Annotated in this window: 48 protein-coding genes (1 of these 48 cut by a window edge); 28 read left to right on the top strand and 20 right to left on the bottom strand. The window is 69.7% G+C overall.

Annotation, left to right across the window (positions count from 1 at the left end; genetic code table 11):
* On the bottom strand, positions 1 to 502 hold the beginning of the coding sequence (locus tag ACIBH4_RS22625) for an AAA family ATPase (RefSeq protein WP_362511391.1). It extends 2,258 nt beyond the left edge of the window; 502 of the gene's 2,760 nt are visible here — the first part of the coding sequence; the start codon lies at positions 500 to 502; the stop codon falls past the left edge of the window.
* A gap of 441 nt (positions 503 to 943) precedes the next feature.
* Here ACIBH4_RS22625 and ACIBH4_RS22620 point away from each other — a divergent pair, with 441 nt between their 5' ends.
* Positions 944 to 1,558 carry an iron chelate uptake ABC transporter family permease subunit gene (locus ACIBH4_RS22620; protein ID WP_362765429.1) on the top strand — a complete coding sequence of 205 codons (615 nt, stop codon included), beginning with the start codon at positions 944 to 946 and terminating at the stop codon, positions 1,556 to 1,558.
* Between the two features lie 34 nt (positions 1,559 to 1,592).
* Here the strand turns inward: ACIBH4_RS22620 and ACIBH4_RS22615 are convergent, their stop codons facing one another.
* The 3 genes from ACIBH4_RS22615 to lgt all read right to left on the bottom strand — a co-directional run bounded on the left by ACIBH4_RS22615 (position 1,593) and on the right by lgt (position 4,407).
* Positions 1,593 to 2,882: a histidinol-phosphate transaminase gene (locus tag ACIBH4_RS22615; protein WP_362511397.1), complete on the bottom strand. Its 1,290-nt coding sequence runs from the start codon at positions 2,880 to 2,882 to the stop codon at positions 1,593 to 1,595.
* 162 nt (positions 2,883 to 3,044) lie between these two features.
* Positions 3,045 to 3,500, bottom strand: a complete 456-nt coding sequence (locus ACIBH4_RS22610) for a GNAT family N-acetyltransferase (protein WP_362765432.1) — start codon at positions 3,498 to 3,500, stop codon at positions 3,045 to 3,047.
* A 106-nt stretch (positions 3,501 to 3,606) separates the two neighbouring features.
* Entirely contained in the window at positions 3,607 to 4,407 is an 801-nt protein-coding gene (lgt, locus tag ACIBH4_RS22605) for a prolipoprotein diacylglyceryl transferase (RefSeq protein WP_362511402.1), read from the bottom strand.
* 112 nt (positions 4,408 to 4,519) lie between these two features.
* On the opposite strand from lgt, the gene ACIBH4_RS22600 reads away from it, so the two are divergent.
* Together ACIBH4_RS22600 and ACIBH4_RS22595 are read left to right on the top strand one after the other, a co-directional pair.
* Positions 4,520 to 5,659 (top strand): sensor histidine kinase, encoded by a 1,140-nt coding sequence (locus ACIBH4_RS22600; RefSeq protein ID WP_362511406.1) that lies wholly within the window; start codon positions 4,520 to 4,522, stop codon positions 5,657 to 5,659.
* Positions 5,656 to 6,345 (top strand): response regulator transcription factor, encoded by a 690-nt coding sequence (locus ACIBH4_RS22595; RefSeq protein ID WP_362511409.1) that lies wholly within the window; start codon positions 5,656 to 5,658, stop codon positions 6,343 to 6,345. Before ACIBH4_RS22600 ends, ACIBH4_RS22595 begins: the two co-directional genes overlap by 4 nt.
* On the opposite strand, the gene ACIBH4_RS22590 is transcribed toward ACIBH4_RS22595, so the two are convergent.
* Positions 6,294 to 6,674 (bottom strand): PRC-barrel domain containing protein, encoded by a 381-nt coding sequence (locus ACIBH4_RS22590; protein ID WP_362511412.1) that lies wholly within the window; start codon positions 6,672 to 6,674, stop codon positions 6,294 to 6,296. The two genes, ACIBH4_RS22595 and ACIBH4_RS22590, sit on opposite strands and share 52 nt — an antisense overlap.
* A 620-nt stretch (positions 6,675 to 7,294) precedes the next feature.
* On the opposite strand from ACIBH4_RS22590, the gene ACIBH4_RS22585 reads away from it, so the two are divergent.
* Entirely contained in the window at positions 7,295 to 8,995 is a 1,701-nt protein-coding gene (locus ACIBH4_RS22585; RefSeq protein ID WP_399172743.1) for a rhamnulokinase family protein, read from the top strand.
* Here ACIBH4_RS22585 and ACIBH4_RS22580 read toward each other — a convergent pair.
* Positions 8,882 to 10,600: an IlvD/Edd family dehydratase gene (locus ACIBH4_RS22580; RefSeq protein WP_362765435.1), complete on the bottom strand. Its 1,719-nt coding sequence runs from the start codon at positions 10,598 to 10,600 to the stop codon at positions 8,882 to 8,884. The two genes, ACIBH4_RS22585 and ACIBH4_RS22580, sit on opposite strands and share 114 nt — an antisense overlap.
* A 101-nt stretch (positions 10,601 to 10,701) precedes the next feature.
* Between ACIBH4_RS22580 and ACIBH4_RS22575 the strand changes: the two genes are divergently transcribed.
* Positions 10,702 to 11,715 (top strand): alcohol dehydrogenase catalytic domain-containing protein, encoded by a 1,014-nt coding sequence (locus tag ACIBH4_RS22575; protein ID WP_362765437.1) that lies wholly within the window; start codon positions 10,702 to 10,704, stop codon positions 11,713 to 11,715.
* A 10-nt stretch (positions 11,716 to 11,725) separates the two neighbouring features.
* Here the strand turns inward: ACIBH4_RS22575 and ACIBH4_RS22570 are convergent, their stop codons facing one another.
* The 5 genes from ACIBH4_RS22570 to ACIBH4_RS22550 form a co-directional block, all read right to left on the bottom strand.
* Positions 11,726 to 12,568, bottom strand: coding sequence for a carbohydrate ABC transporter permease (locus tag ACIBH4_RS22570; RefSeq protein ID WP_362511424.1), 843 nt, complete (start codon positions 12,566 to 12,568; stop codon positions 11,726 to 11,728).
* Positions 12,558 to 13,613, bottom strand: a complete 1,056-nt coding sequence (locus ACIBH4_RS22565; RefSeq protein ID WP_399172740.1) for a carbohydrate ABC transporter permease — start codon at positions 13,611 to 13,613, stop codon at positions 12,558 to 12,560. The genes ACIBH4_RS22570 and ACIBH4_RS22565 overlap by 11 nt, the downstream gene beginning before the upstream one ends.
* A 1-nt stretch (position 13,614) precedes the next feature.
* Positions 13,615 to 14,898, bottom strand: coding sequence for a sugar ABC transporter substrate-binding protein (locus ACIBH4_RS22560; RefSeq protein WP_362769698.1), 1,284 nt, complete (start codon positions 14,896 to 14,898; stop codon positions 13,615 to 13,617).
* A 76-nt stretch (positions 14,899 to 14,974) separates the two neighbouring features.
* Positions 14,975 to 16,681, bottom strand: a complete 1,707-nt coding sequence (locus ACIBH4_RS22555; RefSeq protein ID WP_362511434.1) for an FAD-dependent oxidoreductase — start codon at positions 16,679 to 16,681, stop codon at positions 14,975 to 14,977.
* Positions 16,682 to 16,688: 7 nt separating this feature from the next.
* Positions 16,689 to 17,720, bottom strand: coding sequence for a LacI family DNA-binding transcriptional regulator (locus tag ACIBH4_RS22550; protein ID WP_362511437.1), 1,032 nt, complete (start codon positions 17,718 to 17,720; stop codon positions 16,689 to 16,691).
* A gap of 232 nt (positions 17,721 to 17,952) precedes the next feature.
* On the opposite strand from ACIBH4_RS22550, the gene ACIBH4_RS22545 reads away from it, so the two are divergent.
* Entirely contained in the window at positions 17,953 to 18,996 is a 1,044-nt protein-coding gene (locus tag ACIBH4_RS22545) for a hypothetical protein (protein WP_362769696.1), read from the top strand.
* A 115-nt stretch (positions 18,997 to 19,111) separates the two neighbouring features.
* Here the strand turns inward: ACIBH4_RS22545 and ACIBH4_RS22540 are convergent, their stop codons facing one another.
* On the bottom strand, positions 19,112 to 20,173 hold the full coding sequence (locus ACIBH4_RS22540; RefSeq protein WP_362769694.1) for a LacI family DNA-binding transcriptional regulator: 1,062 nt from the start codon (positions 20,171 to 20,173) through the stop codon (positions 19,112 to 19,114).
* Between the two features lie 142 nt (positions 20,174 to 20,315).
* On the opposite strand from ACIBH4_RS22540, the gene ACIBH4_RS22535 reads away from it, so the two are divergent.
* Genes ACIBH4_RS22535 through ACIBH4_RS22520 form a run of 4 tightly spaced genes read left to right on the top strand, consistent with a single transcriptional unit; the run spans position 20,316 to position 24,676 of the window.
* Positions 20,316 to 21,683: a hypothetical protein gene (locus ACIBH4_RS22535; protein WP_362511446.1), complete on the top strand. Its 1,368-nt coding sequence runs from the start codon at positions 20,316 to 20,318 to the stop codon at positions 21,681 to 21,683.
* A 7-nt stretch (positions 21,684 to 21,690) separates the two neighbouring features.
* A complete protein-coding gene (locus tag ACIBH4_RS22530; RefSeq protein WP_362511449.1) occupies positions 21,691 to 22,659 on the top strand; it encodes a sugar ABC transporter permease in 969 nt (322 codons plus the stop codon).
* Positions 22,656 to 23,480, top strand: coding sequence for a carbohydrate ABC transporter permease (locus ACIBH4_RS22525; RefSeq protein ID WP_362511452.1), 825 nt, complete (start codon positions 22,656 to 22,658; stop codon positions 23,478 to 23,480). Before ACIBH4_RS22530 ends, ACIBH4_RS22525 begins: the two co-directional genes overlap by 4 nt.
* Positions 23,477 to 24,676, top strand: coding sequence for a glycoside hydrolase family 68 protein (locus ACIBH4_RS22520; protein ID WP_362769692.1), 1,200 nt, complete (start codon positions 23,477 to 23,479; stop codon positions 24,674 to 24,676). The genes ACIBH4_RS22525 and ACIBH4_RS22520 overlap by 4 nt, the downstream gene beginning before the upstream one ends.
* Before the next feature lie 162 nt (positions 24,677 to 24,838).
* Here ACIBH4_RS22520 and ACIBH4_RS22515 read toward each other — a convergent pair whose 3' ends face one another.
* Complete coding sequence (locus ACIBH4_RS22515; protein WP_362769690.1) at positions 24,839 to 25,969, bottom strand: ricin-type beta-trefoil lectin domain protein; 1,131 nt, start codon at positions 25,967 to 25,969, stop codon at positions 24,839 to 24,841.
* An 859-nt stretch (positions 25,970 to 26,828) separates the two neighbouring features.
* Between ACIBH4_RS22515 and ACIBH4_RS22510 the strand changes: the two genes are divergently transcribed.
* On the top strand, positions 26,829 to 27,386 hold the full coding sequence (locus tag ACIBH4_RS22510) for an RICIN domain-containing protein (protein ID WP_362769688.1): 558 nt from the start codon (positions 26,829 to 26,831) through the stop codon (positions 27,384 to 27,386).
* A complete protein-coding gene (locus ACIBH4_RS22505; RefSeq protein WP_362769686.1) occupies positions 27,383 to 27,691 on the top strand; it encodes an RICIN domain-containing protein in 309 nt (102 codons plus the stop codon). The genes ACIBH4_RS22510 and ACIBH4_RS22505 overlap by 4 nt, the downstream gene beginning before the upstream one ends.
* Positions 27,692 to 27,780: 89 nt before the next feature.
* Here ACIBH4_RS22505 and ACIBH4_RS22500 read toward each other — a convergent pair whose 3' ends face one another.
* Positions 27,781 to 28,506 carry a FadR/GntR family transcriptional regulator gene (locus tag ACIBH4_RS22500; RefSeq protein WP_362511467.1) on the bottom strand — a complete coding sequence of 242 codons (726 nt, stop codon included), beginning with the start codon at positions 28,504 to 28,506 and terminating at the stop codon, positions 27,781 to 27,783.
* Positions 28,507 to 28,941: 435 nt separating this feature from the next.
* Between ACIBH4_RS22500 and ACIBH4_RS22495 the strand changes: the two genes are divergently transcribed.
* The 4 genes from ACIBH4_RS22495 to ACIBH4_RS22480 all read left to right on the top strand — a co-directional run bounded on the left by ACIBH4_RS22495 (position 28,942) and on the right by ACIBH4_RS22480 (position 33,584).
* Positions 28,942 to 29,118, top strand: a complete 177-nt coding sequence (locus ACIBH4_RS22495; protein ID WP_362511470.1) for a hypothetical protein — start codon at positions 28,942 to 28,944, stop codon at positions 29,116 to 29,118.
* On the top strand, positions 29,118 to 30,485 hold the full coding sequence (locus tag ACIBH4_RS22490) for a lectin (RefSeq protein WP_362511473.1): 1,368 nt from the start codon (positions 29,118 to 29,120) through the stop codon (positions 30,483 to 30,485). Before ACIBH4_RS22495 ends, ACIBH4_RS22490 begins: the two co-directional genes overlap by 1 nt.
* Positions 30,486 to 30,647: 162 nt before the next feature.
* The gene (locus ACIBH4_RS22485; RefSeq protein ID WP_362769684.1) at positions 30,648 to 33,035 is read left to right on the top strand and encodes a ricin-type beta-trefoil lectin domain protein; all 2,388 of its coding nucleotides are present in this window, start codon (positions 30,648 to 30,650) and stop codon (positions 33,033 to 33,035) included.
* A 165-nt stretch (positions 33,036 to 33,200) separates the two neighbouring features.
* On the top strand, positions 33,201 to 33,584 hold the full coding sequence (locus tag ACIBH4_RS22480) for a hypothetical protein (RefSeq protein ID WP_362511480.1): 384 nt from the start codon (positions 33,201 to 33,203) through the stop codon (positions 33,582 to 33,584).
* Positions 33,585 to 33,598: 14 nt separating this feature from the next.
* Here the strand turns inward: ACIBH4_RS22480 and ACIBH4_RS22475 are convergent, their stop codons facing one another.
* Positions 33,599 to 34,369, bottom strand: coding sequence for a FadR/GntR family transcriptional regulator (locus tag ACIBH4_RS22475; RefSeq protein WP_362511483.1), 771 nt, complete (start codon positions 34,367 to 34,369; stop codon positions 33,599 to 33,601).
* A 140-nt stretch (positions 34,370 to 34,509) separates the two neighbouring features.
* Between ACIBH4_RS22475 and ACIBH4_RS22470 the strand changes: the two genes are divergently transcribed.
* From ACIBH4_RS22470 to ACIBH4_RS22450, 5 genes are all read left to right on the top strand, one after another.
* Positions 34,510 to 35,784: an extracellular solute-binding protein gene (locus ACIBH4_RS22470; protein ID WP_362769682.1), complete on the top strand. Its 1,275-nt coding sequence runs from the start codon at positions 34,510 to 34,512 to the stop codon at positions 35,782 to 35,784.
* Positions 35,785 to 35,968: 184 nt separating this feature from the next.
* A complete protein-coding gene (locus ACIBH4_RS22465; RefSeq protein ID WP_362769680.1) occupies positions 35,969 to 36,796 on the top strand; it encodes a sugar ABC transporter permease in 828 nt (275 codons plus the stop codon).
* A complete protein-coding gene (locus tag ACIBH4_RS22460) occupies positions 36,796 to 37,623 on the top strand; it encodes a carbohydrate ABC transporter permease (protein WP_362511492.1) in 828 nt (275 codons plus the stop codon). The genes ACIBH4_RS22465 and ACIBH4_RS22460 overlap by 1 nt, the downstream gene beginning before the upstream one ends.
* Before the next feature lie 25 nt (positions 37,624 to 37,648).
* Complete coding sequence (locus ACIBH4_RS22455) at positions 37,649 to 38,842, top strand: mandelate racemase/muconate lactonizing enzyme family protein (RefSeq protein ID WP_362511495.1); 1,194 nt, start codon at positions 37,649 to 37,651, stop codon at positions 38,840 to 38,842.
* A 79-nt stretch (positions 38,843 to 38,921) separates the two neighbouring features.
* A complete protein-coding gene (locus tag ACIBH4_RS22450; RefSeq protein ID WP_362769678.1) occupies positions 38,922 to 41,282 on the top strand; it encodes an NEW3 domain-containing protein in 2,361 nt (786 codons plus the stop codon).
* Positions 41,283 to 41,425: 143 nt separating this feature from the next.
* Here the strand turns inward: ACIBH4_RS22450 and larE are convergent, their stop codons facing one another.
* From larE to ACIBH4_RS22425, 5 genes are read right to left on the bottom strand one after another with little or no spacing between them, the layout of a single operon-like run.
* Positions 41,426 to 42,256 (bottom strand): ATP-dependent sacrificial sulfur transferase LarE, encoded by an 831-nt coding sequence (gene larE / locus ACIBH4_RS22445; protein ID WP_362511501.1) that lies wholly within the window; start codon positions 42,254 to 42,256, stop codon positions 41,426 to 41,428.
* A gap of 49 nt (positions 42,257 to 42,305) precedes the next feature.
* Positions 42,306 to 43,475, bottom strand: a complete 1,170-nt coding sequence (gene larC, locus ACIBH4_RS22440; protein ID WP_362769676.1) for a nickel pincer cofactor biosynthesis protein LarC — start codon at positions 43,473 to 43,475, stop codon at positions 42,306 to 42,308.
* A complete protein-coding gene (gene larB / locus ACIBH4_RS22435; protein ID WP_362511508.1) occupies positions 43,472 to 44,209 on the bottom strand; it encodes a nickel pincer cofactor biosynthesis protein LarB in 738 nt (245 codons plus the stop codon). Before larB ends, larC begins: the two co-directional genes overlap by 4 nt.
* Positions 44,206 to 45,486 carry a nickel-dependent lactate racemase gene (larA, locus tag ACIBH4_RS22430; protein WP_362769674.1) on the bottom strand — a complete coding sequence of 427 codons (1,281 nt, stop codon included), beginning with the start codon at positions 45,484 to 45,486 and terminating at the stop codon, positions 44,206 to 44,208. Before larA ends, larB begins: the two co-directional genes overlap by 4 nt.
* Positions 45,483 to 46,283: a FadR/GntR family transcriptional regulator gene (locus ACIBH4_RS22425; RefSeq protein WP_362511514.1), complete on the bottom strand. Its 801-nt coding sequence runs from the start codon at positions 46,281 to 46,283 to the stop codon at positions 45,483 to 45,485. Before ACIBH4_RS22425 ends, larA begins: the two co-directional genes overlap by 4 nt.
* A 309-nt stretch (positions 46,284 to 46,592) precedes the next feature.
* Here ACIBH4_RS22425 and ACIBH4_RS22420 point away from each other — a divergent pair, with 309 nt between their 5' ends.
* The 7 genes from ACIBH4_RS22420 (at position 46,593) to ACIBH4_RS22390 (ending at position 57,530) form a co-directional block, all read left to right on the top strand.
* On the top strand, positions 46,593 to 47,906 hold the full coding sequence (locus tag ACIBH4_RS22420) for an enolase C-terminal domain-like protein (RefSeq protein WP_362511517.1): 1,314 nt from the start codon (positions 46,593 to 46,595) through the stop codon (positions 47,904 to 47,906).
* A 103-nt stretch (positions 47,907 to 48,009) separates the two neighbouring features.
* The gene (locus ACIBH4_RS22415; protein WP_362511520.1) at positions 48,010 to 49,083 is read left to right on the top strand and encodes a sugar ABC transporter substrate-binding protein; all 1,074 of its coding nucleotides are present in this window, start codon (positions 48,010 to 48,012) and stop codon (positions 49,081 to 49,083) included.
* Entirely contained in the window at positions 49,073 to 50,599 is a 1,527-nt protein-coding gene (locus ACIBH4_RS22410; RefSeq protein WP_362769672.1) for a sugar ABC transporter ATP-binding protein, read from the top strand. The genes ACIBH4_RS22415 and ACIBH4_RS22410 overlap by 11 nt, the downstream gene beginning before the upstream one ends.
* Positions 50,583 to 51,614 (top strand): ABC transporter permease, encoded by a 1,032-nt coding sequence (locus ACIBH4_RS22405; RefSeq protein ID WP_350946317.1) that lies wholly within the window; start codon positions 50,583 to 50,585, stop codon positions 51,612 to 51,614. The genes ACIBH4_RS22410 and ACIBH4_RS22405 overlap by 17 nt, the downstream gene beginning before the upstream one ends.
* A 154-nt stretch (positions 51,615 to 51,768) precedes the next feature.
* The gene (locus tag ACIBH4_RS22400) at positions 51,769 to 54,555 is read left to right on the top strand and encodes a glycosyl hydrolase family 95 catalytic domain-containing protein (protein ID WP_362769670.1); all 2,787 of its coding nucleotides are present in this window, start codon (positions 51,769 to 51,771) and stop codon (positions 54,553 to 54,555) included.
* Between the two features lie 272 nt (positions 54,556 to 54,827).
* The gene (locus ACIBH4_RS22395) at positions 54,828 to 55,583 is read left to right on the top strand and encodes a trypsin-like serine protease (protein WP_362769668.1); all 756 of its coding nucleotides are present in this window, start codon (positions 54,828 to 54,830) and stop codon (positions 55,581 to 55,583) included.
* A gap of 507 nt (positions 55,584 to 56,090) precedes the next feature.
* On the top strand, positions 56,091 to 57,530 hold the full coding sequence (locus ACIBH4_RS22390) for an MFS transporter (protein WP_362769666.1): 1,440 nt from the start codon (positions 56,091 to 56,093) through the stop codon (positions 57,528 to 57,530).
* The last annotated feature ends 141 nt before the right edge of the window (positions 57,531 to 57,671 follow it).

Below are 57,671 nucleotides of genomic sequence, written 5' to 3'. Positions count from 1 at the left end.
GGCGGGGCGCGTCCGGCACCGCTCCCGTCGCGTACCCCGGAGCCTGGTGGACGACCAGGAGCATGACCTGGGCGTTGCGCAGGCGCCGGGCCGCCAGGCGGAGCGCGGCCATCGACTGCCGGTCGCCGCAGTGCGCGTCGTCGACGACCACGATCAGCGCGTCGGCGGCGGCGAGTTCCGCCGCGAGGGCCTGGCCGATGAAGGCGGCCTCGGCCTGGCCCGCCAGCGTCCTGGCGAGCACCGGGGTCGGCAACTGCTCGGCGATCTGCTCCAGGACGCCCCACGGGTGGGCGAGCGCGTCCTCGTCACCGAAGGCGCGAACGGTCCGCACGCCGGGCACGGTATGCAGAAAGCGCTCGACCAGCTCGGTCTTGCCGATCCCGGACGCCCCTCGGACACCCACGATCCGCGCGTCACGGCGTCCGGCCTCCCTCCACGCCTCCGCGAGAAAGTCGAGTTCCCGCTTCCGGCCGATGAACAGCGGAGAGGTTCTGCCGTACAACGCAGCGCTCCCTTTTCACGATTCACATGTTCTTGACGGCGATTATGGGTCAGAAATCAACCTGGCGGCACACATTTCATCTGAAGATTTCTCACGAAACGGATTCGAGCAAATTTCACGCCGCTCGCCGGGCCTCGTGGATTCTCCCTGCTCTCGCGGACGCGGAACGCCTTCGGACGCAGGCCGCGACCACCCGGACACCCCGGTCCTCACCGCCCGGCGGGTCCGCGACACCCCTTCCCCTCGGCTCTCCCTCGGCATTTCCCGAAATGGGAGCGGTCCATCTTCGACAAAGGTGCGACAGCCCGCGGATACGGCCGACCGAAAGAGGACGCGACCATTGATTACCTCCCCCGCGAGACGCATTCCACGATTCCCGCGCCGGGTAAGTGCTTGATGACATAAAGTGGTCAACACCTCGCATATTGCGCGATACGTCACATGGTGAACACCGAGTGCGTCTCCCGGCCACGGTCCGGCACCCCTTTTCGGACGCCTGGACACGAGAGCCCTCCCTCCCCCTCCCTCCCCCGGTGCCGCACAGTCGCCCATCATGAAAACCGTTCCCATTTTTACAATGGGCTCCCTCCTCCGTCACCTTCGACGCCGTCTTCGGTGAGATCGGCGACATCGCGAAGATCTTCGGTGTCCCGGAGCGCGGCGAGAACGTGGCGGCCGACCTCACCCGTGGCGGTGACGGCGACAGCGCCGAGGCCAAGATGGGCTTCCTGCGCTCCGATCCCGTCGCCTCCCGGCTCACGGCGGTCAGGAAGAACCGTTTCATCGTCCCTCATCCTCGGTCTGGGATCGGGGGCCGCGGCCGTCCTGACGGCGGGCGCCTTCGCCTCGGCGAGCTGGAACACCGTTGTTCTCTGCGCGGCGGTGGCGGGGATCGGCCTGGCGGTGTGCTGGGCCACCTCCCCCGCCCTGGACGCGCTGGCCTTCGGGCGCGAGATCGCCGCCTCACTCGGCGTCGCTCCGGGCAGGACCCGGCTTCTCCTGCTCGGCGTCCCCGCGTTCGCGGTCATCATCCGCAAAAGGAGCACCCGGTCGTGAGGAGCCGGAAACTCGGGCGGTCGGCGCGGGCGTCTCAGAAGGAGGGCGGCAGGGCCGACGACAGCATGTCGAAGCGGCGGTCGCCCTCGTACAGGGGCGTCTGCGTCTGCGTCGAGGGGGACGCGGGCAGCGGGTCGTACAGGGGTGTGGGCGTCGGGATCGGGGTCGGCGCGGGAAGGGGCGGGGGCACGGAGCTCAGCGACCTGTTCCCGCTCTCGTACAGGACCGCGTACAGCCCGCTGATCAGGCGCCGCACGTCCTGCTCGGGGCGGACCACCAGGCGCATGAACTGGCTGGTCATACCGAGCTTGTTGCCGCACTCGCGGACGAACAGGTTGTGCTCGTCGAGCAGCTGGTCGCGCAGGGCGGCGCCGTCCCTGCCCCCGGGAAGCCGTACCAGCAGGAAGTTGCCCTGGGAGGGGAAGACGGTGAGGCCGGGGACCCGGGTCAGCTGGTGGCGCATCGACTCGCGGTCCAGGGCGACCAGCCGCAGACTGTCCAGATACTCGGACATGTACCGGCGGATCATGAAGACCACGGTCTCGGCGAAGGAGTTCAGGTTCCACCTGGGCAGGGCGCGCCGCACCCTGTCCGCCAGGGCGGGGTTCGCCACCATGTAGCCGAAGCGGATGCCGTGCAGCCCGAAGTTCTTACCGAGGCTCTTCAGCACGATCACGTTCGGCCGTATCGCGGCCTCGTTCGCGACGCTCGGATACGGCTCGGCGTCGACGAAGTCGATGAACGACTCGTCCACCACGACCAGGTCCAGGTCGACGAGCCTGTCGAGCAGGGCGATCACCTCGTGGCGGCGCAGGTAGCCCCCGTCGGGGTTGTTCGGGTTGCAGATGACCGCCACCCGGGAGCCGCGATGCCTGACGAAGTTGACGAAGGCGTCCACGTCCAGCGCGAATCCCTGGTTCTCCGGCAGCGGATACATGTCCACGCGCTTGCCGGTCTCCATCGGCTGGTCGGTCCAGCGGCCGAACGTGGGGATCGGCACCGCGAGACTCTCCCTGACCAGCAGGTGGTCGATCCAGGTGAGGAGTTCCGTCGACCCGTTGCCCATCACGACGGTCTGCGGGTTCAGGCCCAGCACCCCGCAGAGCTCGGCGGTGATCGTGTCGGCGTCGCTGGGATAGAACTTCAGGATCGTACCGAGGTTGCGCTCCAGGACACCGAAGGCCTCCGGGGTCGGGAAGTACGGATTGCAGGGGATGCAGAAGTCGACCAACTCCTCCGCCCGCTCCGGCGCGGCCCGGATGAGCGAGAAGTACGACGGGCTGTGCGCGGCACTGTGCGCTCGGCGGTGGGTGGAACCGGCCAACTGGGGCCTCCTGCTGACGGATGTTCACGCCTCTGATACCCCCAGCTACGCACCTGGATACGGGCTGGTTCAGCGGGGCGCGCCCCAGGCTCGGGCGACTCTCGGGAATCCGGGCCTCGCCGGCAGGAACAATCGATCACCACGACCCGTGACTCGGGATTTTCAGAGCTTCTTCGTCATGAACACGCTGTACGGGTCGTACTCGTAGTCCGCGAACGGCTCGCAGTACTCGAAGCCGAACTTCTCGTACAGCCTCCGTGCTGGCAGGAAGAACTCGCTCGCCCCGGTCTCAAGGCTCAGCCGGGTGAATCCCATGCGCCCGGCCTCGGCGATGATGTGCTCCAGCAGCAGGGACGCCGTCCCGCTGCGCTTGCGTGCCGGCGCGCTGCGCATCGACTTCACCTCGGCGTGCCCCGCGTCCAGTCTCTTGATCGCGCCGCAGCCCACCAGGTTGTCACCGTCCATGACCGACCAGAAGGTGACCTCGGGCCGGCGAAGCCCGTCCAGATCGAGGGCGTGCTTGCTCTTCAGGGGTGTGACGGCTCGCATCTCCTGGACGTGCTCGTCGAGAAAACCGGCGATCTCCGGACCGGAGAGGTCGTCGAGGACAATCTTCATCAGGTTTCCCTTTCCGGAAGTTCGGTTCCGCGGACGCCAGATCACATTCTGGGGCCTCTTGGAGCCGATCCGGCCGTGGAGCGGCCGCCGACGCATCGGCCACCTCCTACCGATCCGCCGGAGCGGCCTTTCCGGTGGCGGCGAGGTATGCGACCGCGGCCGTGCAGACGAGCAGGGCGGTCCAGTTGTTGAGGCGCAGACCGAGGATGTGGGGGGCGGGATCGATGCGGAGCCACTCGATCCAGGCGCGACCCGCACTGTAGGCGGCGGCGTAGAGCGCGAATGTCCGGCCGCGGTCGAGCCGGAACCGTCGTTCGGCCCAGATGACGAACCCGGCCACGCCCAGGTTCCACAGCGACTCGTAAAGGAAGGTCGGGTGGTAGGTGGCGGTGGACTCCATACCCGGTGGCCGATGGGCGGGGTCGATCTCCAGCGCCCAGGGCAGGGTCGTCGGCCCGCCGTACAGCTCCTGGTTGAACCAGTTGCCCCATCGGGCGATCGCCTGCCCGAGCGCGATCCCCGGCGCGACGGCGTCGGCGAAGTCGCGCAGCGCGATGCCGCGCCGACGGCAGGCGAGCCACGCGCCCACCGCGCCGCCCGCGACGGCGCCCCAGATGCTGATCCCGCCCTCCCAGATCGCGAACGCGCGCAGCGGGTCGTCGCCGGGGCCGAAGTACTGCTGCCAGTCGGTGGCCACGTGGTAGATCCGGGCGCCGACCAGGCCTAGCGGCACGGCCCAGGTCGCGATGTCCTCGACCGCGCCGGGCTCGCCGCCGCGAGCGACCCAGCGGCGCCGGGTCACCCAGATGCCGACGAGGACGGCGAGCAGCATCAGCAGGGCGTAGGCGCGGATCGGGAACGGGCCGAGGTGCCAGACGGCTTGGGTCGGGCTGGGGATGGCGGTCACGGCGTCGAGTCTGGTTCAGCCGGGGCGGCGCCCGCATCGATCGCAACGCCGATCATGTGATCAGTCGACCGGTTGATGCCGAACGGACGGGAGGTTGATTATCGTCGGCGGTGTGGAGTCCTGGGAGCGGTCGCGACGCCGGTGGCAGCACGCCTTCTTCGCCTCATGGCTGGTGCTCACCTCGGCCGGCCCTCTGACGGAGGCGGGCCAGGTGCTCCCGGTGGTGCTGGTGGCCGGGCTGGCCGCCTGGTACGCGGTGTGGTTCGTGCTGCGCACGCCGCCCCCGGACGACGTGCCCACGCCGTACGTGCTCGGCGGTGGACTGCTCTGGCTGGGGCTGTTCGCGATCGACTCCTCCTTCCTGGTGGTCGCGTTGAGCGTCCTCGTGCCCTACTGCATGGACGCCGTGCGGGTCGGGCTGGTCGCGGTGGTGTCGTGCGCCGGGGGCTGGCTGTGGCATCGTTTCCACGCGACCGGGTCGATCACCTGGGCCGAGATCGTCATCGCCGCGCTGATCGCGACCAGCACGGCCGCCGCGGTCGGGTACTTCGGCTCGGTGTCCCGGCAGAGTGCCGAGCGCAAGCGACTCCTCGACCGGCTGCAGGTCGCGCAGGAGGCGCGGGCTGCGGCCGAACGGCAGGCGGGCGTGGCGGCCGAGCGGCAACGGCTCGCCCGTGACATCCACGACAGCCTGACCCAGGGGTTCGCCAGCGTGACGATGTTGCTCGAGGCGGCCCAGGAGACCCTGCCGGACAACAAGCACCTGACCCAGGCGCTGCGGGTGGCACGGGAGAATCTGGCGGAAAGCCGCAGGGTGGTGAGAGCACTGCGCCCCGGCCAACTCGACGAGTGCGGCCTGCCGGAGGCCCTGCGGCGGCTGTCCGGCAGGCTGTCGGACGAGACCGGCGTCCACGCGCACACCGTGATCACCGGCAGGCTCCGGCCGCTCGAGGCACGGGTCCAGGCGGAGCTGCTGCGCGTGGCACAGGAGGCGGTCGCCAACGTTCGCCGCCATGCCCGCGCCGAGCAGGTCACGCTGACCCTGTCGTACATGGAGGACCTGGTCGTGCTTGACGTCCACGACGACGGCGACGGTTTCGCTCCCGACAGGGCCGCCTCGGGACACGGCCTTTCGATCATGCGGGAGAGGATGGAGCAACTCGGCGGCACGCTGCTCGTGGAAAGTGCCCCGGGGGCGGGCGCCACGGTGGTGGCCAGCCTTTCCGCGGTGGCGCTGAGCGGGTCGCGATGACCGTCCGGGTCCTGATCGCCGACGACCACCCGTTGGTCCGCGACGGCATCCGGGCGGTCCTGGGCACCCAGGACGATCTGGAGGTGGTCGGCGAGGCGGTCTCCGGCACGGACGCGGTGCGTCTGGCGCGCGAATTGAGGCCCGACGTCACCCTGATGGACCTGCAGCTGCCCGGGATCGACGGCGCGACCGCGATCAGCAGGATCCGCGAGGACGACCCGGGAGCCAAGGTGATCGTCTTGACCGCCTACGACACCGACGGCGACATCTCACGCGCCATCGACGCGGGAGCCATCGGCTATCTCCTCAAGGACGTCGGCCGTGAGCAGTTGTTCGACGCGATCCGGGTGGCGGCGCGAGGGGAGAGCGCCCTGTCGCCGACGATCGCGAGCCGGGTGCTGTCGTGGGCGCGGGCCGACGCCCCCGATGCCCTCAGTGGCCGGGAGGCCGAGGTCCTCGGTGCGGTCGCCCAGGGGATGAGCAACAAGGCCATCGCCGCCCACCTGTGCATCAGCGAGGCCACCGTCAAGACCCACCTGCTGCACATCTTCGCCAAGCTTGGCGTGGACGACCGCACCGCCGCGGTGACGGTCGCCGCCTCCCGCGGCATCATCCGGCTGGACGGTCGGCCGCTTCAGCTGAGGTCGGCGGTGAGCCGGTCGCGTGGCGGGGAGGACGCGTGGTGACCGCCCAACTCCTGGCGGTGGACGCTCTGCCGGTAGGTCGCCGGGTCGTACTCCGGCGCGTCCTCAATCTCCTGCCTGGTCTGCGAGATGTGCACCTTGCGCTCGTCCTTGTCGATCCCGGTCACCGTGCTGGCCGGGAGCACGACCTTCCTGCCGGAGAGCCAGGAGCCGATGTCGGCCACGATGTAGCTGTCATCGGTCATGTTGCTCTCCTCCTCCACTCGGCCGACCTTGCCGTCGACGGCCTCCACGTCGAAGCCGATGACGCTCATCGTCTCGTCGGGACCGTAGACGCCCTCGCGATAGCTCCACAGACCTTCGCTCGTCATGTGCGGGCTCTCTCCTTGTCACGATGTGTGTGGCCCCCCGACTACCCCTCGCGGCCGAGATAAACGGTGCGGCGGATGGCCGTCCTTCGCCGGCTGTCAATCGTGCCCGGTCACCTCGGTCCGGAAATCCGGGATGTCTTTGTCGATGCTGGTAAATCGCAGGAATTATGGGCCTTTGCCGCCGTCTCGGAGGCCCATGTGGGCGCCGCGACTCCGTACCGGAAACGGATGTAAGGACAATGCCCCGGACGGTATGCCGAATGGCCGCCCAGATAAGGAGGGGATCAGTGGTTCACGGATCGGACAGGGATCAGACGAGGATCACCGTCATGTCGCGTAAACGTCGCGACATCGTCACTGCGGTCCTCACCGTGGCCGGGCCCGCCGCCACCGCCGTTCTCGCCCACGCCGACCGAGATCGAGCCAGACGGGAATGGTGACGGTACGCGCCCGAGTGGTGGGGACCGCTTGACCACACCGGGTGAAACCGTCGGGGAAGGGTTCCAGGAAAGACCCTCGCGGCCGAACCCGGGGAGAAAGACGAACCTGTGAGCTGCCTCACCTACCGTTTCTGATATATCTCCCGTATCAGTAAAGTCTCTCCGGTTATCCTTGCACCCGTGCCCGTGTACGTGGCCGTGGATCTCGGACCTGAGAACGGCCGGGTATTGACCGGCGAATTCGATGGTGAACGGCTCTCGGTGCGTGAAGTGCACCGTTTCGCCAACCGGCCCGTCCGCGTTCTCGACGGCCTGTACTGGGACGTGCTCGGACTTCTCACCCAGGCTCGCGGGGGCATCGCGCTGGCCGCCGCCCGCGACCGCCTCACCAGCGTGGGCGTGACCGCCTGGGGCGGCGACTTCGCGCTCCTCGACCGCGACGGGCGGCTGCTGGCCAACCCTCGCCACCATCGCGACCCCTACACCTCCGGACTGGCGGGACTCGTCTCCTGGCAGGACCACTACGAGCTGACCGGTGTCCATCCGGGTCCCGGCACCACGGCCTGCCAGCTGCTGGCGCACGCCGGTTCCCCGCTCCTGGACGCGGCCGACCACCTGACGATGGTGCCGGACCTGTTCACGCTCTGGCTGAGCGGCGAGATGCTCACCGAGCGGACGATCGCGAGCACCAGCCAGCTGCTGGACGTCAGGACCGGCCGCTGGGCGAACAGCATCGTCACCCGCCTGGGCCTGCCCCGCCACCTGCTCGCCGACCGGCTCACCGAGCCCGGCACGGTCGTCGGCCCGCTGCGCGGCGAGAGCGGAGGAAACGGTGGGAGCGGCAGGAGGGGTGGCGACCGGAACGGGAGAGGCCGCGCCGCGCCCATGGTCGTCGCGGTGGCGGGCCACGACGCCGCATCCGCGGCGGCGGCGCTTCCCGTCTCGTCCGGATCGGTGGGCTATGTCTCTTTCGGCCCCCGCTCGCTGGCCGGGCTGGAGCTCGACGCGCCGGTCACGAGCCGGGAGGCGAGACTGGCGGGCTTCACCAACGAGGGCGGTGTCATGGGGACCGTGCGCTTCACCCGAACCCTCAACGGCCTGCTGCTGCTTCAGGAGTGCCGCAGGGCCTGGGGGGTGCGCACCTCGTACGCGGATCTGGTCGCCGAGGCCGCGGCGGCACCCGCCTTCGGTCCCCTGATCGACCCCGGCCATCCGTGGTTCCTCGAACCCGGTGACATGCCGGCCAGGATCGGGGCCTACTGCCGCTCGACCGGCCAGGCACCGCCCGCCGACCGCGCGCAGACGGTGCGCTGCGTCCTGGAGAGCCTCGCCTGCTCCTACCGGTGGGCCCTGGAGCAGGCCGAGTTCCTCAGCGACCGGCGGGTGGAGGCCGTGCACCTGGTGGGGAGCGCGGCCTCCAGCGACACTCTCTGCCGGCTCGTCGCCGACTTCGCCGGACGGCCGGTGCTCGCGGGCCCCGTGGAGGCGACCGCCGTGGGCAACCTGCTGGTCCAGGCGATGGCCGAGGGCCGTATCGGCTCCCTCACCGAGTTGCGCGAGGTGGTCCGCCGCTCGTTCAGACCCCGGCCGTTCTCTCCCTCGGGGCAGCGGGAACCGTACGAGATCGCCTACTCCCGCTACCGGCGGCTGACAGGGACCGAGGGAGGCTGGAACGGCACGGAGCACGGGCCGGCCGCCGGGTACCGGATGCGCCCGGCCCGTCACGCGGCGTCGGCACCGCCGGTGACGTCACCGGCGACAGCGACGTCAGTGGGACTCGCGGGCGACCGCGTCACCGCTGGAGCCGACGAGGAAGTCGAGATCGGCTCCCCGGTTGGCCTGCATCACGTGGTCGACGTAGAGGCGTTCCCAGCCCCGTGAGGGCGCGGCGAACGCCTCCCGCATGGTCTCCGAGGGCAGGCGCCTGGCCAGGTCCTCCGGCGGGATGTCGATGTCCAGGCGCCTGGCCTCGACGTCCAGGACGATCGGGTCACCGGTCTGCACCAGGCCGAGCGGGCCGCCCGCCGCGGCCTCGGGCGACACGTGCAGGACCACCGTCCCGTACGCCGTGCCGCTCATCCTGCCGTCGCAGATCCGCACCATGTCACGCACCCCGCGCTCCAGGAGCTTGGCCGGCAGGGGCAGGTTGGCCACCTCGGGCATCCCCGGGTAGCCCTTGGGGCCGCACCCGCGCAGCACGAGCACCGTGGAGGGGTCCACGTCGAGATCGGGATCGTCGATCCGCGCGTGCATGTCCTCGACGCTGTCGAAGACCAGGGCACGGCCCCGGTGGCGCATCAGCTCGGGCGAGGCCGCCGCGGGCTTGATGACGGCTCCGGACGGCGCCAGGTCGCCGTACAGCACGGCGATGCCCGCGGCCTCCTGCAGCGGCCGGTCACGCGGGCGGATGACGGTCTCGTCCCAGATCCGCGCCTCGTCCAGGTGGTCGGCGAGCGGCCTGCCCGTCACCGTCAGCGCCTCCGGGTCCAGCAGGTCGCGCACCTCGCGCAGCACGGCCAGCAGCCCGCCCGCACGGTGGAGGTCCTCCATCAGGTGCCGGCCGGCCGGCTGCAGGTCGGCCAGGAGCGGCACCCCGGCGCCGGCGCGGTCGAAGTCGTCGAGAGAGAGCTCTATGCCGAGCCGGCCCGCGATGGCCAGCAGGTGCACCACCGCGTTGGTGGATCCGCCGACGGCGGCCAGCGCCACGATCGCGTTGAGGAACGACCCCCTGGTCAGCAGGGCGCTGGGACGCAGATCCCGCTCGACGAGTTCGACGGCGAGCCGCCCCGTCTCATGAGCGCCCTCCAGCAGACGGCTGTCGGGGGCGGGCGTGCCCGCGATGCCGGGGATGGTGGTGCCGAGCGCCTCGGCGACGCAGGCCATGGTGGAGGCGGTGCCCATGGTGTTGCAGTGGCCCCTGCTGCGGATCATCGACGACTCCGAGCGCAGGAACGCCTGCTCGCTCAGGGTGCCCGCGCGGACCTCCTCGCTGAGCCTCCACACGTCCGTGCCGCAGCCCAGCTGCGCTCCGCGGAAGGTGCCGGTGAGCATGGGCCCCCCGGGAAGCACCACCGCGGGCAGGTCGACCGAGGCCGCGGCCATCAGCAGGGACGGGATGCTCTTGTCGCAACCGCCCAGCAGCACCACACCGTCGATCGGGTTGGCCCGCAGCATCTCCTCGATCGCCATCGCGGCCATGTTGCGCCACAGCATCGCGGTGGGCCTCACCAGCGTCTCGCCCAGCGAGACGACCGGCAGGTTCATCGGGACGCCGCCGGCCTCCCAGACGCCCCGTTTGACGCCCTCGGCCACCTCGTCGAAATGGGAGTTGCACGGTGTGAGATCGGAGGCGGTGTTGGCGATGGCGATGTGCGGACGGCCGTCGAAGGCGTGCGAGGGCAACCCTCGCCGCATCCAGGCTCGATGGATGTAGGCGTTGCGATCGTTTCCCGCGTACCACTGCGAGCTACGTCGTTCCGCCGTCACGTTTTCAGCCCCATTTGCCGAACGGTAGTCTACGGAGCCCGATTCTTGTACCTCTGTTACCTCTGTCCCCGCCCGGCGGTGCCGTCTGGAAGGTTCCAACCGTGAGAGCGTTCGTTGTGACCGGGCCCCGCCGCTTCGCCGTGCTGGACGTCGATCCGCCGGTTCCCGGCCCCGGACAGGTCGTCGTCGACGTGGAGCGGGCCGGGGTGTGCGGCACCGACATGGAGTTCTTCAGCGGCGACATGGCCTATCTCGAAGAGGACCACGCCCGCTATCCCATGCGGCTCGGCCACGAGTGGTGCGGGACGGTCTCCTCGGTCGGCGAGGGCGTCGACGGCGGCTGGATCGGCACCCGCGTCACGGGCGACACCATGCTCGGCTGCGGCAGGTGCCGCCGCTGCCTGGGCGGGCTGCAGCACGTGTGCGAGGACCGCTTCGAGATCGGCATCCGGGGCGGCTGGCCCGGCGCCCTCGCCGAGCGCCTGCCCGTGCCGGTCACGGCGCTGCACGCCCTGCCGGACGCGGTCGACGCGGTGGCCGGGGCCATGGTCGAGCCGGGCGGCAACGCGTTGCGGGCCGTCGAGGCCGCGGCCCTCGCCCCCGGCGACCGGTTGCTGGTGCTGGGGCCGGGGACGATCGGCCTGCTCGCCGCCGGGTTCGCCCTGGCACACGGGGCGGAGGTGCACATCATGGGCCTGTCGGAGCCGTCGCTGGAGTTCGCCCGCACCCTCGGGGTGCACGGGGCGTGGACCGCCGACCGGCTTCCCGGGCTCCCGTTCGACGCCGTCATCGACGCCTCCAACGCCCCCGGCCTGCCCTCCCTCGCCGTCGATCTGGTGGAGCCCGGCAAGCGGGTGGTCTACATCGGCCTGGCGTCGACCCCCAGCACCGTCGACACCCGCCTGCTGGTGCTCAAGGACATCACGGCCGTCGGCATTCTGAGCGCCTCGCCCGGCCTGGCCGGGGCGATCGAGCACTACGCCTCCGGCTCGGTGGACCCCCGGCCGCTCGTGGCGGCCGTCGTCGGGCTCGACGAGGTGGGCGAGATCCTCTCCGGTTCCCGCCCCGCGGGCTCCGGTCCCGGCCCCAAGATCCACGTCGACCCCCGGGCCTGACCTGCCCTTCTCAGCCCTTCAGGCCGGTGTGGGCCAGGCCCTCGATGAACTGTCGTTGCGCGAGCACGAACACCACGAGCACCGGCAGGGCGGTCATCGAGGCGGCGGCGAGCTGGACGTTCCACATCGGCCCGCCGTAGGCGTCGACGAACTGGGTCAGCGCCTGCGGGAGGGTGAACTTCTCCGGCGAGGAGAGGTACACGATGGGTTCGAGGTAGAGGTTCCAGCTGTGCAGGAACGTGAAGATCGCGACGGCACCGAGCGCGGGGCGGGCCAGCGGCAGCGCGACCCGGTAGAAGGTGCCGAACCGGCCGAGCCCGTCCACCCGGGCGGCCTCCTCCAGCTCACCGGGCAGGCTGATGAAGAACTGCCTCATGATGAAGGTGGCCAGCACGCCGGGCGCGCCGAGGATCGGCACCAGGATGAGCGGCCAGTGGGTGTCGGTCAGCCCGAGCCCGTGGAACATCTGGAACAGCGGGACGATCGTGACCTCGCTCGGGATGAGCAGCCCGAGCAGTACGACGACGAAGAGGACGTTCTGGCCGGGGAAGCGGATGCGCGCGAAGGCGTACCCGGCCATCGCGGCCACCGCCATCGTGCCCGCCGTGACGACCAGGGCGATGTAGAGGCTGTTGAAATACTGGCCCGCGAAGGGCTGGAGCCGGAAGACCTGCCCGTAGGCCGAGAAGTCCCAGTCGGCGGGCAGCAGCCTCGGCGGGAAGGCGAAGATCTCGCTGACCGGTTTGAGGGACGAGGTGACCATCCACCAGGTCGGGAAGACGAACGGCACGCACAACACGCACAGCACGCCGTACAGGAGCGTCTTCAGCCGTACCGGTATCTCACGTCTCATTGAAGACCCACCTCCTGCGCATCCGCCACTGCACGACGGTGAGCAGCGCCACGATCACGAACAGCAGGACCGACAGCGTCGCGCCGTATCCGAAGTGATGGAACTGGAACGCCTGCTGGTACAGGTAGTAGACGAGGACGGTCGTCGACATTCCCGGGCCGCCCTGGGTGAGCACCGCGATCTGCGCGAACACCTGCAGCGACCCCACCACGGTGATGATCGAGGTGAGCAGGATGGTCGGGCTGATCAGGGGGACGGTGATCCGCAGGAAGCGGGTCCACGCCCCGGCGCCGTCCAGTTCGGCGGCCTCGTACAACTGGGCCGGCACCCCTTGGAGGGCGGCGAGGAACAGCACCATGTTGAGGCCGACGTTCTTGAGGACCTGTACGACGATCACCGAGAGCATCGCGGTGCCCTCGCCGCGCAGCCAGTTGGGGCCGTCGGCCCCGGCGACGGCGAGCAGGCCGTTGAGTCCGCCGTCGTCCTGCAGGAGAAACTGCCACACGATCGTCCAGGCGACGAGCGAGACCACCACGGGCGAGAAGAACAGCGTGCGGAAGAAGGTGGTCCCGCGCAGCCGCTGGTTGAGCAGGATCGCGAGGAGGAGGGCGAGGCCGAGGTTGAGCACGACCAGCCCGGCGGAGAACAGCGCGGTCCCCGCGAGGACCTCGCGCAGGTTCGCGTCGGCGAGCAGCCTGTCGTAGTTCTCCCCGCCGACGAACTCGAAGGTCCCGGCGAGCACGTTCCACTCGTGCAGGCTGTACCACAGGACGAGTCCGAGCGGCAGGAGCACGAACAGCAGGCTGCCGAGGAGCTGCGGGGCGACGAGCAGGTATCCGACCAGGTTGTCGCGGCGGCGCGTGGTCCAGAACACCTGGCCTCCACCGCCGCCGGAAACCTCGCGAGCCCGGCGGGCCCGCCGGGGGCCGTGAGGCAGGCCCTCGGCCTCCGTGCCCTCCGCCGCCCGGCGGGTTGCCCGGTCGCCGGTGACCGGGCGGGCGTCGGCCCGGCCGGTCACCGCGGATCGGGGGTGTGACGCGGCCACGTCACGCACCCAGCATCGGCTGGATCTTGGCGCACACGCCGCCCAGCACGGCCTTGACGTCGGCGCCGGGCTGCCAGAGCGGGTCGAGCGCGGCCCGTACGGTCTGCGACAGCTCCGCCTGGCCGGTGTGGTTGGGCTTGACCACGCCCTTCTCGATGCCGCCGATCACGACCTCCTGCAGCTGGCCGGGCTTGAGCAGCGGGTTGCTCTTGGCGAGGGTGTCGGCGGTGAGCTGGGAGGCCCGGGGCGGCGGGAAGTAGGCGGCGAGCTTGGCCGAGTTGCCGGGGTTGGTGAAGAAGGCGAGGAAGTCGGCCGCCAGCTCCGCGTTGGCGGACTGCTTGAAGACGCCCAGGCCCGCCTGGCCGATCACCGAGTACTCGCCCTTGGGCCCGGCGGGCAGCGGCACGAGGTCCCAGCCGAACTTCGCCTCCTGCAGGAGCGAGGCGCGGGAGATCTGGGTGATGGTCATCGCCGCGTCGCCCGCGAAGAAGTCGGCCGTGGTGCCGGGGCCGGGGAAGGCCTTGTCGGTGAAGATCGACTTGTGCAGGAACGTCATCGCCTCGACCATCTCGGGGCTGTCGAACCCGCAGCTCTTACCGTCCTCGCTCCAGGCCTGGGCGCCCCAGCCGCCCCACACCGTGGAGAGGTTGTCCCAGCCCTTGTAGTCGAAGTCGCGGACGACCATGCCCGCCTTGCCGGTCTCGGCGGCGACCGCGGCGTTCTGGGCGGCGACCTTCTCCCAGGTCCACGTGCCGTCTTCGATCATCTCCGCGGGAGGCTTCTGGCCCGCCTTCTTGAGCAGGTCGGTGTTGACGAACACGCCGAACGGCGAGGTGGAGAACGGGTAGGCGTACAACTTGCCCTCGGCCTGCCAGAGCTTGACCGCCGAGGGGGTGAGGTCGTCGAACTCGTAGCCCTCGGCCTTGCGCAGCGTGTCGTCGAGCGGCGTCAGCGCGCCGGAGGAGACGAAGTCGGGCGCGGAGTTCTCCAGGATCCAGGCCAGGTCGGGGGCGTTGCCCCCGGCGATCTGGGTGGTCAGGGTCGTGGTGTAGTTCTCGAAGGGGAGGGGGTCGAACTTGATCTCGCCGACGTCGGGGCGCGTCTTCCGGTATTCGGCGGCGATCTCGTCGAACAGCTTCAGGTGGGCCTCGTTGGAGGTCCAGATCGTCATGCGCAGCGGCTGCGGGCCCTGTGCGGCGGGGGCGGCCTCGCCTCCCCCGCCGCACGCCGTCAGGGTGAGCAGCGCCGCCAGCGCGACGGCCGCGGGCTTCGCGAATGTCCTCATTGTCCGATCTCCTTGCTGGGAATCCCCCGGCGGTCGTGGTGGGTGACCGGTCGCCCGGCCGGTGCCGCTCGTCCGGTCAGTAGCCGGTCACCTGCGGCCAGCGCAGCTCGACGCCGTCGCGGGTGAGCCGCCGCTGGAAGTCGGCGAGCAGTCCCTCGTCCTCGCGTACGGCGTGCGGGGTGGTGGCGTTGTCCAGGCAGAAGGCCGCGAGGGCCCCCGCGGCCTCGCCGACGTTCCACTCCACCGGGTGCAGCCGGTAGGCGCCGTTGGTGATGTGGGTGGTGCCGATGTTCTTGGACGCGGGCAGCAGGTTGGTCATCCGCTGCGGCACGAGCGCGCCGAGGGGGATCTCGAACGGCGAGCTCGCCACGTCGATGTAGTTGTCGCCCCCGGTGGAGGGGTGCAGGTCGATGCGGTACATCCCCACCCCGACGGAGTCGGCGTAGCTCACCGCGCCCTTGTCCCCGCGCACCGCGAACGACAGATCCTGCTCGGCCACGGTGTACAGGGCGCGGACGCGACGCGACTCGCGGATGTAGGGGGCCTGGGCCAGCCCGTCCTCGCCGCCGCCGGTGACGTCGCCGCGCAGGCGCAGGCCGGGAAAGCCGGTCCCGCCGTCGGCGCGGGGCGCCTCGGTCTGCATCCAGTACAGCACCGAGCGCGACAGCTCGCGGGCGGCGGCCACGTGCGCGGCGGCGTCCGGCACGTCGATGACCGGGCCCTCCAGGTAGTCGATCATCGGCCAGTTGACCAGGGTGATGTCGCTGTCGTAGGCGCCGTCGACGAAGTTGCGCCGCGCGGCGATCCTGCGGAACGTCCACAGGTTCGCGTCACCGGGGTTGAGGCGTTGGTCGGCCTCCACCAGCAGCGGGTCGTCGTCGGGGTTGGGAGTGAAGGAGCGTTCCACGATCTCCAGGGTCCTGGGGTGCGGGCAGCGCCAGGACAGCAGCCGGTCGCCCCAGAAGTCGGGCCGGTAGCTTCTCCAGAACTCGTAGGCGGCGGGTTTGTCGATGGTGTGGTCGCCGTCGACGTGGTCGATCGCGAAGCACACCGAGACGGCCTGCATGTTCATCGGCTGGGCCTCCGCGGGCGCGCTCGGCTCTCCGGTGTCGCCCTGCGACTCGAACCCCGTCACGTACTCGGTGCCGGTCAGCGGCAGCAGCTCACCCGTCTCCGTGGCGTCCAGCACGTACGGCGCGACGGCCGTGACCTCACCTTTCCCGTCGCGGTGCTCCAGGCGCACGGCCCGCACCCGGTCGCCGTCGACCTCGGCGCCGACCGGCCGGTACGGCTGCAGCACGCGCAGCCGGCCGGAGCCCCGGTACGGCGCGAGCATGGCCTCGATCACCGCGACCGCGACGCGCGGCTCGTGGCACAGGCGGCTCACGTGCCCGGCGCCCGGGTTCAGCTCCCGCCAGGCCCGCGACCGCGCGGTGAGCGGGTAGTGGTCGCGGTAGTAGCGGCGGATGCCGTCGCGCAGCGCCCGGTAGGAGGCCGTGACACCGAACCGCTCCACCCAGGAGTGCTCGTCGGGCGGCACGGCCTGGCTGGTCAGCTGGCCGCCGAGCCAGTCGTACTCCTCGGTCAGGATCACGGTGCGCCCGGCTCGCAGCAGCGCCAGGGCGGCGGCGACGCCGCCCAGTCCTCCGCCGACGACCACCGCGTCCGCCGATATCTCAACCACGTCGGGGTTCTCTCCCATCATCGTCGTTCTCTCCGCCTTCTCGCCGTTCCCGGCGTTCTTCGCCTTCTCGGCGCTCCTGGCGTTCCCGGCGCTCCGCACCGTCCGGTCAGCTCCGGACCGGCGCGAGCGTGGATCCCTCGACCAGCTCGCAGGCCAGTAGTTCCTGTGGCGTTCCCCCGCCGCGCTCCAGCAGCCGCGCCAGCAGCTCGACGGCCCTGCGGCCCATCTCCCGCCGCGGGATGCGGAACCCGGTGAGGTCCACATCGACGCGGACGGGCCTGGTCGGGGCGCCCAGCGCGATGAACGACAGGTCACCGGGGATCTCAAGACCCCGCTCGCCCGCCGCGTGCATGATCGCCACGGCGTCGGCGGGCTCCTCGGCGAAGACCGCCGTCACTCCCGCGGCCGACAGCTCGTCCAGCATCTCCTCGGGGGTCCTGCCGACGACCGGCACGTGCACTCCCTCGGCTCCGACGGCGGCCACCGCCTCGCGGAAACCGCGCATGCGGTCGGCCGGCGACTCGGCACCGGCCCCGGTGCCGACGTAGGCGAGCCGCCGGTGGCCGAGTCCCGCCGCCCGGTCGACCAGGGCGCGTACCGCGGGCGAGTAGTCGGCGCCCACGTACGGCACCGGGGCTCCCGCGTCGTCGCGGCGGCCGATGGAGACGAAGGGGATCCCCTCGGTCAGCAGCCGGGCCAGGTCGTCGCGGTCGACGGCGCGCCCGAGGAGCACGCAGCCGTCCGCCAGCCGTACCCGGCTGTCCTCGTTGAAGATGCGGCGCCGCTCCCCCGCGGCCCTGGCACTGGTGAACAGCAGCAGGTCGCAGCCCATCTCCTCGGCGCACTCCTCGATGCCGAGCAGGAAGGGGTGGTAGAAGTCCGCGCTCGCGGTCGGGAAGACCGCCTCGTAGGTGAAGACGCCCAGGATGCGGTTGCGCCGCTCGGCGAGCCGCCGGGCGACCGGGTCCGCGACGTATCCGGTCTCCCTGATCACCCTCAGCACCCGCTCGCGCGTCTCCGGGGCGATGCGCACCTCGGCGTCGATCCGGTTGTTGAGGACGAGCGAGACCGTCGTCTGGCTCACCCCCGCGATGCGGGCGATGTCCTGCTGGGTGAGCCGGCGGCCGGGGGCGGTCACGATTCGTAGCGTCCCATCTGCTGATAATGCGCATTAGCGAAGTTGGGACGTCATCCTGCAATCAGCGGCGGATCCTGTCAAGAGCCGGGCTCCAGGATCTTGTCCTGGAAATTTCGCCGGTGATAATCCGTATTAGCACCTTGACGGGCGGGCACGCCTGGCCGAATCTTTGCGATCAGGGAGAAGTTTCTCACCATCACTCACGGTGAAAGTTGTCGCGAAGGGACGTTCCATGTCTGAACCCCTCCTGGACCGCCGCGGACTCCTGCGCGCGGCGGTCGGCGCCGGCGTGGCCGGCGGTCTCGGGCTCGCCCTTCCCGGGACGGCCACGGCGGCGATCGCGCAGGCGTCCGCGCAGGCGCCCGTACGGGCCGGTACGACCGCGGCGCTGGGGCCCGCCGGATTCCCCACCTACCGCTACATCGGCACGGCGTTCAACAAGGCGAGCCTGCGCTACAACCCGACCAACGAGCTGATCTTCCCCTGCATCCGGGGCATGTACGACAAGATCGCGAGCCCGCTGGGGCGCTACTACCTCTACTACGCCCCCCACGACGCGCCCGGCGGCATCTGCCTCGCCTACGGCAACTCGCTCGGCGGCCCGTTCACCGAGTATCCGAGCAACCCGATCATCCCCAGGACCTGGTCACCGCACTACTCGGTGAGCCACATCTCCTCGCCGCACATCATCTGGAACGCCGCCGACCGGCGGTTCTACATGTACTTCCACGGCGAGAACAACACCACCCGGATGGCCTGGTCGACCGACGGCGTGCGCTTCACCTACCACGGCACGGTGCTGACCACCGCGATGATCCCCGGCTCGACGGAGACCTCCTACGCCCGGGTCTTCGAGCACGCGGTCCCGGGGCTGGGCAACAAGTACGTCATGGTCTTCATGGGCGTCACCGGCGGCTCCCGCAAGATCTTCTGGGGCTGGTCGTCCAACGGCATGGACTGGCGGTTCGACCCGACCCCGCTGGTGTCGCCCGGCCCCGACGGGCAGAGCGACCTGTCCGGACCGTCCCTGCTCAAGCGGAACAACACCACCTATGTCGCCTATCACGGCAACAGCGGAAACGTGTTCCTCACCGAGGTGGGCAACGCCTTCGACCGTGAGGTGCACCTCGGCGTCTTCCACCGTCCCCTGACCGGGGCCCCCGACAACGGCCGTAGCGCCGCGCCCTCCTTCGGCACCGACGGCGGCGTGGCCTACATGTTCTACGAGGCCGGCCGGCGCGGCGGTTCGACGATCGCCGTCGCCCGCGCCGTCTAGGAACACGCGCCCGGACGACTCGCCATCGCCCGGGGCCCGTGACGCGTCATCCCGGCGTGTCACGGGCCTCACCTCGCCCGCACCTCGAGGACGCGGCACCGCGGGTTCGCGCGATTCAGGCCGCCGGTGGCGCGACGGACTCGCGGTCGCGCAGCGGCATCGGGACCCGGTGCGTCTCGCTCTCCCTGCCGGCCCCGCCGTCACGGTGGTGGCCGATCTCCGCGAACAGCACGTCCACCGCCCTGCGGCCGAGATCGTAGTGCGGGAGGGCCACCGTGGTGAGCTTGGGCCGCATCCACGAGGCGAGGGGGTGGTCGTCGAACGAGATCACCGAGACGTCCTGCGGGATTCTCAGCCCGTGGTCGCTGAGCGCCTGGTACGCGCCGAGCGCGATCCTGTCGTTGAAACAGATCAACGCGCGCGGGCGCCCCTTCTCCAGGATCGCGCGGGTGGCGTCGAGGCCGTACTCCGGCTGCCAGTCAGGGCAGACCCGCCCACTCGCGATCTTGACGCCCGCCTCGCCCAGCACCTCGCGGATGCCGGCGAGCCGTTCCACGGCCGCGACACTTCCCGCGGGCACATTGCGCATCCCGGGGCCGGCGCCGACCAGGTGGATGCCTTCGCGATGGCCGGCCTTGAGCAGCAGGCGGGCGGCGGTGCGGCCGGCCTCGACCTCGTCGGGGACGATCGAGGAAAGCGGGGAGGGCTGCCTGGGAAGCGCGTTGAGCAGGACCGCGGGAACGGCCGTTATCGTTTTCGGCACCTTGATGGTCCTCGTGAACATCGAGGCCAGGATGATCCCGTCGACCTGACGGTCCTGCATGGCCTGCAGCAGGGCGCGTTCGAGCTCGGGGTCTCCCTCCGTCTCACCGATGAACAGCATCACACCGCGTTCCCGGGCGGCCTCGAGAGATCCCTTGATCATGTCGCCGGCGAGCCGTGAGGTGGCGATCGTGTCGGACACGAAGGCGATGGTCCGCGTGGTGCCCGTGCGCAGTCCCACGGAAACGATGTTGGGCCGATACTGCAACTCCTCGGCGGCCTTCAGGACTCGTTGCTCGACGTCCTGGGAAATGCGCAGCTCACGGCCTCGGCCGGACAGGACGAGCGATGCCGTGGTGGTGGAGACAGCGGCTATCTTGGCGACATCGGCCAGCGTGACCCGCTTTGGGCTCACCGAGAGACCTCCCACGTTGTGAGGGTTGACAGCCAGCTATACGTATGGTGAGACTACCGCATTGCTAATCCGATTTAGCAAATGAGTTCCCAGGACATCCGGCTACTCGCCGGCGAGTTCCCGATCAACCAAGGAGACGCAGATGTCGCGTCGATTCAGCCCTCATCGCCGGGCGGTGCTCATGGTCGTCCTGGGGGGGACGCTGGCCGCCGGTTGCGCCGCACCGGGCAACAACAACGCACCGCAGCCGGAGGCCGCCGGCAGCAGCACCCCGCTGTCGGCCGCACCGACCTGCGGGACCGACCCGATCACGCTCAACGCCTACTTCGAGACCGGTTTCCCCCTGCCGAAGGCGCTCACCACCGAGTTCTCCGCGCAGCACAAGAACGTCACGTGGAACATCCGCGAGGACCAGTTCGCGGTGATCACGCAGAACGCCCCGCGTGTCCTCGCGGACGACCCGCCGGACCTCATGCGACTCCCCCAGGTCTCCGAACTCGTCAAGAACAACCTGCTGAAGAACCTCGACGACTACGCGAAGGTCTTCGGCTGGGACGCCTGGCCCGAGTCCCAGCTCGCGCAGCTGCGCCTCGGCCCCGGGGGCAAGACCCGAGGCGAGGGGTCGCTGTACGCGATGGGGCTCAACTTCAGCATGACCGGCGTCTTCTACAACAAGAAGCTCGCCGAGAAGATCGGGATGTCGTCCCCGCCGACCACCCTGGCCGAGCTCGACGACGCGATCTCGAAGGCCAAGAAGGCCGGCGTCACCCCGATCGCCCAGTTCAACGGAGGAGCCACCGGCGGGCTGGCGTTCCCCCTGCAAGGTCTGATGGCCGCCTACGGCACGGCCGGGCCGATCAACGACTGGATCTTCCAGAAGCCGAACGCCACGATCGACACGCCGACGAACCTCCAGGCCGCGCAGCACCTGGAGCGCTGGATCAAGGCCGGAACCTTCTGGAAGGACGTCAACGCCGTCGACTACGCGACGATGATGAGCCGCTTCATCGGCGGTGACGGCCTGTTCATGTTCAACGGTGACTGGGAGTCCGGCAACCTCGACAAGCAGATGCCGGGCGACGTGGGCTTCTTCCTGATGCCGTCCGCGCAGGAGGGCGGCAAGCTGGCCGCGATGTCGGCTCCCCTCACCTTCGGCATCGGCGCCCAGGCCAAGAACGCCGACTGCGCCGCGTTCTTCCTCAACTGGGTGGCGAGCGATCAGAAGGCGCGCGACATCGCCGTTGAGGTCGGAGGATCGCACCCCATGGGTCCCGCCGACGCTCATATGCCGCCCCTCGCCCAGGACACGGTGACGGCGAGCACGCTCGCGGCCGGAGCGAAGATCGGTGAGGACAACGGCGCGATGGACTTCATCGCCAACGCCACCGGCGCGATCTACGCCAAGAGCTGGACCCCGCAGCTGCAGAAGCTGGTCGGCGGGCAGCAGACCCCCGAAGGCCTGCTGAAGTCGGTGCAGAGCGACTACCAGAGTCAGGTCGAGGGGAGCTGAGCACGCCATGGCACGGCCGACTCCCGACGCGGCGGTCGATCTCGCCGCGACCCGGTCCGGGCCGAAGGCCGTGACGAGGAGGAGGAGCCCCGCCCGATCGGCGGGGCTCCGCACGCCGCACTGGATCGGCTGGCTGTTCGTCGTTCCAGCGCTCGCCTTCTACGTGGTCTTCGTCCTGCGGCCGATCCTCCTGACGTTCCAGTACTCGCTGTACACCTGGGACGGCATCGGCTCGTCCACCTGGGCGGGCCTGAACAACTACGCGAAGGTCTTCCTCGATCCCGACCTGTTCGCCTCCATCGTGAACGCCTTCGAGCTGATCGTGTTCTTCAGCGCGATCCCGGTCGTACTGGGCCTGGTGATCGCCTCGACGATCCGGCGGATCGCCACGAGCCGGCTCGCGCTCGTGGCGAGAACGGTGATCTTCCTGCCGCAGGTCATCCCGCTCGTCGCCGCCGGCATCGCCTGGAGCTGGCTGCTGTCGTCGACCGGTCTGATCAACCAGCTCCTCACCTACGCCGGTCTCGGCGGCGTGACCCGCGCCTGGCTGGGTGACTTCTCCACCGCGCTGCCCGCGGTCGGGGTGATCGGCGCGTGGGTGCTCCTCGGCCTGTGCACCCTGCTGTTCCTGGCGGGCATGAGCAAGATCGACATAGCGCTGTACGAGGCCGCCCGGCTGGACGGGGCAGGGCCGCTTCGGGAGTTCCTCTCGATCACGGTGCCCAGCCTGCGGCAGGAGATCGGCGTCTGCGTCACGGTGACCGTGATCGCCGCCCTCGCCAGCTTCGACATCATCTACATCTCGACCCAGGGCGGGCCGGGGAACGCCACCATGGTCCCCGGCCTGGAGATCTACTACCTGGCCTTCTCCGACCGGCAGGTGGGAACGGCCTCGGCACTCGCCGTCGTGCTGATGCTGCTCGTGCTCGTCTTCGCCCTTCCCATCCAGTGGCTCACCAGGAACAGGTCCACATGATCACCGGATACCGAGAGGCGTGGACGGGAAGGGTGCTGCTCGTCCTGCTGATGACGGTCACCCTTCTGCCGTTCGTCAGCCTGTTCGTCACGGCGCTGCACCCGTCGGGCACCTACCCGCTCGGACTCTCCTGGCCGAGCGACCCGCAGTGGGGCAACTTCGTCCAGGCCTTCCAGGTGGCGCGGATGGGCGAGCTGCTGAAGTCGAGCACGCTCATCGTGCTCGGAGTGGTCCCCCTCGCGCTCATCATCGCGACGATGGCGGGATTCGCCATCGGCCACCTGCGGATCCCCGGACAGCACGTGGTGTTCCTCGCGTTCGTGTTCGGGCTGACGCTGCCTTTCGAGGGCATCATCACCCCGCTATACTACCAGGTGCGCGACATGGGCCTGCTGAACACCAGGTGGGCGATCATCCTTCCGCTCATCGGGCTGTTCATGCCGTTCTCCGTCTACTGGATGCGCGCGCACTTCGTGAACATGCCCGCGGAACTGTCGGAGAGCGCGCGGATCGACGGGGCGAACGTGTGGCAGCTGTTCTGGCGCGTCCACGTCCCGCTCGCCATGCCGGCGATCTCGTCGCTCGCCATCCTGTTGTTCCTGTGGACCTGGAACCAGTTCCTGCTCGCCATCGTCCTGGTCGACGACCCACTGCAGCGCACCATGTCCGGCGCGCTGGGCGCCTTCCAGGGACAGTGGGGCACCGACATCCCGCTGCTGTGCGCGGGGTCGCTGCTCATCCTGGCTCCCACGCTGCTGATCTTTCTCATCTTCCAGCGCCGGTTCGTCACGGCTCTGCTCCAGGGCTCCCTGAAGGGATGACACACGTCATGTCGTTGCTCGGCACGGATACCGAGACGGGATCGCCTGGACACGGCGGCCGGCCGGCGCGGTGGGACCGGCGCCATCTCGCCCTGCTCACCGACACCCCCGCGACGACGGCGCCGGCCGTCGGTCCCGTGGCCCTGCCGCGCGTGCTGCCGCACGACGACGTCTGGGACCTGTGGCCGATCCAGGAGGAGGACGGCTCGACCTCCACGGTTCTCGGCCACGAGCTGTGGATGGGCCTGTCGGCACCCGCCACCGGTCACCCCGAGGACCGTCATGACCACGCTCGCGTCCGGTTGCTCGCGAAGGACGGCGACGACTGGAAGGACCTGGGGCACGCGTTCGCCGACGGTGCCTCGCCGGGCAGCCGCGAGTGGTCGGGGTCGGCGGTCCGCAGGCCCGACGGCACGGTGTCGGTGTTCTACACGGCCGCCGGCAGGCGAGGTGAGGCGCGCCCGACGTTCGTCCAGCGTGTCGTGGAGGCACGTGCCAGGCTGGTCGCCGACGGCGACCGGATCGTGCTGGAACCGCACGCCGAGCACCGCGAGATCCTGAGCTCGGACGGCCGGACGTATCTGCCCGCCGACGATGTCGAGGGTGGCCCGGGGAAGATTCGGGCCTTTCGCGATCCGGGCTGGTTCCGTGATCCCGCCGACGGGCGTGAGCACCTTCTCGTCGCCGCCTCCGTCGCCTGGGAGGATCGCTTCACGGGCGCGGTGGCCCTCGCCGGCGCGGAGCCTGACGGCTGGTCGCTCCAGCCGCCACTGCTGGTGGCCGACGGGATCAATCACGAGATCGAACGACCGCACATCGTCGCGCACGGGTCCTCGTACTACCTTTTCTTCTGCACACACCGGCATTCGTTCCACCCCCCGAGGTCGGCGCCCACCGGCCTGTACGGCTTCGTGGCCCCGAGCCTCACCGGACCGTACGAGCCGCTGAACGGCTCCGGGCTGGTGGTCCGCAACCCCGAGAGCGAGCCCGATCAGGCGTACGCCTGGTTGGTGCTGCCCGATCTCCGGGTGGTGAGCTTCCTCAACTACCCGTCCACGGGCGGCGAGGATCCGATGCGGATCCCGGCCACGGAGGCGAGGGCCGGTTTCGGCGGGACGAACGCGCCGGTCCTCGAACTCACCCTCGACGGGGTGAACGCCTCCGTGGCCGAGAGCGACGCGGGGCCGCTCCCATGACCACGCGCCGCCCGGTGCTCCTGCCGTGGGGCGGGAGCACCGGGCCGGTCCGGCGGGGCGGGTGGGCCTGAACGATCAGGCCCACGCGCCGGTAGCCGGACCGGTCGGCGGGGTGGGCCTGCCTGGGGGGTACAGGCCCACGCGCCGTTTGGGGGGTGCGGATCAGACGCGGGTCCAGCGCTGGTTGCCCTGTCCGTTGCAGTCCCAGATCTGGAGTCTGGCACCGTTGGCGGTGGAGTTGTTGGACACGTCCAGGCACTTGTTCGCGCCGATGGCGGTGATGCTGCCGTCGGAGTTGAAACGCCACTTCTGGTTGTTCTGGCCGTTGCAGTCCCAGATCTGGAGCTGCGCGCCGTTGGCGTTGCTCTGGTTGCTCACGTCCAGGCACTTGTTGCCGTAGACCCGCAGCTCACTCGCGCCGGTCAGCGCCCAGCGCTGGTTGTTCTGGCCGTTGCAGTCCCAGATCTGCACCGCGGCACCGTTGGCCTGCGAGACGTTGGCGACGTCCAGGCACCTGCCCGAGCCGACCCCCCTGATCGCGCTCGTCGGCGAGGGCGAGGGCGTCGAACCGGGGTCGCCGGGCTGACCGATGCTGCCGGAGACCGACTGGAGGGCCGTGTACCAGGCGGCGGCCATCTTGTCGTAGCCGCCGGCGGTGGGGTGGATGCCGTCGATCAGGTCGGAGGTGGTCAGCTTGCTGTGCATGTCGACCAGGTGGACGCGCTTGCCGCTGTTCACCTTGTTCTGCACGATGCCGGGGATGGCCGCGTTAAAGGTGCGGGCGGCGGACTCCTGCCCGGAGTTGGACAGCGGGATGATGGTGGCGACGAACACGTCCGCGTCCGGCACGGTCGCGGTGATGCGGTCGATCAGGGTGGAGAGCCGCTGGGGCGCACCGCCCACGTTGTAGTTCTGCAGGATGTCGTTGGTGCCGATGTGCAGCAGCACCGTGCGCGGATTCTGGGTGCGCGCCCAGTTCGTGATGTTCGCGTCGATCTGGTCGATGCGCCAGCCGGGGTGCCCCTGGTGGTCGTGGTCCCCCAGGGAGGCCGGCCCGTTGAACTGTGACCCGACGAAATCCACCGTGTACCGGCCGGAGACCAGCCGCTGCCACAGGCCGATGCGGTATCCGCCCGGCACCTGCGTACCCTCGGTGATCGAGTCGCCCAGTGGCATGACCCGTACGCCGCCGTTGGACTCCGCGCCGGCGACGCTCGTCCGCGTCACCGCGCCCATCGCGACCACGACCACAGCCAGAAGCGCCGCGGTGAACCACCGTCTCCACCTACGCATGCTCAACCTCTTTCCGAAAGCCGAGAGCAGTTACTGCTGACAGCTCGTGTAGCGCTGACGGTCTGTATTCGAAGCACTTTCCAACGAATGTCATGTGGCGGCGGGAGCGGCGGCTCGGGGCACCTCGCGGGTGCCCGCCGGTCACAGGGCTGCGAGGTCCGATGGATCGGGTCGGTCCGGCTTTCGCCGTGCGGAGAATCCTCCTGTCGAGAAATCGGTGACCGTGGGAGAGAATCGCGGATGTGGTGTGTGGCCGGGATTCACGGTCGCCGAGTGTGTCTTTCGGGGGGTGGGGAGATGTGAGCGCTAACATTTTTCTGCCGGTCGCGGCCTCTTCCAGCGTCGAATGATTGTGGTGGTGCAGCGGAGCAAACACGAGGCGAGGAGAGGCTGTCAAGAGCCGGAAACACGGCGAGACGAACAGGAGCGGAAGCCGGAGACGGCTCCATCTGGCGTTTCACAGGTCACCGCACCGAACGGGCCGTGGTGATGTGATGAAAATTTCACCGCCAGCGTCTCGTCCCGGAGGAGGGCACCACGCCCCGCAAGGACCGGCAGACGTCGAAGCGGGTCCATCACGTGTGCGGTACGCGGTGAGACAGAGCCTTACCGCACGAGCTTGACACATTTTGTAATACTTTCCACACTGAGTCCCCGAGACGGCCCCTATGCCAAGTCGGTGGTGCGCGGCGGGGGCCGTCGACCACGGAGTTCATCCCACCTGCGGAACGGCCAGGAGAATCCCCCACTCCGAGAGGTTTCCGCTCATGTCCTCATCCTCCTCGTCACCGTTCAGCCGCCGCGCGCTGCTCACCGGAGCCGGAGGCGCCGCGGCCGGCCTGCTGGGATCACGTCCCGCGTGGGCGGCCAACGCCCCGAGCAGTCCACCGCCTCCCTCGGAAAGCTGTACGGCCAGCTGGACAGGACCGCGGAGAACCAGCTCTGGTACGACAAGCTCAAGGAGGTCATCGACGGCTACCAGCCCGACGTCATCTGGCAGGATTTCAACCTCCCCCAGATCACCGAGGCGCAACGGCTGAACTTCCTCGCCTACTACAACCAGGCCATCGCCTGGAACATCGCCCCGATGGCTGACGGCACCATCCCGTCCGGGCAGCGGACGATCCTGCTGGGCATCGGGGACCACCTGCGACGCTTCGGCGAGTCGATCTACTCCACCCGGGTCTGGACGGCCTTCGGCGAAGGCCCCACGCAGATGGGCGGCGGCTGGTACCGCATCGTCAACCGCACCAACGGCATGGTCATCGACAGCTGGGGCAACACCGCCAACGGCGCCAACGCCAGACAGGCCGCCTGGAGCGGCGGCAACAACCAGCAGTGGCGCCTCAACAACGTGGGCAACGGCCGCCAGCAGATCATCGACCGCGGCACCAACACCGCCCTCGATCGGGCGTGACCCGGACGAGGTACGGCGCCACCACGACCCAGCCTCCCGTGGAGGCGTTCAGCTTCGCCGGTTACGGCCACTCCCTGCCGCTGGACGGCGTGTTCCCCCACGCCATCACCTTCCTCGGCCTCGACGGCGGCACGCCCCCCACGCCCACCCCCACGATCACGCCCACTCCCGCGACCGGGAGCGCGATCAGGGGGGTCGGCTCGGGCAGGCGCCTCGACGTGACCGGCGCCTCCCAGGCCAACGGCGCCGCGGTACAGATCTGGGACTGCAACGGCCAGAACAACCAGCGCCGGACCCGGACCTGACCTCACGGCCGACCCGCCCGGCGCGACCGGGCCGGGCGAGTTCCGACGGCGCCGCGCGCCTGCCGTCCGCGTCGCCCGCCCGCGGGGAGTCAGTCGGTCGGCGAGAAGATGCGTTGCTGGATCTCCCTGCGATAGTCGTCCAGCGTGTTGTCGATGTGCGTCGCCGCCGCCTGGGCCGCCGCCTCGGGATCACCGGCGCGGATGGCCTGGTAGATGGCGTCGTGTTCCTCGACGGCCTTCGCCGCGTGCCCGCCCACCGAGCCTCGCAGTCCGATGAGGTTGGACTGCGCCTGCAGCCGGCGGGCCTCCCGCACCGCTATCTGGAGGAACATGTTGTGCGAGGCCGTCGCGATGGCGGTGTGGAAGGCGTCGTCGCCCTCGTTGAACAGATCCTCGCGTCCGGTGTCGAACCCGTAGCGGCACACCCCGGCCCACTTCTCGATGTCTCCCAGCTCCGCCGGGGTGGCGCGGCGGGCGGCCAGCCGGCTGGTCTCCATCTCCTGGGCCCGGCGGAACTCGAACAGCATGTAGATGTGGTCCAGGTCGGTGGGCAGGAAGAAGGATGCCCATCGTCCGGTGCCGAGCATCCCCTCGTCGTCGGCCACGTAGAGGCCGCGCCCTTTCTGGGCGCGTATCCTGCCGAGCGCGGAGAGTATCTTCACCGCCTCGCGGACCACGGTCCGGCTCGTGCCCAGTTGCTGGGCCAGCTCGTTCTCGGTGGGCATGCGGTCACCCGGCCGCAGGTGCAGCCTGGTGATCAACTCCAGCACCTGCTCCGCGGCCACCTCGTAGCCCGGCCGGTATGCGCCTTCCACGCGCGGATTATCGATCACGCTACCCGCCCTCTCCCTGCCACCACCTCCTCAAGAGTACGACCAACTGAGGCACGGATCAGCATCAATCCCTCTCAACCTACCTGAGATTAAGTGCTACACATCCTGCTCGAGCTCGGATCCACGACGGAGAGGAAGGAAGAAGTAAGCCATCTACCTGCACTTATCTTGAAAAGAGCGCCAACTTTGACAAAGGAACCCCTGTGAGGAGTCAGAAATAAGTGGGCTTAAGGTCTTGACGCGACTCAGCGCGAGGAACGTAATTAGTAGCTAAGTCTCCGGGACGCCTCCTGTCGGAGGGCCCCCCTTTGGCCGGACCACATCTGGAGCGGAGGGGAAGCCACCGGCGACAAGGACGGACATCGCCGTCCACGACGGCAACGCGAACGGTTCCAACCACCTCGGACCAGGGCGCGGTTGTTCGGCGACACCTGCAAGAACCGGCCAGGCGTGCTGTTCGGCGCGGGCGAAAACAAAACGGCGTCGAGCCGCCACACCGGCCGGCTGAAACTCCTCACCCCCCACATGAAGGAGAAGCAAGTGGTCTGCCCACCAAGACATGTCGAGATTCGAACCGCGGGGGAGGTCACCTGATGGTGAAGCGGAAATCCCTCTTCGGAGCGATCGCGGTCGCGGCCCTTCTCGTCGTGTCCTCGGCACATGCGGCACTGAGCAGCAGCTCCAGCGCTACCGCGTCGTCGGTGGCGGGGGCCCGCGCCCTCGCGCCGACCGCCGGGTGCGGCAAGGCCCCGGCGCTGAACAGCGGTACGCAGACGATCCAGAGCGGCGGCAAGACCCGCTCCTTCATCCTGAGACTCCCCGACAACTACAACAACAACACCCCCTACCGGTTGTTCTTCGGATTCCACTGGCGGGGCGGCACCATGAACGACGTCGACTCCGGCGGCACCAGCGGTTACCCGTGGTCCTTCTACGGCATGCGGCAGATGTCGAACAACAACGCGATCTTCGTCGCACCCCAGGGCATCGGCAACGGCTGGGCCAACTCCGGCAACGAGGACGTGGTCCTCGTCGACGACCTGATCAGGCGGATCGACGCGGCCCTGTGCGTCGACACCTCGCAGCGCTTCGCCATGGGCTTCAGCTACGGCGGCGGTATGAGCTACTCGCTCGCCTGCAGCCGGGCGAATGTCTTCCGCGCGGTCGCGGTCTACGCCGGCGCCCAGCTCAGCGGATGCAGCGACGGCAGCCAGCCCATCGCGTACATGGGACTGCACGGCATCGGCGACTCGGTGCTGAACATCTCCCAGGGCCGGTCACTGCGTGACAGGTTCGTCAGGAACAACGGCTGCACCGCCCAGAACCCGCCCGAGCCGGGCTCTGGCAGCAGGACGCACATCACCACCACCTACTCGGGCTGCCGCGCGGGCTACCCGGTCGTGTGGGCCGCCTTCGACAACGGTCACATGCCGGGTCCGGTGGACGGGACCTACGCCGAGAGCGGCATCACCACCTGGACCAAGGGCGAGGTGTGGAGGTTCTTCTCGCAGTTCGGAAGCGACCCCAACCCCAACCCCACCCCGACCCCGACCCCGACCGCGAACCCGGGAACGCAGACGAGCCCGCTCCGGGGCACGGCCTCGGGCAAGTGCCTCGACGTGACCGGCGCCTCCCAGGCCAACGGCGCTCTGGCGCAGATCTGGGACTGCAACGGCCAGAGCAACCAGCAGTGGACGTCGAACGGCGCGAATGAGCTGCGGGTCTACGGTAACAAGTGCCTGGACGTGAGCAACCAGAGCAGCGCCGACGGCGCCGCGGTGCAGATCTGGGACTGCAACGGCCAGAACAACCAGAAGTGGCGCCTCAACTCCGACGGCAGCATCACCGCCCTCGGCTCGAACAAGTGCCTGGACGTGCCCAACAACGCCAGCGCCAACGGCACCAAGCTCGTCATCTGGTCCTGCAACGGCGGAGGCAACCAGCGCTGGACCCGGATCTGATCCTCTTGCCTGACCATCTCTGAGACACCTTCGGAATCCCCCGCCGGGAAGAACGACCTCCCGGCGGGGGATTCCGCCCACGGCGGGGCACCTTCGGGTGCCCGCCGTGGGAGAGCGGCACGCCAACCGCCCTCCCACCACCCCCCCACGTAAGGAAGTGCCGTGTTCGAACTCTCGTACTCCGCGATACGGAGACTGATGCTGGCCGGAGCGGCCGCGATCGGATTGACCGCCGCGGCCGCTCTGGTGGCGCCGGTCTCCCCCGCCCTCGCGGCCACCACGACCCTCTACGCCTCCCCCTCCGGCAGCGGCAGCAGCTGCTCCAGCGCCCAGCCGTGCTCGTTGCCGGCCGCGCAGACCGCGGTGCGGGCGCTCACCGGCGCGATGTCCGGTGACATCGTCGTGGAACTGGCCGACGGGGTGTACCGGCTCTCCGCGCCGCTACGGCTCACCGCCGCCGACTCCGGCAACAACGGGTACCAGGTGATATGGCGGGCCGCCCCGTCGGCACGCCCCGTGATCAGCGGCGCGAGGGCGGTCACCGGCTGGTCGCTCGCCGACTCCGGGAAGAACATCTGGCGGGCCAACGTCGGCACCGGGGTCGACTCCCGGCAGCTCTACGTCAACGGTGCCATCGCCACGCGTGCGCGTACCACCGTGAACCGGTCGGACTTCACCGCCAACAGCAGTGGTCTCTCCTTCACCAACGGCGCCCTGAGCTATCTGAACAACCTCGCCAACAAGAACCAGGTCGAGATGGAGAGCGTCGGCTCGTTCACCGACCGGTACGTGAGGGTGCAGAACATCACCGGGAACTTCATCACGATGCAGCAGCCCGGCTGGAGCAACAACAACTTCGGGTACGACACCTTCACCAGCCCGCACCGGGCGGGTCCGCTCTACCTGGCCAACGCCTACGAGTTCCTCGACTCACCGGGCGAGTGGCACCTCAACCCCGGGACCGGCCAGCTCTCCTACATCCCGCTCGCCGGGCAGAACATGAGCAACGTCAGCGTGGAGCTGCCGGTGCTGCAGTCCCTGGTGAACATCGGGGGCACCTACGACGCGCCCGCCCACCACATCGCGTTCACCGGAATCACCTTCACCGGCACGACCTGGATGGGCCCCAGCAGCAACCAGGGCTACGTGGACCAGCAGACCGGCGTCTACATGGCCGGCAACTGGAGCTGGCCCGGCTTCTCCTCCTGCCACAACGGCTGCCCGCAGTTCGAGGCCACCCGGCCGAACTGGTACCAGATGCCCGCCGCGGTGCAGGTGTCCGCCGCCAACAACATCACCTTCAGCGACTCGCAGTTCTTCAACCTCGGCCAGACGGCCGTGGGCATCGGCAACGACGCCAACGGCCACACCAGCGGTGTCGGCCTGGGCGCGAGCAACATCACCGTCACCCGGTCCGAGATCGCCCGCACCTCGGCCGGCGGCATCGTGGTCGGCGGCGTGCGCGCCGACGCGCACCACCCCGGCGACCAGCGGATGGTGAACCGGAACATCACCGTCAGCAACAACCGCATCCACGACCTCGGCGTGGAGTACCGGGGCATCGTGTCGGTCCTGACCACCTACGTCAACACCGCCACCGTCTCCAACAACGAGGTCTACAACATGCCGTACACCGGCATGTCGATCGGGTACGGCTGGGGCGCCAACGACGCCGGCGGCAGTGAGCACTACGCCGGTCGCGGCCTGTACAACTACCAGCCGAGGTACACCACGGCCACCACCGCGTCCAACAACCGGCTCACCGGCAACTACGTGCACGACGTCATGCAGCAGATGAACGACGGCGGATGCATCTACACGCTGTCGGCGAACCCGAACGCGGTGATCAGCGACAACTACTGCCTGCGGACCAACGGCTACTTCGGGCTCTACTTCGACGAGGGCTCGCGCTACTACACCGCTCGCAACAACGTCTTCTCCTCCACCGGCACCTGGGCCACCGCCAACTACTGGTACGCCGAGAACATGGGGAACTTCACCGTCACCAACAACTGGTCGACCAACGGCAGCACCAACGTGACCAACGGCGACCGGGGCAACGTCGTCAACGGCAACGTCACGGTCACCAACGGCAACTGGCCCTCGGGAGCCCAGGCCGTGATGGCCGCCGCCGGCCCCCAGACAGGCGGTAACCCACAGCAGAGCGCGCAGATCGTCGGGGCCCAGTCGAACCGCTGCGTCGACGTGACCGGCAACAGCACCGCCAACGGAGCCCAGGCACATCTCTGGGACTGCGGCAGCGCCACCAGCCAGCGCTGGACCCACACCGCGGGCAAGCAGCTGCAGGTGTACGGCAACAAGTGCCTGGACGCCTACGGCCAGGGCACCGCCAACGGCACCCAGGTGATCATCTGGGACTGCAACGGCGGCACCAACCAGCAGTGGAACGTCAACGCCAACGGCACCATCACGGGCGTGCAGTCGGGGCTGTGCCTGGACGCGCCCAGCAACGCCACCGCCAACGGCACCAAGCTCAACCTCTGGGCCTGTAACGGCGGCGCCAACCAGCGCTGGAGCCTGCGCAACTGATCCGGCCGTCTCACGCCTTCGCCGGGGCGGCCCACCGCCCCGGCGAAGGCGTGGCCGGGGGCGGGCGCGGACGGACCCACCCGCCCGGGACGCTCCGGGGGGCACCGTCGCCGGAACGCAGGCCCCCATCCCGCCCACACCACCGAACACGAGGGAAAGCACCACATGAGCACGCCGGGCGACATCGACGACCTCCTGCGGTATCTGGAACGCGAAGGTCTCGTCCTTCATCACGGCATCGGTGACGCCACCGTGTGGTTCGCCGCCGAGTTCCGCGAGCGCATGATCGCCGAACGGCTCGCGATGCTGCCCGACGAGCCCCTGGTGAGCGTCGCCACGGCGGCCGCGGTGCTCAACGTCCCGCACTCCCACGTCATCGCCGAGGTGCGCGCCGCGACCCTCGCCGGCCACGACAACGGCCGGCAGATTCGGGTGCGGCGCGAGTCCCTGGTACGGCGCGTCACCGCCCTGGGCCTGACCGGGCCGGCTCCCTCCAACGAGCCCTCGGACCTTCCCGGCGGCCCCGCGCGAGGGAACGCGTGTCCGTAGGCCGCCGCCGGCCCTCAGCGCTCCAGGCGCACGGGATCGCTCGGCCCGCCGCGACGAACGAGCCAGGCTTCGGTGATGTGCGTGAACATCGCCCCGGCGGCACCGCCGGGGTCGTGGGCGGCGATGTGCTCGTAAATACGGCGATGACCGAGGTTGGACGCCACGCACAGGGCCCGCTGGGGCTGGCCCAGGTAGCGGGCGGTGTTGATGACCTGGCTCTCCAGTGCCCGCACCACGCCGCGGGCGATGCGGTTTCCGGACGCCTGCATGATCGTGTCGTGGAAGGCGCGGTCGTGGTCGGCGTACGTGACGTGATCGTCCACGAGCTCGTCCATCCGGTCGACCAGCGCACGCAGCCGATCGATGGTCTCCTGGTCCGCGAGGCGGGCGGCGAGATTCGCCATGTCGGACTCCAGCACGCGCCGCGTGACGACGAGGTCGTCGAGGATCGCCAGGCTCTCGTCCTCGGCGATGGTCGCCGCGAGGACGAGCTCATCGAGCATGTCCCACATCGTCGGCGAGGTGACTATGGTGCCGCTGCCCTGGCGGACCTGCACCAGCCCCTTCTCCTGAAGGATCTTCACTGCCTCACGGATGACGGTCCGGCTCACCGAGAAGGTCTCGCAGAGGACCGGCTCGGCGGGCAGCGGTGTGCCGGGCGGGTGCGCTCCGCGAACGATGCGCTCCACCAGCTCCGCCGTGACCGCCCTGGCGAGGTTCGTCGGCCGTCGCACCCACGCCGGAGGGGACGCCAAGCTCAGGGGCGACTCCTGTGATGCCGTCATATCTCCTCCGGTGCCGCGGGCGGCGCCACATTTCAACATCAGTATATGTCACGCATATTGACGTCAGACGTCATACGAATTACGTTTCGCCTCAAACGAAGGCCGGGCGAGCCCGGCCACCCTCTGGAGAGTGAACAGCAATGAAGCAGCGAGCACTCTGGTCGGCCGTCCTGGCCGCGGGGCTGGTCTTGACCGGCTGCGGAAGCGCCACGCGACCCACGTCGTCGCCGAGCGACTCCGGCAAGGTCACGAAACTCGTGGTCTGGGACTGGAAATCGGGTGAGGCGTCCGCCGCCAACTACATCCAGAAGGCGAAGGACGACTTCGCCAAGAAGCATCCGGACGTCACGGTCGAGTTCGTGGCCCAGCCCTTCGACCAGTACTACACCCTGCTGGGCTCGGCGATCCAGTCCAGCGCGGGGCCCGACGTCATGCTCTTCAACGGAGGCGGCCAGATCCGCGACCGCGTGGACGCGCTCCTCCCGCTCGACCAGTACGTGGCCGAGGACAAGCAGCGCCTGGCGGGCTGGGACGCGTTCAGCGAGGGCGGCAAGATCTACGCCGCTCCGTTGACGTTGCAGGGCCACCCGATCTACTACAACAAGACGCTGTACGAGAAGGCGGGACTCGACCCGGCGAGCCCCGCCACCACCTGGGACAAGTTCCTCGAAGACTGCGCCACCATCAAGAAGGCGACCGGGGCCAAGTGCTTCGCGCTCGGCAACAAGGAGGGCGCCGGCATCCAGTTCTTCATGTCGGGCCTCGGCTCGGGCATCCTGACGGCACAGGAGTACGACGACTGGATCGCCGGGAAGCGCGTCTGGGACTCCCCCAACGTGAAGAAGATCTTCAAGTTGTGGAAGGACACCGGCGACGCGAAGCTGAACAACGACGGGGCCAACTCGACCGCGATGTTCAACGACGCCTTCACGATCTTCAACTCCGGTAAGGCCGCCCACATCATCGGACTGATGTCCGACATCGGCCACTGGAAGGACTTCAGCGAGTTCCTGGGGGCCGACAAGCTCGGCGTCATGCCGGCTCCGGTCGTCACCGACGGGGTGACCCCGAGCCTCGCCTACGACGGCGGCATCGGCTACGGCGTCGCGAAGTGGGCGAAGGACCCCAAGCTCGCCGCCGACCTGGTGCGGTCACTGACCACCACCGACGCCCTCACCGCCTTCTACTCCGACGCCGGCGCGATCGCGTCCGACACCACGATCGATGTCTCGCAGGCCCCCGCGGCCGTCGGCACGCTCGTCTCCCAGCTCAAGGAAGGCAAGCCCGCACTGCATGTCGCGTTGTCCTCCAAGACCCTGGACCTGATGGGAAGGCTTTCCCAGCAGCTCCTGAGCGGCTCGGCGACCGTCGACGAGGTAGTGGAGCAGCTGGCCGCCTCGGATCGGGCGAGCTGATCTCGTGCCGGTCAGAGATTCGTCACCGTCTGCCCGCCCGGTCGGTTCCGGGCGGGCAGGCGGTGCAGGCGGTGCAGGAGGAACGAAGGAAGCAGGGCAGCGGGTACGCCGTGCCGACACCGGGATCGTTTCCCGGCCGCCCTCCCGCTCCTTGCGTTCCGAGCGCCTCGCGCCTTACGTTCTGGTGGCTCCGGCCCTACTGATCATCGTGGTCCTGCGGCTGTGGCCGCTGCTGCTGGGCGTCAACTTCTCCTTCACCGGCGACGGTGAGCGCAACGGGGCGATGGTCGGCTTCGACAACTACCTGGAGATGTTCCAGGACGCGACGTTCCAGAGCGCGCTGCGCAACGTCTTGCTGCTGGTGCTGCTGCTTCCGGTGGCGGTGGCCATCCCCGGGCTGCTCGCGACGTTCATCTACCTGCGTGTTCCCGGGCACCGGGTCTTCCGCAGCGTCTACTTCTTCCCGGCCGTGCTCTCGCCGGTGATCGTCGGTGCGATCTTCAACCTGATGCTCGCCTTCGACGGCCCGTTGAACTCCGTCCTCGCGACGATCGGCCTCGGTCCCGTCGACTGGCTCGGTGATCCGGATGTCGCCATGTTCGCGGTGGTCGGCGTGCAGATCTGGGCGACGTTCGGGATGGCCCTGGTGGTGTTCCTCGCCGGATTCGCCACCCTGGACTCCGCGCTCCTGGACGCGGCCAGGATGGACGGCGCGTCGCTCCCCCAGACCATCTGGCACGTGATCATCCCGGGCCTGACCCGCACCATTCAGTTCGTCTTCGTGACCACGATGATCGGGATGCTGACATCCATGTTCGGCCTGCTGTACGTCATGACCAGCGGCGGCCCGGAGGGGTCCACCTACCTGCCGGAGTACTACGTCTGGATCCAGCAGGGACAGATGAACCGCCCCGCGCTCGCCTCGGCCGCGTCGACGGTCCTCTTCCTCATCATGCTCGTGGTGGGGCTCCTGCAGATCAGCGTGCTCCGCCGCGCGGGGAGGCAGGACTGATGCTCGGCAAGAGACTGCTCAGGTGGGTGCTCGCCGTCCCGATGGCGCTCCTCGCGCTGGCGACGATCTACCCCCTCATATTCACCGTCAACGTCGCCCTGAAGACCCGGCGCGAGTACGTCCTCGACCGCTTCGCCCTGACGACCTCCCTGCAGTGGGAGAACATCCTCACGGCGTGGACCAGCGTCGGCATGGCCCGATACTTCGCCAACTCGCTCATCGTGGTGACGATCTCGGTGGTCCTGCTGCTCCTCTTCGGGTCGATGGCGGGCTTCGCGCTGAGCCAGCTGCGGTTTCGCGGTTCCAAGGTGCTTTTCCTCGGCTGTCTCGCGGCGCTGCTCATCCCGTTTCAGGTGATCATGGTGCCGCTCGCGCGGGTCATGGCCGACAGCGGCCTCATCGACACCTACCCGGGGCTGATCCTGGCCTACGTCGCGCAGTTCCTGCCGTTCACCATCTTCCTGATGACGAGTTACTACAAGACCATCCCGGCGGAGATCGTCGACGCGGCGAGGATCGACGGGAACACCACGTACGGCGTCTACCGGCGGATCATGCTGCCGATGGGCACTCCGGCGCTGCTGTCGGTCGGCATTCTCAACACGCTGTTCTGCTGGAACGACGTGCTCATCGCCCTGCTGATGATGCCGTCGGCCGACCACCGCACCCTCATGGTCGGGGTCACCTCGCTGCGTGGACAGTACTCCGACAACATCCCCACCTTCGCCTCCGGGGTGCTGATCGCCGCCGTACCCATGTTGATGATCTATCTCTTTCTCCAGCGCCAGATCGCCGACGGGGTCACCGCCGGTTCCACGAAGGGCTGACATGCGTATTTCGGGGTATCGCACTTTGACGACGGTCCAGGAATGGGACCGTCCTGTCGGTGATTCCAACGGCGTCTACGCCGACGGGGTCGTTCCGGTGTCCATCGTCATGGTGGACACCGACGAGGGGATCACCGGTGTCGGCATCGGGCCCCACGTGGAGATCGACGGCGTCTTCGCCGCCATCGAGGGCGAGGATCCGCGCGGCGTGGCGGCGCTGTACGACCGCATGCTGCGGCAGACCTTCAAGGCGGGCCACGCGGGCGCGGTGTTCGGGACCATCGGCGCCCTGGACACCGCCCTGTGGGACATCAAGGCGAAGATCGCCGGTGAACCGCTCTGGCGTCTGCTGGGCGGGCGTGACAGGCGGGTCCCCGCCTACGCCTCCGGCCTGGACATCGGCCTGACCGACGACGAACTCGTCTCGGCCTACGAGGTCTACGCCCGGTACGGCCTGCGGGCGGCCAAGATCAAGGGCGGCCTCGACATCGAGCGGGACATGCAGCGCCTGACGCTGGTGCAGGAGGTCCTGACCGCGGCCGGGCACGGGAGGCGGCCGGGCCTGATGCTCGACGTGAACGAGTCGTGGTCGCGCAAGCAGGCGATCCGGCACATCTGCGAACTGGAGCGCACCCTGGATCTCACCTGGATCGAGGAGCCCGTCCGGCGGTGGGACGCCGAAGGCCACGCCGCCGTCGGCCGCGGGATCCGCGCGTCGGTCGCCACCGGGGAGAACCTCACCGGCCTTGAGCAGTATCGTCCGCTGCTGGCCGCGGGGGCCGTCGACATCGTCCAGATGGCCGCGGTCTGGGGTGTCTCCCATTTCCTGCGGGTGTCGGCCCTGGCTCACGCCCACGATCTGCCGGTCAGCCCGATCGGCAACATCCCGATCGGCCTGCTGCACGCCGCGACCTCGGTGCCGAACCACATCGCCAGCGAGTTGCAGGACCTGCGTCCGCCACTGGGGGTGTCCGTCGACCTGCACGTCGAGGACGGCGCGTTCCACCTCGGGGACTCGCCCGGCCTGGGCGTCACGGTCGACGAGGACGTCATCAGGGGGTTCACCCGCCGGCCGGGCACCCTGACGGCCGACGGCCCCGGCGTCCGTCCTGAGCAGGCCGGACGCCGACTGCTCTCGGTGATCGATCACGATCAGGTCGCGCAGCAGCGCCTGCTCGCCCCCCTGGCCGTGGAACTGCGCGACCGAGCGCCGAGGTAGCCCTCACCGTTCGACACCGACAGCCCACGCCGTATCCCCGGGCCGGATGAGCGTCCCGGGCCGGAAGAAAGGAACGCGCGTGCGTTCGTCGTTCGTGCCGCACAGACGCACACCGGCCACGGCCCCGGCGGAAGCCTCCCGGGCGGGCCACACGATCGTGGTCGCGCCCACCGGGGCCGAGAACGCCGACGACAGCGGCCCCGGCACCACGGGTCGGCCACTGGCGACCCTGTGGGAGGCACGGCGGCGGGCACGCGAGGCGGCTGCCGAGGGCGACCGCGACGTCGTCGTCCTGCTCCTGGACGGGATCCACCGGCTGCTCTCACCGCTGCGCCTCGACGCCGCCGACTCCGGGCGCGACGGGCACACCGTGACCTGGAAGGCGGCGCGCGGGGCCAGACCCGTACTGAGCGGCGCCCGGCCCGTCACCGGCTGGGAACCCGACGACGCCGCCACGGGCGTCTACCGGGCCCGAGTCGGCACCGGATTCGACACCCGGCAGCTCTACGTCGACGGAGTTCCCGCGCGACGCGCGCGGATCAGGCTGGCACCCGGCGACATCACGCCGACCGCGACCGGTTTCACCATCGACAACCCCGATCTCGCCTACCTGGCCACCCTGCCCGACCAGGGACGCATCGAACTACAGGCGATGTTGACGTTCACCAACCGGTTCGCGCCGCTGCGGAGCGTCTCCGGATCGACGGTCGTCATGCAACAGCCGGCCTGGGACAACAACACCTACGGCTACGACACCGTCCAGGCTCCGTTCCGCACCCCGACGTTCTTCCTGCTCAACTCCAGGAGTTTCCTGACCGAGCCCGGCGAGTGGTATCTGGACCCGGCGTCGGGGACGCTCTACTACAAGCCGCTTCCGGGGCAGGACATCTCGCGCGCGCGGGTGGAGCTACCGCGGTTGGAATCGCTGCTCCAGGTCGGCGGTACCTACGACGAGCCCGCCCGCAACCTGCGATTCGAGGGCCTCACCTTCACCGGCACCACGTGGCTGCACCCCGGTTCGTCCGACGGATACGCCAACCAGCAGACCGGCGTGTTCATCAGCGGCGTCCAGCCCCGTCGACCGACCGACGCGTTCACCTCGTGCTCCGTCGGCTGCACAGGGCTTGAGGCGTCTCGTAACGACTGGGCGCAGGCGCCCGCGGCGGTGCAGGTGTCGGCGGCGGACGACATCGGATTCCTCGACAGCACCTTTGTCAACCTCGGTTCCGTCGGGCTCGGCATCGGCAACGACGCGGGCGCCCATGCCACCGGCGTGGGGCTGGGCGCACACCGGGTCTCGGTCGTGGGGAGCACGTTCACCGCGAGTTCCGGCGGCGGGATCGTGGTCGGCGGCGTGCGCCCCGACGCGCACCATCCGTCCGATCCCCGTATGGTCAACAGCGACATCGTGCTCAGCGACAACCGCGTCTACGCGACCGCGCTCGAATACCTGGACCAGGCCGCGATTCTCGCCACCTACGTCACGCGGCTGACCATCGAGCACAACCACGTCTCCGACATGCCCTACATAGGCATCGGCGTCGGTTACGGCTGGGGCGCCAACGACGCGGGAGGCAGCCCCGACTACGTCGATCGCGGGCTTTACGACTTCCAGCCGATCCACGACACGCCGACGACTCTGAGCGACGTCCACGTCGTGGGCAACCACGTGCGCGACGTCGTGCGGACGATGTACGCGGCCGGCTGCATCTACACGCTCTCGGCGATACCCCGCAGCCGCGTCGAGGAGAACTTCTGCGAGAACAGCGGTCAGTTCGGCCTGTACTTCGACGAGGGTGCCCGGTACCTGAGTGTGCGCCGCAACGTGTTCGTCGACACCGCGGAGCAGTGGGCGCACGCCAACAACGGCGTCGGCAACCACACCGGCGACCTCACCCTGACCGGGAACTACACCACCAACCCCGCCATCACCGGCATCGCCGACGGCGGCCGCGGCAACGTCGTCCGCGGGAACGTCGTCGTCACCGGTGGCAACCTCCCGATCGAGGCCAGCCGGGTGATCTACGAGGCGGGTCCCGCCGGGCCGTACCGCGGCGCCCCCGACCCGCGGCGCCCCCCGGCCGGCGCCTTCCTCTCGGCCGATCCGGTCACCGTGGGTGCCGGTGATTCGACCCTCGTCACCGTCACGGTGAAGAACCTGGGCGAGCGTCCGGCCACCGGCCTGGCCGTCTCGGTCGCCGCCCCCCGGGGCTGGAGGGCCGAACGCGCCGGCGAACCGGTGAGGGACGTGCTCGCCCCCGGCGCCTCGGCCGCCGAGACCTGGAAGGTCACGGCGCCCGAGTCGTTCGCGCCCCCGTTCGACCGCGCGCGGGTCAGGGCGTCGGTGACCTTCCGGGCCGACGAAGCCGAGTACGCCCTGGACAGGTCGCTCACGCTGAGCGTGCCCGCCCCATCGCGAGGAGACGAAACGCCGGCCTGACGTCGCCGGGCCGGACCGATCCGGGGTTCGGCGGCCCACCGTTGACGGGCCCGGGTTCGGTGAACCTCGGGCCCGAGGTGAGGTCTTTCCGGCCGGGGCCACGCGCGGGCGCCCCCGCCCGCACAGGGCGCCCGCGTGGCCGCTCAGGGGTGGAGCGGCTCGATGTTCAACACTCCGGAGCGGAAGACCGCCACGTCGACCTGGGCGCCGTGGAAACCCGCCTCGCGTACGGCGGGAACCAGGCCCGGCAGGCCGGAGGCCCGGGGCAACAGGTCGGCGTCCAGCTCCACCCGCGCCCGGTCGCCGAGGTCGCGCACCCGCAGGTCGGTGACCGTCAGGCCGGCTCCGGCCAGCAGGCGGCGCACCGCCCGCTCGGCCGTCTCGACGCGGTGCAGCCTGGCCGGCGTCACCTCCACCCCGTAGGCCACCCGGCTGGCCAGGCAGGGCGCGGCCGGCTTGTCCCAGACGGTCAGGTCCCACGCCTTGCCGGCCCGCCGTACCTCGGCCTTGGTCAGGCCGGCGTCCCGCAGCGGGGCGAGCACCCCGCGCTCGTCGGCGGCCCTGATCCCCGGCCGGAACGGGTCGGCGGCGTCGTCGGCGTTGGTGCCGGTGGCGACGTGCGCGAAGCCGTGATCGGCCGCCACCCGGCCGATCACGTCGAGCACCTCCGACTTGCAGAAGTAGCAGCGGTCGCGGCCGTTCGCCCGGTAGCCGGGGTTCGCCGTCTCGGCGGTGCCGGGCAGCAGGTGCCGCACGCCGAGCGAGAGCGCGAACCGCCGTGCCGCGTCGAGTTCCTCGGCCGCGAGGCTGTCGGAGACCGCCGTCACCGCCAGGACCCGGCCGGCCCCGACCGAGCGGACCGCCGCCGCCAGCACCAGCGCGGAGTCGACCCCGCCGGAGAAGGCGACGGCGAGCGAGGGCAGGGCCGCCAGCCGGTCGAGCAGTGCGGTGATCTTGGCGTCGAGGGCCGTCATCGTGTTCCTTTCCGCGTGGAGACCCCCGCCTTGAGGTGCGGTGCGGAGGTCAACCTGGGCTCTCGTGCGTGGGGGGCCGCTCGTGGGTCAGCCGCAGCGCCCTGGCGGCCGTCTCGCGCAGGGACAGGCCGAGGGCGGCCGAGGCCGCGGCCACGTCGTCGTGTTCGGGTTTGGCCGAGTGGGGTCCGTGCTTGACCCGTACGCGATGGCCCTCCAGGTCGACCTCGGTGATGTGCCGGGGCAGGGCCGTGCGCTCGACCGCGACCTCGCGCACACCGAGCGCGCCGGTCTCGGCGAGGATCAGTTCGCGCAGGGCGGGGACGGCGGGACGGCGGCACAGTAGGTGCAGTACGTGCGCCGGTCGTCCCTTCTTCATCGTGGCCGGGGTGGCCCAGGCGTCCAGGGCGCCGGCGTCGAGGGCTCGCGCGATCGTGTGCCCGAGCACCTCGCCGGTGACGTCGTCCAGGTTGGTCTCCAGGACGACGAGGGGTTCGGTGCCGGCGTCGCGGGCGGGCTCGGCGACGGTGACGGCGACAACATTGGGGCGGTCGGGGAGCTCCCTGGTACCCGCGCCGTAGCCGGTCGCCACCGGGGTCATCGCCGGCGGCGGGGTGTATCGCGCTCGCATGGCGCGCAGCAGCGCCGCCCCCGTGGGGGTCACGGTCTCGCCCGGCAGGTCGCTGCCGGTCACCAGCGCCCCTCGCAGCAGGGCGGCGGTCGCGGGGGCCGGTACGGGCAGTACGCCGTGGCGGGTGGTCACCGTGCCGGTGCCCAGCGGGATCGGGGCGCAGTGCACGGCGTCGACGCCGAGCAGGTGCAGCGCGGCGGCCACGCCGACGATGTCCACGAGCGCGTCGTGGCCGCCCAGCTCGTGCAGGTGCACCTGGCCGGGGTCGGTGCCGTGGATACGGCCCTCCGCCTCCGCGATCGCCCGCAGCGCGTCGACGGCGAGGGCGGCGACCGGTTCGGGCCGGGCGGCCCCGGCCATCGCGATCAGCTCGGCGGCCCGCCGCTCGGTCGCCGTGTCGGTGACCGCGACTCGTACCCGGGTCACCGCCAGGCCGTGGCTGAGTGCCCGCTCGGCCGTCAGCTCCCAGCCGGTGAGGCCGGTCGATCCCACCGCCGCGCGGATGCCCTCCAGCGGTGCCCCGGCGTCGATGAGCGCCGCCAGCAGCATGTCCCCGGCGAGCCCCGTGAACGGGTTGACCCAGCAGATCACGGCCGTCCTCCGGGCCGCGCCGCCTCCGCGCCGGCCGGGGTGGGCGGGGGTGGTGAGAGGGTGCGGCGGGTGGCGGTGTGGGCGAGGCGGTGGGCCGCCATGGCGGCGCCGAAGCCGGAGTCGATGTTGACCACGGTGAGGCCGGCGGCGCACGAGGACAGCATCGCCAGCAGGGCGGTGACGCCCTCCAGGGCCGCGCCGTACCCGACGGAGGTGGGCACGGCGATCACCGGCGCCGCCACGAGACCTCCGACGGCGCTGGCCAGCGCGCCCTCCATGCCCGCCACGACGATCACCGCGTCGGCCGCGCGGAGCCGCTCGGTCTCGGCCAGCAGCCGGTGGATTCCCGCGACGCCCACGTCGCGGATCACGGTGACGGCGAGCCCGAGCGCCCGGGCCACGGCCGCGGCCTCGGCCGCCACCGGACCGTCGGAGGTGCCCGCCGTGACGACCGCGACCGCGAAGGGTCCACTCGCGGCCGGCCGCCATGCCAGCAGCCGCGCCGCCTGGTCGTAGGACCCGCCGGGCACGGCCGCGAGGACGCTCTGGGCGTCGGCCTCCTCGACCCGGGTGGCCAGCACCGGGCCGGTGTTGCGGGCGAGCAGGGCGGACGCGATGGCGGCGATCTCCCCGGCGGTCTTGCCGGGCCCGTAGACGACCTCCGGCGCCCCCTGGCGGGCCTCCCGGTCCACGTCGACCCTGGCGAACCCCAGGTCCACCACGCGTTCGCTCACGCCCGGCCACCGGACAGGTACGGGATGGTCTGCGGCCCCTCCGGCAGCACGCACACGCGGGCGCCGGGGCCGGCGGCGGCCAGCGCCTCGTTCACCGTGGCCGCGATGTCGTCGGTCTGTTCCAGGTGGGCGGTCGCCAGGTCGGCGTCGCCGAGGTAGGAGGTGTGCATCACCACCCGGGCGCCGGCCTGGATGCGCGCCTGGATCTGCACCTGCCACTGGTCGGGGACGGTCACCGGCCTGGCGGCGATCGCGTCGAGCAGCGCCTGCGGGGAGGGCTCGGAGGCGAGCACCTCGCGGTAGGAGCCGTGGTCGGGGAAGCCGTCGCGGCACTCGGCCGCGCAGACGATCACGCCGCCCGGCCTGACCACCTGGAACGCCGCCGACATGCCCTTGACCGCCTGGTAGAGGTTCTGGTCGAGGGGGTAGCCGGAGTTGGTGGTGACCACCACGTCGAAGGGCGCCTCGACCTCTCGCATCGCGACCCGGCGGGCGGCCGCGGTGGCGGCGGCGTGCATGGGCAGGATGTCGCCGCCGAACGCCGCCGCGATGTCCTTGTCCCGGTTGAGGATCACGTCGAGGGCGAAGGTCACCCCGGTGGCCTCGGCGATCGCCCGCACGTCGTCGTGCACGGGATTGCCCTCGATCACCCCCCAGGTGGCCCGGGGGTCGCCGATGCGCGCGGCGTCGTGCAGGGTGAGGACGGTCTCCAGCGCGGCCAGGCCGGGGGCGACGAGTTTGGGGCCGCCGGAGAAGCCCGCGAAGAAGTGTGGTTCCACGAAACCGGTGGTGATCCGCACATCGGCCTCGACCCAGGCGGTGTTCAGCCATACCGGTACGTCCTTGCCGAAGCGGCCGAGGTAGGTGAGCGAGCCCGGGTCGCGGGCGTCGTGGTTGACGATCCGCACGGAGTCCACGACCGCGTCGCCGAACATCGCGCGCAGTTCGGCCTCGGTGTTGCCGCGATGGGTGCCGGTCGCGACGAGGATGGTCACGTCGTCGAGGTCGACGACGCCGTCGAGGTCGTCGAGGATCGCCGGGATCATCAGGTGCCGCGGCTGGGGGCGGGTGCCGTCGCAGGCCGAGATGGCGACGGTCTGTCCGGGCCGTACCCTCTCGCGCAGCGGCGGCCCGGACACCGGGTCGCGCAGGGCCGCCCGCAGCACGCCCATCTGGTCGGGCGCGGCCTCGTGGTGTACGGGGGTGACCACCGTGGTGGCCGTGTCCGGCAGCTCGACCGTGAGGCCGGTCTCCCCGTAGGCCAGGCGTATCTTCACCGTGTCTCCCTCGTCTCCCTCTCCCCCGAGTCTCCCCCGAGATCCTGCCAGAGCCCGTCGGCGAGGCCGGTGCCGGGCGGGGTCTGATCACCGTCGGCCTCGCTCGGGGAGTTCTCGACGTCTTCGAGCACCGAGCGGATCCACGTCTCGGTCGTGCCGATGTGCATCAGCGCCGCCGCCTGGGCGAGCGTCGCGTCGCCGGCGGCGAGGGCGTTGTAGATCGCCTCGTGCTCGGCGATGGTCTTGTGCGAGCTGCCGGCCTCGACCGTGCCGCGCCACACCCGCATCCGCAGGGTGTGGCCGGAGATCCCGTCGAGCAGGGTGGAGAGCGTCTCGTTGCCTGTCGCCCGCACCACGGCGCGGTGGAAGGCGGCGTCGTGGTGGATCAGCTTCTCCACGTCGTCGCTCGCCTCGCGCATCGCGGCCAGGTGCTCGCCGATCTCGGCGAGCTGGGCGGCGGAGATCCTGGACGCGGCCAGTGCGGTCGCCGCGGGCTCCAGCATTCGCCGCACCTGGACGATCTCCAGCAGGGTGTCGTCGCGCAGCAACTCGACGGCGAGTCCCAGCCCTTCCAGCAGCAGCCTCGGCTCCAGGCTGGTGACGTAGGTGCCGTCGCCGCGCCGCACGTCGAGCACCCTGGCCACGACGAGTGCCTTGACCGCCTCGCGCAACGGGTTGCGGGAGACGCCGAGGTGGGCGGCGAGCTGGTGTTCTGGGGGGAGCCGCGACCCAGGGGGCAGCTCCCCCGACTGGACGAGCGCCCGGATGCGGGAGATCGCCTCGTCGGTCAGGGACACGGCCTCGACCTCCGGTTGTGGAGTCGCACGATCGATACGCGGGTCACCGCCGGAACATAACAGACATCCCATGTCCGCGCGAGAGCCCGACTCGCCGGGGAGTAAACATGGGCTGTATGGCGCGCGATAAAGACGCTAAATATCCGACTTCTGTGCAACTTTCATAGTATTTCGTCGGAGGGTCTAGACACATCACGTCAGGAGGATTACAAAGACATCCCATGTCCATGTGGTGAAGATCTCTTCATCTTCCGGAAACATCCACTGGAGGTAGACCTTCGTGCGCACGCATCACCGGAGTGGGACCCTGTGACGGAGCTGATCACCGCGGTCGAGGCCCACGACATCCGCTTCCCCACCTCTCGGCACCTCGACGGTTCCGACGCCATGAACCCCGAGCCCGACTACTCCGCCGCCTACGTGATCGTGCGGACCGACGGCGGGCAGGAGGGGCACGCGCTCGCCTTCACCGTCGGACGCGGCAACGAGATCGCCGTCGCCTCCGTGGAGTCGCTGGCGCCACTGGTCACCGGACGGCCGGTCTCCGAGGTGCTCGGCGATCTCGGCGGGGTGTCGCGCCGGCTCACCGGCGACAGCCAGCTGCGCTGGCTCGGCCCGGAGAAGGGCGTCATCCACATGGCGGCCGGGGCCGTGCTCAACGCTCTGTGGGACCTTCGGGCGCGCAGGGAGGGCAAGCCGCTGTGGCGGCTGCTGGCGGAACTGTCCCCCGAGGAGATCGTCGACGTCGTCGACTTCCGCTACCTGGAGGACGCGCTCACCCGCGAGGAGGCGCTGGCCATCCTGCGCGCCGCCGAGCCCGGCCGCGCCGAGCGCCAGGCGCACCTGCTCGCCGAGGGCTACCCGGCCTACACCACCACTCCGGGCTGGCTCGGCTACACCGACGACAAGCTGGTCCGGCTGTCCAAGGAGGCGGTCGCCGACGGGTTCGGCCTGATCAAGCTGAAGGTCGGCGCCGACCCCGCCGAGGACGTCCGGCGCGTACGGCTGGCCCGCGAGGCGGTCGGCCCCGACGTGCGCATCGCCGTGGACGCCAACCAGGCGTGGAACGTCGGCCAGGCGATCGAGCGCATGGCCGCCCTCGCCGAGTTCGACCTGTACTGGATCGAGGAGCCCACCTCCCCCGACGACGTGCTCGGCCACGCCGCCATCCGGGAGCGGGTCGCGCCCGTCAAGGTCGCCACCGGCGAGCACGGCCACAACCGGGTGATGTTCAAGCAGTTCCTGCAGGCGGGCGCGATCGACATCCTGCAGCTCGACGCGGCCAGGGTCGCCGGGGTCAACGAGAACATCGCCATCCTGCTGCTCGCCGCCAAGTTCGGGGTGCCGGTGTGCCCGCACGCGGGCGGCGTCGGCCTGTGCGAGATGGTCCAGCACCTGTCGATGTTCGACTACGTAGCCGTCAGCGGCGCCATCGGGGACCGCGTCATCGAGTACATCGACCACCTCCACGAGCACTTCACCGACCCGGTGGTGATCAAAGAGGGCCGATACGTCGTCCCCGTCAAGCCGGGCGGGGGCGCCGAGATGCGTCCGGCCTCCCGCGCCGAGTACGCCTACCCGCACGGCCCCCAGTGGGCGGCCGACGCCACGGGGACGGCGTAATGGGTGCCTTCGACTTTTTCACGGCTTCGGCCACCGGCACCGACCTGGTCGCGGACGACATGGACGAACTCCGGCCGCGACCCAGCACAGGAAAGGAACAACCATGAGACGAGGACTCGCTCTGGGAACGGCCATCGCCCTCGCGGCCGGCCTGACCGGCGCGTGCGGGGGCGACGCGGGCACCGGCACGACAGCGGCCGCCCCGGGAGAGAGCAAGCCGGTCGTCGGGGTGGACTACCCTCGCTCCGACACCGACTTCTGGAACTCCTTCATCAAGTACGTCCCCCAGTTCGGCGCCGAGAACGGCCTCGACCTGAAGACCTCCAACTCGCAGAACGACATCGCCAAGCTCACCTCCAACGTGCAGAGCCTCGTCAGCCAGGGCGTCAAGGGCCTGGTGCTCGCGCCGCAGGACACCGCGGCCGTGGCCCCCACCCTCCAGCAGCTCACCGCCAAGAAGATCCCCGTCGTCATGGTCGACACCCGCCCCGAGCAGGGTGACGCCTACATGGTGGTGCGTGCCGACAACCGGGCGTACGGGGAGAAGGCGTGCAAGTTCCTCGGCGAGAAGCTGTCGGGCAAGGGCAAGGTCGTGATGCTCCAGGGCGACCTCGCCTCCATCAACGGCCGCGACCGCACCGAGGCGTTCAACGACTGCATGAAGGCCGACTACCCCGGCATCACGGTGTTCGGTGAGGCCACCAACTGGGACGGCGCCATCGCCTCGCAGAAGCTCCAGACGCAGCTCACCGCCAACCCCGACATCAGGGGCGTCTACATGCAGTCGAGCTTCGCCCTGGCGGGCACCCTCCAGCTGCTCAAGCAGCGCAACCTGCTCGTCCCCCCGAGCGACCCCAAGCACGTCTTCGTCGTCTCCAACGACGGCATCCCCCAGGAGCTGAAGGAGATCGCCGCCGGCAACATCGACGCGACCGTCTCACAGCCGGCCGACCAGTACGCCAAGTACGCGCTGGAGTACACCAAGGCCGCAATCGAGGGCAAGACCTTCCAGCCCGGCCCGACCGACCACGACAGCAACATCATCCAGGTGCGCCCCGGCCTGCTGGAGGACCAGCTGTCGGCACCCCTGGTCACCGCCGACGGCGGCACCTACGGAGACGTCCCGAGCGTCAAGTCGGACGACTCCTCGCTATGGGGCAACAACCTTGGCGGCTGACCAGACGACCACACCCCTCGTCGAGGCGGTGGGCGTCACCAAGAGGTACGGCGAGACCGTCGCGCTCGACCGTGCCGGGATCCGGATCATGCCCGGCCGGACCCACGCGCTGGTCGGCCGCAACGGGGCCGGGAAGTCCACCCTGGTCTCGATCCTCACCGGACTCCAGCCCCCCGACGAGGGCGAGGTACGGTTCGGCGGCGAACCCGCCCCGCGCCTCGCCGACCGTGACGCCTGGCGGCAGCGGGTGGCCTGCGTCTACCAGAAGTCCACGATCATCCCCGAGCTGACCGTGGCGGAGAACCTCTACCTGAACCGTCATGACCTGAACAGGTTCGGGCTGGTCCGCTGGGACGCGCTGCGGCGTAAGGCGGCCACGCTGCTCGCCACCTGGTCGGTGGACGTCGACGTGCGCCTGCCGGCCGGCGAGCTGGACGTCGAGCAGCGGCAGTTCGTGGAGATCGCCCGTGCGCTGTCCTTCGGCGCCCGGTTCATCATTCTGGACGAACCGACCGCCCAGCTCGACGCCGCCGCCATCGCCCGGTTGTTCACCCGTATCCGCGCCCTGCAGGAACAGGGGGTGACCTTCCTGTTCATCAGCCACCACCTGCAGGAGATCTACGAGATCTGCGACACGGTCACGGTCTTCCGCGACGCCCGGCACATCCTGACCACCACGGTGGCCGACCTGACGCACACCGAACTGGTGGCGGCGATGGCGGGAGAGGCGACCGGCCTGACCACGGCAGCGCCCAGGGCGGCCGTGCCCGCCGACGCCGGTGTCGCGCTCGACGTGCACGACCTGTCCTACGGCGACGCCTACCGGGAGATCGACTTCCAGGTCCGGGTCGGCGAGATCGTCGGCCTGGCCGGCGCGGCCGGCAGCGGCCGGACCGAACTGGCCGAGACCGTCGCCGGGCTGCGCGCGGCCGATTCGGGCACGATCGAGATCGCCGGACGTCGTCCCCGTCCCGGCAGCGTGCCCGACGCGCTCGCCGCGGGCGTCGGCTTCGTCCCCCGTGACCGGCATCACCAGGGGTTCGTCGCGATGATGTCGATCGCCGACAACGCCACCATGACCGTCCCCGAACAGCTCGGCGAGGCCGGTCTGATCAGCGGCAGGCGGCGCGACCGGCTCGCCAGGGTCCTGATCGACAACTTGGCGATCAAGACGCCCGGCCCCGACCTGCCCGTGATGGGCCTGTCGGGCGGCAACCAGCAGAAGGTCGTGATGGCCAGGGCGCTCGCCTCCGACCCCCGGGTGCTCGTGCTGATCACCCCCACCGCGGGGGTGGACGTGAAGTCCAAGGAGTTCCTGCTCGGCAAGGTCGAGGAGACCGCCGAGAAAGGGAGCGGTGTGGTGATCGCCTCCGACGAACTCGACGACCTGCGGCTGTGCGACCGGCTGCTGGTGATGTTCCAGGGCCGTCTCGTCGCGGAGATGGCCTCCGGATGGCACGACCACGACGTGGTGGCGGCCATGGAAGGAGTCCGGCTCGATGCCCTCGACGCCTGAGAAAACCCGCACGCCCGCACCGGAGAGCGCCGCCCCCCAGCGGGAACGCCCCCGGGTGCGGCTCGCCAGGCTGCGCGACCTCGCGCTGATCCCCGCGATCATCGTGATCGCCGTTGTCGGCCAGATCGTTCACCCGATCTTCCTGCAGGGCGACAACCTGATCAACATCCTGCAGACCATGTCGGAGATCTCGCTGCTGGTCATGGCGCAGACACTCGTCCTGGTCGCCGGCAAGATGGACCTCTCGCTGGAGTCGACGTTCGGTCTCGCGCCGGGCGTGGCCGCCTGGCTCACCGTCGCGGTCGGCTCGGGCGCCGGGCTCGGCGTGCTGTCGGGCGCCTGGTCGATCCCGATCACCCTCGCCGTCGGTGTGCTGATCGGCGCGATCAACGCCCTGCTCATCGTGCGGTTCGGGCTCAACGGCTTCATCGTCACCCTCGGCATGCTGATCGTGCTGCGCGGCCTGCTCACCGGCATCTCCGGCGGCCAGACCTTCTTCAACCTGCCGCCGTCGATGCTCTACCTCGGCTCGGCCCTGTGGTTCGGGGTGCCCGCCTCGATCTGGCTGTGCCTGCTGTTGTTCGCCGTCGGCATCGTGCTGCTCGGCTTCACCCGCTACGGCCGCGCCCTGTACGCCCTCGGCGGGAACGTGGACGCGGCCAAGGCGGCCGGCATCCGCACCGACCGGGTGCTGTGGACCGCCCTGGTGGGCGCCAGCCTGCTCGCCGCGCTCGGAGGCCTGCTGCTGTCGGGGCGCCTCGCCTCGGTGGCCGCCGCGCAGGGCGACGGCGCCATCTTCACCGTGTTCGCCGCGGCCGTGATCGGCGGCGTCAGCCTCAACGGCGGCAAGGGCACGATGTTCGGCGCCTTCACCGGCATCCTCCTGCTCTACATGATCCAGAACGTCCTCACCCTGGCCGGCGTGCCGGCCCAGTGGATCCAGGCTCTCAACGGCGCCATCATCCTCATCGCCCTCATCCTCTCCCGTCTCACGGGAGGCAAAGTCCAGGACTAGTTCGTCTCAGGTACCTCTTTCCCGTTCCTCCGCCATGGCGTCCTTCCGGGCGCCATACCCCCTGACCGATTGGAACGAAATGTCCGAGCACCCCCTGACACGCAGACGACTGATGCAGATCGGAACGGTCGGAGCAGGCTCCATGCTGTTACCGATGCCGTGGACGGCGGCCGCCCAGGCCGCCTCGGCCCCTCCCCCGGCGGTGGTCGCCGCGAACGACATGGCGCTCTGGTACAACCAGAGCGCCGGCACCGACTGGCTCCGCGCGCTCCCGATCGGCAACGGCCGCCTGGGCGCGATGGTGTTCGGCAACGTCGACGTCGAGCGTCTGCAGCTCAACGAGGACACCATCTGGGCCGGTGGCCCCTACGACCAGAGCAACACCAGAGGCGCGGCGGCGCTCGCGCAGATCAGGCAGCTGGTCTTCCAGAACCAGTGGAGCCAGGCGCAGACCCTGATCGACCAGAACATGCTCGGCAGCCCCGCGGGCCAGCTCGCCTACCAGCTCGCCGGCAACCTGCGGCTCACCTTCGGCAACACGAGCGGGGTCTCCGAGTACAACCGCTACCTGGACCTGACCACGGCCACCACCATGGTGTCGTACCTGAAAGGCGGCATCCGCTACCAGCGCGAGACGTTCGCGAGCGCGCCCGACCAGGTCATCGCCCTGCGTCTCACCGCCGACAGGCCCGGCTCGATCACATTCTCCGCGACGTTCGACAGCCCTCAGCGCACGACGCGCACCAGCCCTGACAGCACGTCCGTGGGGCTCGACGGCATCTCGGGCAACATGGAGGGCAAGAACGGCGCGGTCCGGTTCCTCGGGCTGGCCCGCGCCGTCGCCGAAGGTGGCACCGTCACCAGCAGCGGCGGCACGCTGCAGGTGAACGGGGCCAACAGCGTGACGGTGCTGATCTCCATCGGCACCAGCTACGTCAACTACCAGAACGTCGGCGGCGACTACCAGGGCATCGCGCGCGGGCACCTCAACGCGGCCGTCACCAGGTCCTACAGCGACCTGCGCAGCCGGCACGTCGCCGACTACCAGCGGCTGTTCTCGCGCACGACGCTCGACCTCGGCCGCACCTCGGCGGCCGACCAGCCGACCGACGTGCGGATCTCGCAGCACGCGAACACCAACGACCCGCAGCTGTCGGCCCTGCTGTTCCAGTTCGGCCGATATCTGCTGATCTCCTCCTCGCGTCCGGGCACCCAGCCGGCCAACCTGCAGGGCATCTGGAACGACTCGCTGAGCCCATCGTGGGATTCCAAGTACACCATCAACGCCAACCTGCCGATGAACTACTGGCCGGCCGACAGCACGAACCTGTCGGAGTGCTACGAGCCGGTGTTCAAGATGATCAACGACCTCACGGTCACCGGCGCCCGCACGGCCCGGGTGCAGTACAACGCCGGCGGCTGGGTGACCCACCACAACACCGACGGGTGGCGGGCCACCTCGGTGGTCGACGGCGCGTTCTGGGGCATGTGGCAGACCGGCGGCGCGTGGCTGGCCACCATGATCTGGGACCACTACAACTTCACCGGTGACGTCGACTTCCTGCGGGAGTACTACCCGGCGATGAAGGGGGCCGCGCAGTTCTTCCTCGACACCCTCGTGGAGGAGCCGGCCCTCAGGTATCTGGTCACCAACCCGTCGAACTCCCCGGAACTGGCCCACCACTCGGGTGTCAGCGTGTGCGCGGGTCCCACGATGGACAACCAGATCCTGCGGGACCTGTTCGACGGCTGTGCCAAGGCGAGCCAGGTGCTGGGCGTCGACGCCGACTTCCGTACGCGGGTCCTGGCGACCAGGGACCGGCTCCCTCCGATGAAGGTCGGCTCGCGCGGCAACATCCAGGAGTGGCTGTACGACTGGGTCGAGACCGAGCCCAACCACCGGCACGTCTCCCACCTGTACGGCCTGCACCCCAGCAACCAGATCACCAAGCGCGGCACCCCCTCCCTGTACACCGCCGCGCGGCGGACCCTCGAACTGCGCGGTGACGACGGGACCGGCTGGTCGCTCGCCTGGAAGATCAACTACTGGGCGCGGATGGAGGAGGGCAACCGGGCGCAGAACCTGATCCGCCTGCTGGTGACGCCGGCCAGGCTCGCGCCGAACATGTTCGACCTGCACCCGCCGTTCCAGATCGACGGCAACTTCGGCGCCACTTCCGGCATCGCCGAGATGCTGCTGCAGAGCCACAACGGCGAGCTGCACGTGCTGCCGGCGCTGCCCTCGGCCTGGCCGAGCGGGAAGGTGCAGGGGCTTCGGGGGCGCGGCGGCTACACCGTGGACATCACCTGGGCCTCCGGCCTGGCGGGCGAGATCCTCGTCAAGTTCGACCGCGACGGCACGGTGAACGTGCGCAGCCAGTCGCTCACCGGGACCTACCAGGTGGTCGACACCGCGACCAACGGTGCCGTCACCGTCACCAGCCCGGAGGCCGGCGTCATCAGGCTGACCGGCCAGGCCGGTCGCACCTACCGGGTGACGGCGTCAGGCACGCCGCAGCAGCCGACGGGCTATGTGCGGATCACCAACGGCACCACCGGCCTGGCACTGGACAGCGGCGGCAACGTCGCCTCCGGATCGAACCTCAAGCAGTGGAACGCCTCCGACGGCAGCACCAACCTGCAGTGGCAGCTGGTCGACCTGGGCGGCGGCTGGTACCGCATCGTCAACCGCACCAACGGCATGGTCATCGACAGCTGGGGCAACACCGCCAACGGCGCCAACGCCAGACAGGCCGCCTGGAGCGGTGGCAACAACCAGCAGTGGCGTCTCAACAGCGTGGGCAACGGCCGCCAGCAGATCATCAACCGCGGCACCAACACCGCCCTCGACGGCATGGGCAACAGCACCGCCGGCTCCACCGTGGCCATGTGGGCCCCCAACAACAGCACCAACAACCAGTGGACCATCACGAACGTGTGACGGTCGCCGGCCTGATTCCCGTGCGCTTCGCCGCGACCGTCCGCCGGTCGCGGCGAAGCCCGCCCCGGTGCGCGCCGAAGGATCCGGCCGGAACGCCGCCGAGCCCGGAGAGTCGCGACGCGACTCCGATCGGCCCGGCCACCGTGACCGGCGCCTTCCCTTGAGCCCTTCGCCTGCGGACCCGGCAAGCAACGAGTAGATCTTTCTGCGCCGTATGCCAAATGTAACCCTCGGACGGCTACAGTTCCCGCGTGCGTTTCATCCCTTTTGTCATGATTTCTGCCACCTTCGCGACGATCACCGCCTCCCCGGCACAGGCGATCATGAATGGTTCGCCCGACCTGACCGTTCACCCGCAGGTGGGAGCGATCATCGGCGACACGCCCAACGATGACGGCACATGGTCCTACTGCACCGGCACGCTCATCTCGCCGACCGTCTTCCTCACCGCCGCCCACTGCGCGGAACCGGGGCAGAAGACCGCCCAGGTCTCCTTCTCCAGTCGCTACCGGCCGGGAGACAAGATCTACACCGGTCGCTACGTCCTCGACTCGCGCTACCGGGACGAGTCCGATCTTCATGACATGGCCGTCGTCGTCTTCGACGCGGCGATCCCCGGCATCACGCCCGCCAGGTTGCCCACCGAGGGACTGCTCGACCGCCTCAAGGCCGACAAGACCCTGAAGACGATGAGATTCACCCCGGTCGGGTACGGCGCCATGGCCTCGGTCAAGGTCAAGCACAGGACACGGCTGACCTACACCGACACCCGCTACCAGGCGTCCATCTCCTTCGAGGCCCTCACCCGCGACTGGCTCAAACTGTCACTGGACCCCTCCAAGGGCGACGGCAGCACCTGCTTCGGCGACTCCGGCGGCCCGAACTTCCTGGGGGGACCCACCTCGGACCTGCTCGTGGCCACGACCATCAGCGGGGAGGACGAGGCGTGCAAGAAGATCAACTACGACTATCGCCTGGACACCCCGGCGGCCCGGAGTTTCCTCAAGAGGTTCGTCACGCTGCCCTGAACGGGTGATCACCCTCCGGGCGGACCTTCGCCGCACGACCCGGCCCGTACCGCGCGGGACCGGAGCGGCCCCGCGACATCCGCGGGGTCGGTGAGACACGGCCACCGTCCGCCGCGCCCCGTCCGGCGGCAGTTCATGCCGCGGCGTCCGATTGCTGAATTATTCATCCTGGCCGGCATGAAAGATGCACGCGCTTTTGATGATTGACGCTCTGGCCGCCCTTGGCCTGCGACCACATAATTGATTTACACCAGGAACAATTATGTCGACGCCAAGGAGAGTGAAAATTGTCGGCCCAGACCATGCTTCTCCTGTCGGCAGGCGTTCGTATTCGCCCACGATCCACGGACGGCTGCTGAGCGCCAACAGCGGCTCGCCCGGCCGCGTGCCATTGAAACGGTTGTGCTGGAAACAGCCACTCGGGTCATCGGTCGTCACGAGAACATCCGGGCTTAAATCGACGCCGAGAATAGCTTAATCCGTGCCAGGAGACAGGAGAAAGAAACCATGGACTCTCAGGTTAAGAAGCCACCACCACTGCTTCTTTTGTGCCTCGCCCAGTTCATGCTGACGCTCGACTTCGCGATCGTGAACGTCGCTCTGCCATGGATCAAGACCGACCTGTCCTTCACCTCCGGGTCCCTGCCCTGGGTCGTCGGAGCGTACGCGCTGTTCTACGGCGGCTTCCTGCTGCTCGGCGGGCGCGTGGGCGACATCATCGGCCGCAAGCGCATGTTCGTGTGGGGCCTCGCGATCTTCACGATCGCCTCCCTGGTCGGCGGCTTCGCGACCTCCTCCATCGTGCTCATCGCCGCCCGCGCCCTGCAGGGCTTCTCGGCCGCGGCGGTGGCTCCGGCCGTGCTGGCGATGATCGGTGCGGGCTTCCCCGAGGGGGAGGCGCGGGCCAAGGCCATGGGCGTGTTCGGCGCCGTGTCCTCGGTGGGCTTCGCCGGTGGCGTGCTCGCCGGCGGTGTGCTGACCGAGATCTTCGGCTGGCGCGCCGTCATGTTCATCAACGTCCCGGTCGGCATCGCGATGGTCGTGCGCGCCGCGATCCGCCTCGACGACGACAGCGTGTCGACGCGCTCCTCGCGTATCGACGTTCCCGGCGCCATCCTGGTGACCGCGAGCATGTGCTCGATCGCCTACGCCCTCACGATCGCCTCCGACGAGGGCTGGGGCAGCGCCGGTGTGCTGACCCCGCTGATCGCGGGAGCCGTGCTGCTCGTCGTGTTCCTCTTCGTGCAGACCCGCGTGTCCGCGCCGCTGGTGCCGCTCTCGATCTTCCGTAACCGCGGGGTGACGGGCGGCAACCTGGTCGCGTTCCTGTCGGGTGGCGTCATGTCCATCTCGACGTTCTTCATCACGCTCTACATGCAGCAGGTGCTGGGCTTCTCGGCCATCCTCACCGGGCTCGCGTTCTTCCCGCAGGCCCTCGTGGTCGTGCTGGCGTCGCTGCCGGTGGCGAAGACGACCGCGCGGATCGGGGCCCGTCCGGTGCTGGTCGTCGGCGCCCTCTTCCTGGTCGTCGGCTCGCTGGTGCTCGCGCTCGCTCCCGCCAACGGCTCGTTCCTGCTGAACGTGCTGCCCGGGGGCGTCCTGCTCGGCGTCGGTGTGACGGTCATGATGATCAGCACCGCGGTGGCGGCCACGTCCGGTGTGGCCGGTGCCCAGATGGGCCTCGCGTCGGGTCTCTACAACTCGAACCGCCAGCTCGGGGTCGGGCTGTGCCTCGGCGTCGCGGTGGCGGTGGCCTCGCTCGTCGGCGGGACGGGGCAGGGCATCACCATCGACGGGATCCAGACGGCGTTCTGGCTCTCCACCGCGCTCTCCGTGGTGATCGTGATCATCTCCGCGACCGTTCTTCCGGCGGTGCGCAAGCCGGCTCCCGCCGCTCCCGCAGCTTCCGTCCCGGAGGCCAGGTCCGCCTCCGTGGCCGGCGCGTAGCTCTTCTGCGGGTCTTCACAGGGAGAGGGGGGGGGGCGGGCCCCCCCCCCCCCCCCCCAAAACCCCCCCCAACCCCCGCCCCCCCCCCCCCACCCCCCCAACGCCGTGGGGGGGCCACCCCACCCCCCCACAGGCCACCCC

Origin of the sequence: Streptosporangium sp. NPDC050284 (assembly GCF_044459525.1) — a bacterium.
In the GTDB taxonomy this organism is placed as follows: Bacteria; Actinomycetota; Actinomycetes; order Streptosporangiales; family Streptosporangiaceae; genus Streptosporangium.
This window is presented reverse-complemented; position numbering and strand designations above follow the sequence as displayed.

Bases quoted from the DNA above. Each gene is read 5' to 3' on its own strand.
- ACIBH4_RS22490 (WP_362511473.1), top strand. From the start codon at position 29,118: ATGGTGAAGCGGAAATCCCTCTTCGGAGCGATCGCGGTCGCGGCCCTT.
- ACIBH4_RS22560 (WP_362769698.1), bottom strand. From the start codon at position 14,898: ATGAGGACATTCGCGAAGCCCGCGGCCGTCGCGCTGGCGGCGCTGCTC.
- ACIBH4_RS22405 (WP_350946317.1), top strand. From the start codon at position 50,583: ATGCCCTCGACGCCTGAGAAAACCCGCACGCCCGCACCGGAGAGCGCC.
- ACIBH4_RS22390 (WP_362769666.1), top strand. From the start codon at position 56,091: ATGGACTCTCAGGTTAAGAAGCCACCACCACTGCTTCTTTTGTGCCTC.
- ACIBH4_RS22530 (WP_362511449.1), top strand. From the start codon at position 21,691: ATGGCACGGCCGACTCCCGACGCGGCGGTCGATCTCGCCGCGACCCGG.
- ACIBH4_RS22415 (WP_362511520.1), top strand. From the start codon at position 48,010: ATGAGACGAGGACTCGCTCTGGGAACGGCCATCGCCCTCGCGGCCGGC.
- ACIBH4_RS22590 (WP_362511412.1), bottom strand. From the start codon at position 6,674: ATGACGAGCGAAGGTCTGTGGAGCTATCGCGAGGGCGTCTACGGTCCC.
- ACIBH4_RS22475 (WP_362511483.1), bottom strand. From the start codon at position 34,369: ATGACGGCATCACAGGAGTCGCCCCTGAGCTTGGCGTCCCCTCCGGCG.
- larE (WP_362511501.1), bottom strand. From the start codon at position 42,256: ATGACGGCCCTCGACGCCAAGATCACCGCACTGCTCGACCGGCTGGCG.
- ACIBH4_RS22610 (WP_362765432.1), bottom strand. From the start codon at position 3,500: ATGAAGATTGTCCTCGACGACCTCTCCGGTCCGGAGATCGCCGGTTTT.
- ACIBH4_RS22460 (WP_362511492.1), top strand. From the start codon at position 36,796: ATGCTCGGCAAGAGACTGCTCAGGTGGGTGCTCGCCGTCCCGATGGCG.
- ACIBH4_RS22470 (WP_362769682.1), top strand. From the start codon at position 34,510: ATGAAGCAGCGAGCACTCTGGTCGGCCGTCCTGGCCGCGGGGCTGGTC.
- ACIBH4_RS22520 (WP_362769692.1), top strand. From the start codon at position 23,477: ATGACACACGTCATGTCGTTGCTCGGCACGGATACCGAGACGGGATCG.
- ACIBH4_RS22525 (WP_362511452.1), top strand. From the start codon at position 22,656: ATGATCACCGGATACCGAGAGGCGTGGACGGGAAGGGTGCTGCTCGTC.
- ACIBH4_RS22535 (WP_362511446.1), top strand. From the start codon at position 20,316: ATGTCGCGTCGATTCAGCCCTCATCGCCGGGCGGTGCTCATGGTCGTC.
- ACIBH4_RS22620 (WP_362765429.1), top strand. From the start codon at position 944: ATGGTGAACACCGAGTGCGTCTCCCGGCCACGGTCCGGCACCCCTTTT.
- ACIBH4_RS22395 (WP_362769668.1), top strand. From the start codon at position 54,828: ATGATTTCTGCCACCTTCGCGACGATCACCGCCTCCCCGGCACAGGCG.
- ACIBH4_RS22480 (WP_362511480.1), top strand. From the start codon at position 33,201: ATGAGCACGCCGGGCGACATCGACGACCTCCTGCGGTATCTGGAACGC.
- ACIBH4_RS22400 (WP_362769670.1), top strand. From the start codon at position 51,769: ATGCCGTGGACGGCGGCCGCCCAGGCCGCCTCGGCCCCTCCCCCGGCG.
- ACIBH4_RS22515 (WP_362769690.1), bottom strand. From the start codon at position 25,969: ATGCGTAGGTGGAGACGGTGGTTCACCGCGGCGCTTCTGGCTGTGGTC.
- ACIBH4_RS22570 (WP_362511424.1), bottom strand. From the start codon at position 12,568: ATGAGACGTGAGATACCGGTACGGCTGAAGACGCTCCTGTACGGCGTG.
- ACIBH4_RS22545 (WP_362769696.1), top strand. From the start codon at position 17,953: ATGTCTGAACCCCTCCTGGACCGCCGCGGACTCCTGCGCGCGGCGGTC.
- ACIBH4_RS22595 (WP_362511409.1), top strand. From the start codon at position 5,656: ATGACCGTCCGGGTCCTGATCGCCGACGACCACCCGTTGGTCCGCGAC.